The organism is Streptomyces sp. NPDC021080 (assembly GCF_044333225.1).
Lineage (GTDB): Bacteria > Actinomycetota > Actinomycetes > Streptomycetales > Streptomycetaceae > Streptomyces.
This window is the reverse complement of record NZ_JBIRQM010000001.1, coordinates 804,073-857,611: the sequence shown is the minus strand read 5'-3', so window position 1 is coordinate 857,611 and position 53,539 is coordinate 804,073. Positions and strand designations below refer to the sequence as shown.

Annotated in this window: 55 protein-coding genes and 2 pseudogenes (1 of these 57 cut by a window edge); 25 read left to right on the top strand and 32 right to left on the bottom strand. The window is 71.2% G+C overall.

The window, feature by feature from the left end:
• The 3 genes in view from ACH4S8_RS03795 to ACH4S8_RS03785 are tightly spaced (at most 25 nt apart) and all read right to left on the bottom strand, a layout consistent with a single transcriptional unit that may run on beyond the window.
• Window positions 1-265, bottom strand: the 5' portion of a protein-coding gene (locus ACH4S8_RS03795) for a hypothetical protein (protein WP_398390570.1). Its footprint begins 209 nt before the window's first position; the window shows 265 of its 474 coding nt (coding positions 1-265); it begins with the start codon at window positions 263-265; its stop codon lies beyond the left edge, outside the window.
• Between the two features lie 25 nt (window positions 266-290).
• Complete coding sequence (locus ACH4S8_RS03790) at window positions 291-1,058, bottom strand: SDR family NAD(P)-dependent oxidoreductase (protein WP_398390568.1); 768 nt, start codon at window positions 1,056-1,058, stop codon at window positions 291-293.
• A complete protein-coding gene (locus ACH4S8_RS03785; protein ID WP_398390566.1) occupies window positions 1,051-1,323 on the bottom strand; it encodes a phosphopantetheine-binding protein in 273 nt (90 codons plus the stop codon). Before ACH4S8_RS03785 ends, ACH4S8_RS03790 begins: the two co-directional genes overlap by 8 nt.
• A gap of 403 nt (window positions 1,324-1,726) precedes the next feature.
• On the opposite strand from ACH4S8_RS03785, the gene ACH4S8_RS03780 reads away from it, so the two are divergent.
• Window positions 1,727-2,380 carry a helix-turn-helix domain-containing protein gene (locus tag ACH4S8_RS03780; protein WP_398390564.1) on the top strand — a complete coding sequence of 218 codons (654 nt, stop codon included), beginning with the start codon at window positions 1,727-1,729 and terminating at the stop codon, window positions 2,378-2,380.
• A 197-nt stretch (window positions 2,381-2,577) separates the two neighbouring features.
• Here the strand turns inward: ACH4S8_RS03780 and ACH4S8_RS03775 are convergent, their stop codons facing one another.
• Window positions 2,578-3,894: an alpha-amylase family glycosyl hydrolase gene (locus ACH4S8_RS03775; protein WP_398390562.1), complete on the bottom strand. Its 1,317-nt coding sequence runs from the start codon at window positions 3,892-3,894 to the stop codon at window positions 2,578-2,580.
• Between the two features lie 11 nt (window positions 3,895-3,905).
• On the bottom strand, window positions 3,906-4,406 hold the full coding sequence (locus ACH4S8_RS03770; protein WP_398390560.1) for a MarR family winged helix-turn-helix transcriptional regulator: 501 nt from the start codon (window positions 4,404-4,406) through the stop codon (window positions 3,906-3,908).
• Between the two features lie 156 nt (window positions 4,407-4,562).
• Here ACH4S8_RS03770 and ACH4S8_RS03765 point away from each other — a divergent pair, with 156 nt between their 5' ends.
• The 5 genes from ACH4S8_RS03765 to ACH4S8_RS03745 all read left to right on the top strand — a co-directional run bounded on the left by ACH4S8_RS03765 (window position 4,563) and on the right by ACH4S8_RS03745 (window position 9,173).
• A complete protein-coding gene (locus ACH4S8_RS03765) occupies window positions 4,563-6,140 on the top strand; it encodes an FUSC family protein (protein ID WP_398390558.1) in 1,578 nt (525 codons plus the stop codon).
• An 85-nt stretch (window positions 6,141-6,225) separates the two neighbouring features.
• Entirely contained in the window at window positions 6,226-6,807 is a 582-nt protein-coding gene (locus ACH4S8_RS03760) for a hypothetical protein (RefSeq protein WP_398390556.1), read from the top strand.
• 17 nt (window positions 6,808-6,824) lie between these two features.
• Window positions 6,825-7,499, top strand: coding sequence for an alpha/beta fold hydrolase (locus tag ACH4S8_RS03755; protein WP_398390554.1), 675 nt, complete (start codon window positions 6,825-6,827; stop codon window positions 7,497-7,499).
• A 67-nt stretch (window positions 7,500-7,566) separates the two neighbouring features.
• Window positions 7,567-8,166, top strand: coding sequence for a 1,4-alpha-glucan branching protein (locus ACH4S8_RS03750; protein WP_398390553.1), 600 nt, complete (start codon window positions 7,567-7,569; stop codon window positions 8,164-8,166).
• 260 nt (window positions 8,167-8,426) lie between these two features.
• On the top strand, window positions 8,427-9,173 hold the full coding sequence (locus ACH4S8_RS03745) for a hypothetical protein (RefSeq protein WP_398390552.1): 747 nt from the start codon (window positions 8,427-8,429) through the stop codon (window positions 9,171-9,173).
• A gap of 211 nt (window positions 9,174-9,384) precedes the next feature.
• Here ACH4S8_RS03745 and ACH4S8_RS03740 read toward each other — a convergent pair whose 3' ends face one another.
• Complete coding sequence (locus tag ACH4S8_RS03740) at window positions 9,385-9,879, bottom strand: DUF4188 domain-containing protein (RefSeq protein WP_398390550.1); 495 nt, start codon at window positions 9,877-9,879, stop codon at window positions 9,385-9,387.
• A 79-nt stretch (window positions 9,880-9,958) separates the two neighbouring features.
• Here ACH4S8_RS03740 and ACH4S8_RS03735 point away from each other — a divergent pair, with 79 nt between their 5' ends.
• On the top strand, window positions 9,959-10,594 hold the full coding sequence (locus ACH4S8_RS03735) for a MerR family transcriptional regulator (protein ID WP_398390548.1): 636 nt from the start codon (window positions 9,959-9,961) through the stop codon (window positions 10,592-10,594).
• Between the two features lie 228 nt (window positions 10,595-10,822).
• Here the strand turns inward: ACH4S8_RS03735 and ACH4S8_RS03730 are convergent, their stop codons facing one another.
• The 4 genes from ACH4S8_RS03730 to ACH4S8_RS03715 form a co-directional block, all read right to left on the bottom strand.
• Window positions 10,823-12,742, bottom strand: a complete 1,920-nt coding sequence (locus ACH4S8_RS03730) for a glycoside hydrolase family 5 protein (protein ID WP_398390546.1) — start codon at window positions 12,740-12,742, stop codon at window positions 10,823-10,825.
• A 416-nt stretch (window positions 12,743-13,158) separates the two neighbouring features.
• On the bottom strand, window positions 13,159-14,745 hold the full coding sequence (locus ACH4S8_RS03725) for a peptidoglycan-binding protein (RefSeq protein WP_398390544.1): 1,587 nt from the start codon (window positions 14,743-14,745) through the stop codon (window positions 13,159-13,161).
• 833 nt (window positions 14,746-15,578) lie between these two features.
• A complete protein-coding gene (locus ACH4S8_RS03720; protein WP_398390543.1) occupies window positions 15,579-16,184 on the bottom strand; it encodes a GNAT family N-acetyltransferase in 606 nt (201 codons plus the stop codon).
• Window positions 16,185-16,347: 163 nt separating this feature from the next.
• The gene (locus ACH4S8_RS03715; protein ID WP_398390541.1) at window positions 16,348-16,659 is read right to left on the bottom strand and encodes a WhiB family transcriptional regulator; all 312 of its coding nucleotides are present in this window, start codon (window positions 16,657-16,659) and stop codon (window positions 16,348-16,350) included.
• A 253-nt stretch (window positions 16,660-16,912) separates the two neighbouring features.
• Here ACH4S8_RS03715 and ACH4S8_RS03710 point away from each other — a divergent pair, with 253 nt between their 5' ends.
• Entirely contained in the window at window positions 16,913-17,278 is a 366-nt protein-coding gene (locus tag ACH4S8_RS03710) for a nuclear transport factor 2 family protein (protein WP_398390539.1), read from the top strand.
• Window positions 17,279-17,440: 162 nt separating this feature from the next.
• On the opposite strand, the gene ACH4S8_RS03705 is transcribed toward ACH4S8_RS03710, so the two are convergent.
• Window positions 17,441-18,451, bottom strand: a complete 1,011-nt coding sequence (locus ACH4S8_RS03705) for an Lrp/AsnC family transcriptional regulator (RefSeq protein ID WP_398390537.1) — start codon at window positions 18,449-18,451, stop codon at window positions 17,441-17,443.
• 262 nt (window positions 18,452-18,713) lie between these two features.
• On the opposite strand from ACH4S8_RS03705, the gene ACH4S8_RS03700 reads away from it, so the two are divergent.
• Window positions 18,714-20,159: an MFS transporter gene (locus ACH4S8_RS03700; protein ID WP_398390535.1), complete on the top strand. Its 1,446-nt coding sequence runs from the start codon at window positions 18,714-18,716 to the stop codon at window positions 20,157-20,159.
• A gap of 242 nt (window positions 20,160-20,401) precedes the next feature.
• Here the strand turns inward: ACH4S8_RS03700 and msrA are convergent, their stop codons facing one another.
• On the bottom strand, window positions 20,402-20,914 hold the full coding sequence (gene msrA / locus ACH4S8_RS03695; protein WP_398390533.1) for a peptide-methionine (S)-S-oxide reductase MsrA: 513 nt from the start codon (window positions 20,912-20,914) through the stop codon (window positions 20,402-20,404).
• A 319-nt stretch (window positions 20,915-21,233) separates the two neighbouring features.
• On the opposite strand from msrA, the gene ACH4S8_RS03690 reads away from it, so the two are divergent.
• Together ACH4S8_RS03690 and ACH4S8_RS03685 are read left to right on the top strand one after the other, a co-directional pair.
• Window positions 21,234-22,217: an MHYT domain-containing protein gene (locus ACH4S8_RS03690; protein ID WP_398390531.1), complete on the top strand. Its 984-nt coding sequence runs from the start codon at window positions 21,234-21,236 to the stop codon at window positions 22,215-22,217.
• Window positions 22,218-22,418: 201 nt separating this feature from the next.
• Window positions 22,419-23,234, top strand: coding sequence for an alpha/beta fold hydrolase (locus ACH4S8_RS03685; RefSeq protein ID WP_398390530.1), 816 nt, complete (start codon window positions 22,419-22,421; stop codon window positions 23,232-23,234).
• Window positions 23,235-23,282: 48 nt separating this feature from the next.
• On the opposite strand, the gene ACH4S8_RS03680 is transcribed toward ACH4S8_RS03685, so the two are convergent.
• Entirely contained in the window at window positions 23,283-23,891 is a 609-nt protein-coding gene (locus tag ACH4S8_RS03680; RefSeq protein ID WP_398390528.1) for an ATP-binding protein, read from the bottom strand.
• Window positions 23,892-24,119: 228 nt separating this feature from the next.
• Between ACH4S8_RS03680 and ACH4S8_RS03675 the strand changes: the two genes are divergently transcribed.
• On the top strand, window positions 24,120-24,716 hold the full coding sequence (locus ACH4S8_RS03675; RefSeq protein ID WP_398390526.1) for a TetR/AcrR family transcriptional regulator: 597 nt from the start codon (window positions 24,120-24,122) through the stop codon (window positions 24,714-24,716).
• Between the two features lie 74 nt (window positions 24,717-24,790).
• Here ACH4S8_RS03675 and ACH4S8_RS03670 read toward each other — a convergent pair whose 3' ends face one another.
• Window positions 24,791-26,449, bottom strand: a complete 1,659-nt coding sequence (locus tag ACH4S8_RS03670; protein ID WP_398390524.1) for a sigma-70 family RNA polymerase sigma factor — start codon at window positions 26,447-26,449, stop codon at window positions 24,791-24,793.
• Between the two features lie 337 nt (window positions 26,450-26,786).
• Here ACH4S8_RS03670 and ACH4S8_RS03665 point away from each other — a divergent pair, with 337 nt between their 5' ends.
• Entirely contained in the window at window positions 26,787-28,202 is a 1,416-nt protein-coding gene (locus tag ACH4S8_RS03665; protein ID WP_398390522.1) for a DEAD/DEAH box helicase, read from the top strand.
• A 183-nt stretch (window positions 28,203-28,385) separates the two neighbouring features.
• Here ACH4S8_RS03665 and ACH4S8_RS03660 read toward each other — a convergent pair whose 3' ends face one another.
• From ACH4S8_RS03660 to ACH4S8_RS03650, 3 genes are all read right to left on the bottom strand, one after another.
• Complete coding sequence (locus tag ACH4S8_RS03660) at window positions 28,386-29,438, bottom strand: CU044_5270 family protein (RefSeq protein ID WP_398390520.1); 1,053 nt, start codon at window positions 29,436-29,438, stop codon at window positions 28,386-28,388.
• On the bottom strand, window positions 29,435-30,097 hold the full coding sequence (locus ACH4S8_RS03655) for an RNA polymerase sigma factor (RefSeq protein ID WP_398390518.1): 663 nt from the start codon (window positions 30,095-30,097) through the stop codon (window positions 29,435-29,437). The genes ACH4S8_RS03660 and ACH4S8_RS03655 overlap by 4 nt, the downstream gene beginning before the upstream one ends.
• A 205-nt stretch (window positions 30,098-30,302) precedes the next feature.
• Window positions 30,303-30,755 (bottom strand): iron chaperone, encoded by a 453-nt coding sequence (locus tag ACH4S8_RS03650; RefSeq protein WP_398390516.1) that lies wholly within the window; start codon window positions 30,753-30,755, stop codon window positions 30,303-30,305.
• A 159-nt stretch (window positions 30,756-30,914) separates the two neighbouring features.
• Between ACH4S8_RS03650 and ACH4S8_RS03645 the strand changes: the two genes are divergently transcribed.
• The gene (locus ACH4S8_RS03645) at window positions 30,915-31,550 is read left to right on the top strand and encodes a TetR/AcrR family transcriptional regulator (RefSeq protein WP_398390515.1); all 636 of its coding nucleotides are present in this window, start codon (window positions 30,915-30,917) and stop codon (window positions 31,548-31,550) included.
• 30 nt (window positions 31,551-31,580) lie between these two features.
• Here ACH4S8_RS03645 and ACH4S8_RS03640 read toward each other — a convergent pair whose 3' ends face one another.
• The 3 genes from ACH4S8_RS03640 to ACH4S8_RS03630 are packed head-to-tail and all read right to left on the bottom strand — an operon-like array spanning window position 31,581 to window position 34,134.
• The gene (locus tag ACH4S8_RS03640; RefSeq protein WP_398390513.1) at window positions 31,581-32,684 is read right to left on the bottom strand and encodes a sensor histidine kinase; all 1,104 of its coding nucleotides are present in this window, start codon (window positions 32,682-32,684) and stop codon (window positions 31,581-31,583) included.
• Window positions 32,677-33,366, bottom strand: coding sequence for a response regulator transcription factor (locus ACH4S8_RS03635; protein ID WP_398390512.1), 690 nt, complete (start codon window positions 33,364-33,366; stop codon window positions 32,677-32,679). The genes ACH4S8_RS03640 and ACH4S8_RS03635 overlap by 8 nt, the downstream gene beginning before the upstream one ends.
• Window positions 33,367-33,426: 60 nt before the next feature.
• Window positions 33,427-34,134 carry a VanZ family protein gene (locus ACH4S8_RS03630; RefSeq protein ID WP_398390510.1) on the bottom strand — a complete coding sequence of 236 codons (708 nt, stop codon included), beginning with the start codon at window positions 34,132-34,134 and terminating at the stop codon, window positions 33,427-33,429.
• Between the two features lie 208 nt (window positions 34,135-34,342).
• On the opposite strand from ACH4S8_RS03630, the gene ACH4S8_RS03625 reads away from it, so the two are divergent.
• A complete protein-coding gene (locus tag ACH4S8_RS03625; RefSeq protein WP_398390508.1) occupies window positions 34,343-34,750 on the top strand; it encodes a S26 family signal peptidase in 408 nt (135 codons plus the stop codon).
• Window positions 34,751-34,858: 108 nt separating this feature from the next.
• Here ACH4S8_RS03625 and ACH4S8_RS03620 read toward each other — a convergent pair whose 3' ends face one another.
• Complete coding sequence (locus tag ACH4S8_RS03620; protein ID WP_398390507.1) at window positions 34,859-35,878, bottom strand: aldo/keto reductase; 1,020 nt, start codon at window positions 35,876-35,878, stop codon at window positions 34,859-34,861.
• Window positions 35,879-36,062: 184 nt separating this feature from the next.
• Here ACH4S8_RS03620 and ACH4S8_RS03615 point away from each other — a divergent pair, with 184 nt between their 5' ends.
• Window positions 36,063-36,665 carry a TetR/AcrR family transcriptional regulator gene (locus ACH4S8_RS03615; protein WP_398390505.1) on the top strand — a complete coding sequence of 201 codons (603 nt, stop codon included), beginning with the start codon at window positions 36,063-36,065 and terminating at the stop codon, window positions 36,663-36,665.
• A 68-nt stretch (window positions 36,666-36,733) separates the two neighbouring features.
• Here the strand turns inward: ACH4S8_RS03615 and ACH4S8_RS03610 are convergent, their stop codons facing one another.
• Window positions 36,734-37,492, bottom strand: coding sequence for an ABC transporter permease (locus ACH4S8_RS03610; RefSeq protein WP_398390503.1), 759 nt, complete (start codon window positions 37,490-37,492; stop codon window positions 36,734-36,736).
• Window positions 37,482-38,369 carry an ABC transporter ATP-binding protein gene (locus tag ACH4S8_RS03605; protein ID WP_398390501.1) on the bottom strand — a complete coding sequence of 296 codons (888 nt, stop codon included), beginning with the start codon at window positions 38,367-38,369 and terminating at the stop codon, window positions 37,482-37,484. The genes ACH4S8_RS03610 and ACH4S8_RS03605 overlap by 11 nt, the downstream gene beginning before the upstream one ends.
• A gap of 117 nt (window positions 38,370-38,486) precedes the next feature.
• Between ACH4S8_RS03605 and ACH4S8_RS03600 the strand changes: the two genes are divergently transcribed.
• Entirely contained in the window at window positions 38,487-39,119 is a 633-nt protein-coding gene (locus ACH4S8_RS03600) for a TetR/AcrR family transcriptional regulator (RefSeq protein WP_398390499.1), read from the top strand.
• Window positions 39,120-39,153: 34 nt separating this feature from the next.
• Here ACH4S8_RS03600 and ACH4S8_RS03595 read toward each other — a convergent pair whose 3' ends face one another.
• Window positions 39,154-40,611 carry a PucR family transcriptional regulator gene (locus ACH4S8_RS03595; protein WP_398390720.1) on the bottom strand — a complete coding sequence of 486 codons (1,458 nt, stop codon included), beginning with the start codon at window positions 40,609-40,611 and terminating at the stop codon, window positions 39,154-39,156.
• Window positions 40,612-40,711: 100 nt separating this feature from the next.
• On the opposite strand from ACH4S8_RS03595, the gene ACH4S8_RS03590 reads away from it, so the two are divergent.
• The 3 genes from ACH4S8_RS03590 (at window position 40,712) to ACH4S8_RS03580 (ending at window position 44,176) form a co-directional block, all read left to right on the top strand.
• Entirely contained in the window at window positions 40,712-42,247 is a 1,536-nt protein-coding gene (locus ACH4S8_RS03590) for a purine-cytosine permease family protein (protein WP_398390497.1), read from the top strand.
• Window positions 42,248-42,318: 71 nt separating this feature from the next.
• Window positions 42,319-42,720 carry a YybH family protein gene (locus ACH4S8_RS03585; RefSeq protein WP_398390495.1) on the top strand — a complete coding sequence of 134 codons (402 nt, stop codon included), beginning with the start codon at window positions 42,319-42,321 and terminating at the stop codon, window positions 42,718-42,720.
• A gap of 16 nt (window positions 42,721-42,736) precedes the next feature.
• Window positions 42,737-44,176: a gamma-aminobutyraldehyde dehydrogenase gene (locus tag ACH4S8_RS03580; protein ID WP_398390493.1), complete on the top strand. Its 1,440-nt coding sequence runs from the start codon at window positions 42,737-42,739 to the stop codon at window positions 44,174-44,176.
• A 77-nt stretch (window positions 44,177-44,253) separates the two neighbouring features.
• Here ACH4S8_RS03580 and ACH4S8_RS03575 read toward each other — a convergent pair whose 3' ends face one another.
• From ACH4S8_RS03575 to ACH4S8_RS03560, 4 genes and pseudogenes are all read right to left on the bottom strand, one after another.
• On the bottom strand, window positions 44,254-45,078 hold the full coding sequence (locus tag ACH4S8_RS03575; RefSeq protein WP_398390719.1) for a polysaccharide lyase family 7 protein: 825 nt from the start codon (window positions 45,076-45,078) through the stop codon (window positions 44,254-44,256).
• Window positions 45,079-45,188: 110 nt separating this feature from the next.
• On the bottom strand, window positions 45,189-45,524 hold the full coding sequence (locus ACH4S8_RS03570) for a hypothetical protein (RefSeq protein WP_398390491.1): 336 nt from the start codon (window positions 45,522-45,524) through the stop codon (window positions 45,189-45,191).
• A 140-nt stretch (window positions 45,525-45,664) separates the two neighbouring features.
• A complete protein-coding gene (locus tag ACH4S8_RS03565) occupies window positions 45,665-45,982 on the bottom strand; it encodes a hypothetical protein (protein WP_398390718.1) in 318 nt (105 codons plus the stop codon).
• A 226-nt stretch (window positions 45,983-46,208) separates the two neighbouring features.
• Window positions 46,209-46,442, bottom strand: a pseudogene (locus ACH4S8_RS03560) (cation acetate symporter); the annotation flags it as partial.
• A gap of 269 nt (window positions 46,443-46,711) precedes the next feature.
• Here ACH4S8_RS03560 and ACH4S8_RS03555 point away from each other — a divergent pair.
• Window positions 46,712-47,341, top strand: a complete 630-nt coding sequence (locus ACH4S8_RS03555; protein ID WP_398390489.1) for an AAA family ATPase — start codon at window positions 46,712-46,714, stop codon at window positions 47,339-47,341.
• A 21-nt stretch (window positions 47,342-47,362) separates the two neighbouring features.
• On the opposite strand, the pseudogene ACH4S8_RS03550 reads toward ACH4S8_RS03555, so the two are convergent.
• Window positions 47,363-48,580, bottom strand: a pseudogene (locus ACH4S8_RS03550) (RNA-guided endonuclease InsQ/TnpB family protein); the annotation flags it as partial.
• Between the two features lie 211 nt (window positions 48,581-48,791).
• On the opposite strand from ACH4S8_RS03550, the gene ACH4S8_RS03545 reads away from it, so the two are divergent.
• Window positions 48,792-49,016: a hypothetical protein gene (locus ACH4S8_RS03545; RefSeq protein WP_382780749.1), complete on the top strand. Its 225-nt coding sequence runs from the start codon at window positions 48,792-48,794 to the stop codon at window positions 49,014-49,016.
• Between the two features lie 33 nt (window positions 49,017-49,049).
• On the opposite strand, the gene ACH4S8_RS03540 is transcribed toward ACH4S8_RS03545, so the two are convergent.
• Complete coding sequence (locus tag ACH4S8_RS03540; RefSeq protein WP_382780746.1) at window positions 49,050-49,310, bottom strand: hypothetical protein; 261 nt, start codon at window positions 49,308-49,310, stop codon at window positions 49,050-49,052.
• A gap of 91 nt (window positions 49,311-49,401) precedes the next feature.
• Between ACH4S8_RS03540 and ACH4S8_RS03535 the strand changes: the two genes are divergently transcribed.
• Window positions 49,402-49,935 carry a GNAT family N-acetyltransferase gene (locus ACH4S8_RS03535; RefSeq protein WP_398390486.1) on the top strand — a complete coding sequence of 178 codons (534 nt, stop codon included), beginning with the start codon at window positions 49,402-49,404 and terminating at the stop codon, window positions 49,933-49,935.
• A 35-nt stretch (window positions 49,936-49,970) separates the two neighbouring features.
• On the opposite strand, the gene ACH4S8_RS03530 is transcribed toward ACH4S8_RS03535, so the two are convergent.
• Window positions 49,971-50,459 carry a YrdB family protein gene (locus ACH4S8_RS03530; RefSeq protein WP_398390484.1) on the bottom strand — a complete coding sequence of 163 codons (489 nt, stop codon included), beginning with the start codon at window positions 50,457-50,459 and terminating at the stop codon, window positions 49,971-49,973.
• Window positions 50,460-50,692: 233 nt separating this feature from the next.
• On the opposite strand from ACH4S8_RS03530, the gene ACH4S8_RS03525 reads away from it, so the two are divergent.
• Complete coding sequence (locus ACH4S8_RS03525) at window positions 50,693-51,610, top strand: NADP-dependent oxidoreductase (RefSeq protein ID WP_398390716.1); 918 nt, start codon at window positions 50,693-50,695, stop codon at window positions 51,608-51,610.
• A 93-nt stretch (window positions 51,611-51,703) separates the two neighbouring features.
• Here the strand turns inward: ACH4S8_RS03525 and ACH4S8_RS03520 are convergent, their stop codons facing one another.
• Window positions 51,704-52,270 (bottom strand): TetR family transcriptional regulator, encoded by a 567-nt coding sequence (locus tag ACH4S8_RS03520; RefSeq protein ID WP_398390482.1) that lies wholly within the window; start codon window positions 52,268-52,270, stop codon window positions 51,704-51,706.
• 200 nt (window positions 52,271-52,470) lie between these two features.
• Between ACH4S8_RS03520 and ACH4S8_RS03515 the strand changes: the two genes are divergently transcribed.
• Window positions 52,471-53,403, top strand: coding sequence for an SDR family oxidoreductase (locus ACH4S8_RS03515; RefSeq protein ID WP_398390481.1), 933 nt, complete (start codon window positions 52,471-52,473; stop codon window positions 53,401-53,403).
• Window positions 53,404-53,539: the final 136 nt, after the last annotated feature.

The following is a 53,539-nucleotide window of genomic DNA, read 5'->3' as shown; positions in this document are numbered from 1 at the left end:
CCCAGCTCAGGCGGCGCATACCGACGATGGCGGCCGGGGAGCCGTGCTGGACCACCCACCCCGAGGTGATGGAGTGGATGAAGCCCCCCGGCACGATGCGCCGCCGGCGGTCCGTGCCCCGGGCGAAGTCGTCGCTGTCGTGCACCGGGTGCTTCTCCCCCATCAGATCGAGGAGTTGGTCGAGCAGCGCGCCGCTGAACACCACGGGTCCGAACCGGCGCACCGGTGCGTAGGCCAGGTCCTCCCAGTACTTCACGGCCCCCACGGCTGTTCCTCCGTTCGTCGCCGGCTCACCGGGATCGCCGGCCCGGGCTGCGCATGATCATGCGGCCGCCGTCCACCGTGAACGTCTGGCCCTGGATGTAGTCCGCCTCGTCGCGGGCGAGGAAGGCGATGAGTCCGCTGATGTCCTCGGGCAGCCCCCAGCGGGTGCCGTCACCGTCCGAGCCGAGCTGGTCGGCGACGGCCGCGGTCATCTCGGTGCGGACCTTGCCGGGCGCCACGCAGTTGACCCGGATGCCCTTGCGTCCGACCTCCACGGCCAGGGCGCGGGTGAGGGCTTCCAGACCGCCCTTGGACGCCGCGTAGGCGCTCTGTCCCGGTCCCGGGGTACGCGCCGAGTTGGAGGAGATGTTGATGATGCGGCCCCAGCCCTGGTCCAGCATCGCCGGCAGGACCGCCCTGCTGGTGAGGAAGGGGCCGGTGAGATTGGTCCGCAGCACGTTCTCCCAGCGGTCGGTCCGGGTCACCGCGAGGAGCTGGTCGTCGATCACCGCCGCGTTGTTGACCAGGACGTGCAGGGCGCCCTCCTGTGCGGTCACCCGCTCGACCAGGCTCTCGACCTCGGCCTCGTCGCCGATGTCCGCCTGGTGCAGGACCGCGCGGCCTCCGGCGGCCTCGATCTCCTTCACCACACCGCGTCCGGCGTCCACCGCGCTGCGACAGACCAGGTGCACGGTGAGTCCGTCGGCGGCGAGCCGGTACGAGACGGCGGCGCCGATCCCCCGTGAACCACCCGTGACGAGAGCGACGCGGCCGGTCGCGGCCGGCTCAGGCACGACTGCCTGCGGCGGCCACGACGGCCACGATCGAGGCGATGCTGCGGTGGTGCTCGTCGGCTTCGGCGTTCCACTGGTCGAGGTCGAACTCGACGCCGAAGTGCCGGTTGATGCGACGGGCGAGCTGCAGCAGGTCCAGCGAGTCGAGGCCCAGGTCCTCGACGACGGAGTGTGCGGGCTCGATGGCCTGGTCGGCTATGCCCGGCTTGACCTCCTTGAGCAGCTCGATGATTTCAACCAGCGCTGTGTTGGACACGGTGGTCATTTGCGTTCCTCCGCAGATTCGACAGGAGCAGGACCGGTCGGCATGTCCGGCCGGGCAAATCCATGTCAGCAGAGCGGCGAATGAGCCAGCAAGGCCGTTATGCAACGCGATTCGGGACACTCACTGGGCCGCTTGGGAGACGGACGGCCAAAACCCCATGTGGAAGCACGGATCTCATCACTCCACTTCTCGGACAAAATGAACCAAACACCCACCGAAAGAAAAGGGATTCCCATGCAGAGTAAAGTAGGGTAAAGCCGTCTTGACTCTCCGTCCGAGCCATCCATAGCGTCGATCTATGTGAGCCCAAGTAAAGACCAAAACGGGCCCTCCTAGCGGTACGCAATGCTCGGGTCCCGGCATCGACCGAATCAGCGCGCGTCGTCGATCGACATACCATCGGATGTGCCAGACATCCGGCAGTCTCGACATCCAGGGGGAAATGGTGGGGCGGAGCCGAACATCGATCCCGCAATCCGCGCAGTGCTACGAACTGGCTCAATGGCTACGCTCGCTGCGCCAGCGATCCGGACTCACCTACCGGCAGATGGCGGAGCGGACCGAGGAACTGCGCATCGCGGATCCCGCCTGTTCCGCCGTCACGCTGTCCCGGGCCGACCGCGGCACGTTCCTGCCCCGGCGCCATGTCGTGGAGGCGTATGCGCAGGTCTGTGGCGCCACGCGGCGCGAGGCCCGGCTGCGCTGGGAGCAGGCGGCGCGGCAGTCCGGCCACACCCCCGACGGCCGCGAGGTCGCGTCCGCGCCACGCGCCGGACGCAAGCTGGAACTCGTGTACCACCCGGCACACCTCCTCGAAGCGATGCACCAGGCCCGGCTCGCCGCCGGCCAGCCTTCCTTGCGCGCAATGGAGAAGAAGGCCCGTGATCTCGGGGCCGGCCCCTTGCCGCGCAGTACGGTCGCCGACATTCTGGCCGGTTTTCGCATGCCGTCGGAGGAACTGCTCGTCGCCTATGTCCAGGCATGCGGACAACATGGGCGCCGGATTACCCTCTGGCGTAATGCCTGGGCTCGCGCATTCAGCGCCGATGCCGCCTGATTGACGATCCTCGAATCGAGTTCCGAGAAGATTTCAACCATGTGAAACCGAAGCGCCGCTAACACAGTGGAGGGGTTTTCCGACAGGACAGTTCTGGTACATAGGCAGTTTGCGTTCACCCCGACATCGTGGCCGGCGTCGACCGTGGCGTCCTCGCCGCGGTCGACGCCGGAAAATCAACGCATGCCGGTCCGGAATCAGTTATGGATTCCCGATGTCGTGGCAATGAACCAGCTCGCCGGAGGAAGCGCGACGGACCCCGTGACGGAATCGACGGAGGCGTCACCCGCGACAGGGGTCCACGCAGCGGCCGGAATGTCCGCGGTGGCGGGAGAGGGGCCGAAGTTGAGAGCGACCGCGAGGGTGGAACCGGCGTCGGGCGCGACCAGGGAGTAGCTGAGGACGGAATGGCCGAGCGTGTGGATCCGGGTCTGGGCACGGACGAGCCAGGGGTGGCGGCGACGCACGCCCACCAGGGTCTGGTGCAGCCGCTGAACAGCCAGTCCTTCGGCACCGAGATCCGAAGGAGAGAGGGGGAACGCGGGACGGATGGCATCGTCCCCGCCCACCCGGTCCTCCTTGACGCCCTTCCGGGCCCGCTCGTCGCCGGCGTAGACGGACGGTGTCCCCCCGACCGTGAACAGCACGGCGAGAGCGTGCGCCAGGTGCCGGGGATCCTCCAGTCGGCTGGCGACACGGGTGACGTCGTGGTTGCCGACGAACGTCTGCGGCGCGAAGGTGTCGAGCATGGCGTTGTGGCGCTTGAGCGCCCAGGCCAGTTCGTGCGGATTGCGGTCGTTGAGCGAGCTCCAGACCGCCTTCCACAACTCGTACTGCGTCACGGTGTCCAGTCCGCCCTCGACGACGTAGGCCGCGTAGTCGCCGTGGATCACCTCACCGCTGAACCACACGCCGGGGTGACGCGCCCTGGCCCGGTCCGTGACGGTCCGCCAGAAGGGCCGGGGAACCGCGTAGGCCGCGTCGAGCCGCCAGCCGGCGACGCCCCGGTCGAGCCAGTGGCCGAGGACGTCGGCGACATGGTCGGCGACCGCCGGGGACGCGTGGTTGAGCGCGACGAGATGACGATGCCCCTCGAAGGTCCGGAAGTCGTCGCCCTCGGGGACGAACCAGTCCGCGTACGGGGAGGCGGCGCCGCGCCGTGCCACGTCGGCGAAGGGCGCGAAGGACCTGCCAACGTGGTTGAACACGCCGTCGAGCAGGACGCGGACCCCGCGCGACGCGGCCCGGTCGACCAGTTCGACCAGGTCGGCCTCGGTGCCCAGGCGGGGATCGACACGGAAGTGGTCGGTCGTGTCGTAGCCGTGGGTCTCGGCGGCGAAAACTGGCCCGAGGGCGAGGCCGTTGCAGCCGAGCCCGACCAGATGGTCCAGCCAGTCCACGAGGACGGGCAGCCGGTGCCGCACGGGTGCGCCGGCGGGCAGGGCGTCCGGTTCCGCGCCGAGGAAACTCAAGGGATGGACGTGCCACCAGATGGCGTGGTCGGGCCAGGACACGGGAGCCTCCGTCAGTGGGGTCGGGTCGTGGTGCCGGGCACGCCGGTCGGGGAGTCGGCGAGGCGGTTCATCAGGCGGGCGGCGAGCACGAGGACCTGACGCTCCGTCTCGGTGAGATCGACGAGGGCGATGTCGAGCCATGCGTCGCGCTGCGCCATGTCACGGGCGAGGGCCGCCCGGCCGGCCTCGGTCAGCTGCACCACGCGCTGCCGCCCGTCCTGCGTGTCCCGTGTCCTGCTGATCAGGCCCTCCTGTTCGAGGTCGGCGAAGACCCGCGTGAGGGACTGGGGCTGCTGATGATCGGCGGCGGCCAGCGCACCGGCCGACATCGGGCCGTTGCGGCGCAGATGGCCGAGGACGCTGCTCTTGTTGAGGCTGAGCCCGTCGGCGGGGCGCTCCGCGCTCAGCCTGCGGGCGAGCCGGATGACGCCCTGGCGGATCTCGGCGGAGTCCCGCCGCTCGGCCCCGGATCGTTCCACGTCCTCGCCCTCGTGTTCTGTTCGCTCTCCCATCACATTGCTAAGGTATCACTTACGATACTCGCCGGAGGGTGGGTCTTGACATGGCTTATGGATGGCTTGTTCCAGGGGTTGCCTTGGCGGTGATTCTACGTGTTGCGTAGTTTTCTGAGGTCGACACGTCGTGCGCTGCACTTCGATCCGCGAGGGATGTTCCTGCGGACGACGGCCGTGGGCATGGCCACGGTGCTCGGCACGTACGGTCTGGCGCTGCTCGTCGAGCACGAGGCGGGGCTGCACGTCGACAGCGTGGTGCAGGCGGTGGTGATCGCCTCGGCGCTCGGCCGCGTGCAACGCCTCTTCGACCGGACCGACCGGCTGCTGGCCTGCGTCGTACTGCCCTGCGCGGCCGCGGCGGGCACGGAGCTGAGCACCTTGATCCAGCAGCATCCCGACGCGGGTGACGCGGCGTTCGTCGTCGGGGTCGCGGGGGCGATCTGGGTGCGCCGGTTCGGTGCCCGCGCCACGCGAGCGGGCACGCTCGTCGTCCTGCCCCTGATAGCGGTCCTGGTGGTGCCGGCCGGGGCGGTGCCGGTCAGCGGGCACGAACACACCGCCTGGGCGGCGGTGACGGCGCTGGCGGCGGTCGTCTGGGGAACCGTGGTGACGTGGACGGCCCAGCACACCGGTCTCGTACCACGGCCGCCCTCCGCGAAGGTGACCACCGCGCCCCCCGCCCCGCGGCGCCGGCCGACCGCGAGCACCCGGATGGCCCTGCAGATGGCGGCGGCCCTGACCGCGGCGTTCGTGATCGGCCGGAATCTGTGGCCGGACCACTGGGCGTGGGTGGTCCTCACGGCGTTCCTGGTGTGCAGCGGTGCGCGCAGCCGCGGCGACGTACTGGTCAAGGGAGCTTGGCGCACGCTCGGCGCCGCGGCCGGCACGGTGGTGGCGACCGCCGTCTCCGGACAGTTCGGGCCACGGTCGGACGCCGCGGTCGTCGTCATCTTCGTCGTGCTCGCCGTGGCCACATGGCTGCGTGAACTCAGTTACGCGTACTGGGCGGGCTGCGTCACCGCCGTGCTCTCGCTGCTCTACGACTGGTTCGGGCAGAGCCCGGGAGACCTGCTGCACACCCGGCTGGCCGGGATCGCGGTGGGCGCGGTCCTCGGCGTGGCGGCTTCCTGGCTCGTCCTTCCCGTCCGGACCGAGGCGGTGGTACGAGCCCGTACGGCGGCGGCGCTGTCGGGTCTGGGCGAGTTGATGGAGGCCGACTGGCTCGACGGCCCGGCCGTCCGTGTGGCCCAGGACCGGTTCGCCTACCGGGTCGAGCAGTTGGCGATCGTGACGGCTCCGATGCGGGTCCTGGCCGCGGTGCCCGTCCCCCGGTCCCTTTCCGCCCTGTGGCAGCCGGACGACCTCACGCTCCGTACCGTGGCGGCCCTGCGCCGCTGTGCCGAGCCCGTGGACGACCTGGCGGACGCCGCCGGGTCCGCGCCGGACGCGCTGACCGCCGACCCTGCGGTGGCGCGGGGGCGCGCCCGGGTCGCGGCGCACGCGCTCGGCGTACGCCGGGCGATCGGCCGGCGCCCGGCCCCGCCCGCCCCCGCGGAAGCGGCCTCGCAGGAGCGGTTCCGGGCACCCGGGGCCGTCGTCCCGGCCGGCCGGTTCGCCCCGGCCGCCCTCGCCGCCCTCGACGCGATCGACAGCCAACTCGACGTGCTCAGCACGTTGTTCGGTCCACCGCCGGTATACGCACCCGACGCGGCGGCAGCCGCGGCCGGCTGACGGACCGGCGCAAGGGCCGGAACCGGGCGGCAACCGGCTCCGTACCGGACGGCCGGCACCGTGAAAGCGGTCTACGGTGACCCGCATGAGCATGCCGCGACCGGGTTACCGCTATGTCGGGCCCAGTGACCTCAAGGGACTCGTCCGGCCGGACGGAGAGGGCGCGCGCATCCGTTCGGCGGCGGACCTCACCCGGTGGGTGTCGGCCCGCGGTGCCGAGGAGCGGGCCGAGCCCTTCACCTTCGTGGTGGACACCGAGGGTGTCCTGCGCCTGGCGCCGCGCCGCAGCGAGCACGTGGTGTGCGCGGGCGGAGACACGGTGCTGAGTGCCGGGGAAGTGAGCTTCCGCGAAGAGGGCGGGCGGTGGACGGTCGACGAGGTCAGCAATCAGTCGACCGGCTACTGCCCGGACACCGACTCGTGGCCGGCCGTCGCGCACGCGCTGGACCGCGTCGGGCTCGACCACCCCGACGGGTTCACCCACCAGGTGGTGTTCCGGCGCTGTGTGTCGTGCCGACAGGTCAATGTCGTACGCGAGGACTACTTCGTCTGCGTGTTCTGCGACGAGACCCTGCCGTCCGGCTGGAACATCGACGGGGCGGACTGCCGGGTGGTCACCGCCGCCGATGACTTTCGTCGCTCCCGGCGGTCTGCGTCGTCAGGGTGAAACGGACGGAGGCGAGGGTGAGCGTGTTTGTCTTGGTTCCCGGGGCCGGGGGTGCGGCCTGGTACTGGCATCGTGTGGTGTCCGAGCTGCGGGCGAGGGGGCACGAGGCGGTCGCGGTCGATCTGCCCGGCGCCGACGAGTCCTCGGGGCTGCCCGAGTACACCGACGCCGTCGTCGCGGCGATCGGCGACCGCGCCGACACGGTGCTGGTCGCTCAGTCGATGGGCGGTTTCACGGCGCCGATGGTCTGTGCCCGCGTTCCGGTCGGGCTGCTGGTGCTCGTCAACGCGATGGTGCCGCTGCCGGGCGAGACGCCCGGACAGTGGTGGGGCGACACCGGGTCGGAGCCGGCCCGGCTCGCCGCCGCCGAAGCGGGCGGCTACGGCACCGCGTTCGACCTGGACACCTACTTCCTGCACGACGTCCCGGCCGAGGTCGCCGCCGCCGGGGCCGCCCATCAGCGGCCGGAGGCCGACATCGCCTTCAACCAGCCCTGTGACATCGAGCGTTGGCCCGACACCCCCACGCGGGTGCTGGCCGCGACCGGGGACCGGTTCTTCCCCGTGGACTTCCAGCGCCGGGTCGCCCGCGACCGCCTCGGGATCGACGCCGAGACCGTTCCCGGTGGGCACCTGGCCGCGCTGTCGCACCCGTCCTCGCTCGTGGACCGGCTGGTCGAACGGTTGCCGTGAGGCCTGTAGGTTCGATCACCTCCCGCCAGGAGGCGGGTGCCGGACTCACGCGCAAGGAGCTGCTCGCATGGCCTCGGTCCACCGCACCACGATGACGCCCACCAAGCTCGAACTGCTCACCCGCTGGCTGCCGAAGCAGAGTTGGTACGCGGGCGGCGCGCAGGGACCGGAGCTGGTCAAGGCGGGCGGCTTCCGGCTGGACGATCCGGAGGGCGAGGTCGGGATCGAGTTCATGGTCGTGGTGGACACCGGCGCGGCCGAGCCGGTGGCGTACCTGGTACCGATGGGCTACCGGGGGACGCCGCTGGAAGGCGTCGGCGACGAGGCGCTGATCGGGACCTCCGAACACGGGGTGCTGGGTACCCGGTGGATCTACGACGGCGTCCACGACCCGGTGGTGACGGCGCAGCTGCACGCGCTCCTGCGCGGTGAGGCGACGCCCCAGCACCAGTCCGAGAGCGACACCCCCGACCCGACCGTCACCGTGCACGGAACCGGCCCCGGCGCCGGACTCGACGTCGGACTCGCCCGTGTCCTGCGGCCGCAGGACGCCGCGCAGCGATCGTCCGGGTGCCTCGTCGCCGGGTGGACCTGGCCCGACGGAACGCCGGCACGCGGAGTGTTCGCGACCGTCGCGCCGCGGCACGAGGTCGTACGGTCGCGGTAGTCGTACGGTCCTCTGGGGGTGCGGCTTCCCGGCCGAACGGCGAAACGTATCCCTCCGGCGCGAAGCTCGTTGAAGTGGTCAGCGCGCAAACGCCCCCGACGGATGCGCGACGTGAGGGCCCGAATCCCTGCCCGGTCTCGGGCCCTCACCCCCCTCCCTCCTGAGCGACCGCCTTGCGGGCGTCGTCCGCCGGAGGAGTCAGGTGTCTCCCGGCGGGACAACTCGGGTGTCCCCGGCCGGACATGCCATGATCCGCACTCATGAAGACGTCGAACCCGTCCATGGTCCGGGCCGCCGCCCGCAACAACGCCGAGTGGTGCGCGGCGATGAGCCGATCACACGGCGTGGAGGGCGAGTTCGGGGAGCAGGCGTGGGCCGCCCCGTCCCGTACCCCGCTGTACTACCCGGACGCGGTGACACTGGTGCCCGGCGCCGACCCGGCCGCGCTGCCGACGCGGATCGACACCGCCGCACCCGGCGCCTCCGTCAAGGACAGCTTCGCCGACCTCGACCTGACGGAGGCAGGCTTCCGGGTTCTCTTCGACGCGCGGTGGATCCACCGCCCGCCGAAGGGGCCCGCAGGTCCCCCGACGCTCGCCTGGACCGTGGCAGGTGACCCGGACACGTTGCGCGACTGGGCGCTGGCCTGGGACGACGGGGACGGGCACGCGGACCTGTTCCGCCCCGAACTGCTCGGCGACCCGGCCACCTTCGTGCTCGCCGGGCGCTCCGCCGACGGCCGGGTGACCGCCGGAGCGGTGGCGAGCCGCGGCGACCACGTGGTCGGAATCTCCAACGTGTTCGCGCGTGACGGCGGCCCGGACACGGCCTGGCCGGACGTGCTGAACGCGGTCCACTCGCTGTTTCCCTCCCTGCCCGTGGTCGGCTACGAACACGGCGACGACCTCGCCGCCGCCATGCGTCACGGCTTCGAGCCGATCGGCCCGTTGCGGATCTGGACCCATGCGGGTCGGGACGGACGCGGGCACATCGGTTCAACGCCCTGACCGGAACCCGGCCGGGGCGCGTCGGTTCGGCGCGCTGGTCGGGATTCCGGCCGGAAGGCGGGCCGGGGCGCACGGTTCGACGCACCGGCCGGATCCCGTTCCGCGGCCCGCCATGTGACGCCCGGTCGCATTGGCCCTTGCCGTCCCTCGGTGCCCTTCTACTCCCCCCGCCGTCCTCGGCCGCCCGAGCAGCCCCCGGCGTCCCGGGACACTACGAGTCCTTGCTCGCCAGCCGCTGCGCCGCTCGCTCCCCGCGTCGCTCCACCGGCTCGACTCCCCACGCCGCGCCCAGACCGCTCGGCGGCATGTCGACGTAGATCGACTCGTACGAACCGGCCGGAACGATGTACGTCTCGTGCCAGATCCCCACGGCGCCCTTGCTGTTCCGCAGCCGTCGGTTGAACGCCGCCCACGCGGGGCGGTGCTCCTGGGTCTGGTCGGAGGCGTAGGCGAGCAGCTTCTCGCGCGACTCCCAGTACTGCGCGACGGTGAACACGCGCGGACCGCCGCTCAGCAGCCGGTGGTCCAGCAGCCCGCTGTCACTGTCCCGCGCGAGTTCCTTCAGCATGCGCGGCATCGCGGTCAGGGTCGGCAGCCAGTGGCGGACGGCCCGCCAGCGGTTGATCCGCATGCCGATGAGGAAGACGACCACGTCGCCCTCGGCCGCGGCCGTGACCCGCTGCCCGGATGTCGGTGCATTACCCATGAGACTCCCCGCTCCCGTGTTGGATAGTGGCACAATCCATGTTTGGATAGTGTCACTGTCCGATGAAAGGTGCAACAGGATGCGGTTGGCGGAGTTGAGCGAGCGCAGCGGTGTGTCGACCGCGACGATCAAGTACTACCTGCGCGAAGGACTGCTCCAGCCGGGCCGCCGGATCTCCGCCACCCAGGCCGAGTACGGGGAGGACCACCTGCGGCGGCTGCGCCTGGTGCGGGCGCTGATCCAGATCGGCGGAGTCTCGGTGGCCGACGCGCGCGAGGTGATCGCCGCGGCCGAGGACGAGTCGCTCGACCACCATCTGCGGCTGGGCGCGGCGACCCGGATGCTGCCCACTGCCGAGAAGCCCGACGAGGACGATCCGGCGGTGGCGACCGCCTGCCGTTCGGTGGAGGCGCTGCTGGAGCGACTGGGCTGGTCCTGCGACCCCGGCGTGAACCTGCTCAATCCCGCCCACCGGCGGCTCATCGACTCGGTCGCCGCGCTGGTCCGGCTCGGCTATCCCTGCGACACCGAGCAGTTGCTGCCGTACGGGCGGCTGGCGGCGCAACTGGCGGTCACCGACCTGGACCTGGTCGAGGAGCAGCCGACTCCGACCGAGCAGATCGAGGCGGCCGTCGCGCTGACGGTGCTGTACGAACCGGTACTGCTGAGCCTGCGGCGCATGGCCCACGCGGAGGAGTCGGCCCGGCGGTTCTGAGGCACCACGGCCCCGGACACACGCCCGCTCACTTGCCCACTTGCCCACTTGCCCACTTGCGATGACCGCCCGGCCGCCCGTCTCGGGAACCGTCGGAGGAAACGGCCCGCTCGGCGAGCCGGCTCATCCGGGGTGCCTCGTGAACGCGACCGGAAACACCGACGGGACCCAGCCGCCCCCGATGCGGGGCTCGGTCCGCTGGGTCCCGAGGGGTCCGGCACGTCGTGATCAGTTCAGTTTGCGGCAGAGCAGCGCGGCCGGGCCCTGACTGGCACCGATGCGGGTCGTGAAGGCGATGCCGGCGGCGTACTCGTCATCGGCGCACTGCCCCTTGTAGTCACCGTTCGCGAAGTCGCCTCCCGCCGCACCGGCGGGCCGGTTGTCGGACCGGTCGAACCAGACGGTTCTCCCGGCGCCCGCCAGCGAGGCGGCGGCCGGAACGCACAGGGCCGCCGACGTCCGGCCACCCCGCCGGCTGTAACCGATGAGGAAGTTCCCCGCGGGGCACTGCAACTTGGTGTACCCGGAGGCCCAGTCTCCGCCCGCGGGAACATAGCGCTCGTCGGTGACGACCGTCTGGGTGGTGGCCGAGGAGCGAAGGTCTCCGGTGGAGACGTCGGTGCACAGCGCTCGAACGCCGCTGTGGCCGAGTCCGACCAGCCGCTCGCCGTCGGGACAAACGGCCTTGGACGCACCGGAGTTCCAGTCGCCACCCGCGCGCACCCGCAGCGACTGCACGTAGTCGCCGTGGTCGGTGGCGAGCATGCGCCAGCTGGGGACCTCGGCGACGGGCCCGGTGCGACTGTCGGCGGTCATGAGCCGGTTCCACGCGGTGCCGCGCCAGTCGGACTGGCCGAGGATTCCGTACCGGTTGCCCGACGTGTCGTAGCGCAGCAGGGACCAGTCGTCGTGGCCTTCCCAGCCGACGAGCGGCCAGTAGGCGAAGTCGACGTCGTGGTCGGCGAAGTAGTCGGTGATGTTGCCGAACCAGGTCCGGGCGGCCGCTCCCGTCTCACCGGCTCCGATGCCGAACTCACTGATCCACACGGGGGCGGTGAAGTGCTGGTTCGCTTCCGAGGAGACGAAGAACGCCTCGTCGTTCAGGACTTGGTAGAGCTGGTCACGGGTGAGGTCCTGGTACCGGGCGTCGTGGGTCTCTCCGATTCCGGTCGCCCCGCTGTGGTTGGGGCCGGTGTATCCGTAGAAGTGGGCCGAGTACACGAGCTTGTGAGCGGCGACGAGGGTGTGCGAGAGGTTCCTCGCCGGGGTCAGGGTGGGACGGCCGTGCGGCAGACCGTCGACCGGCAGTCCGGTCCAGTTGATCCCCTCGATGACGATGAGGAGGTTGGGGTTGGCCTCGGAGAGGATGCGGTCCGCCGCCAGCTGGGCAGCTGCGTACCAGTCGTGGGCGTCACCCAGGCCCCAGTTGGGGTCGTCCAGTATGTCGCGACGTACCTCGTTGTAGAGGTCGGCGCCCACCACCCGCGGATCACCGGCGTAGCGGCGGGCCATGAAGACCCAGTCGTCCGCCCACTGCTGGGTGGACTGACTGCTGTTCCAGCGCTCGTTGCCGTCGACGCCGCAGCACCAACGCGAGGTGTTGGTGTGGTTGTTGAGGATGACGGCGAACCCGCTCCCGGTGAGGGCCGAGACCACGGCGTCGTAGACCTGGAGGGGGGTCTTGCCGCGCAGCCCCGGGTTGGCCGTGACGGCGACGTCCGGCACCGGTGTCGTCGAATGGATCATCGCGTTGGAGAAGGGCAGCCGGATGCTGTTGATGCCCAGCCGGTGGAAGTCGTCGAGCAGTTGGGGCAGCGTCGCGCGGTCCAGGCCGAGGGGGATGCCGTAGGAGTCCTGTCCGGCGTGGTGGTTGGCCGGGTCGTCGATGCTGCCGCTGCCCGTCCAGGAGCCTTGCGCACCGTCCCAGTTGGCCGACTTCAGCCGGAAGCGGTCGCCGTCGGCGTCCACGATGTACCGCCCGCGGGTGGACAGCGGCGGTTGCCATGTCCCGGTCGCTGCGGCGGCGGGGACTTCCTGAGCGTTGTCCGCGGCCCTCGGGGTGGCGGCGACCGCCCCGGGGGCCGTGGCCAGCAACAGGAGGGCTGCTGCCGCTAGTGTCAGGTACTTGCCAAATCTGAGGGTAGGCATCGGACCTCTGTGAGGGGTGTCGGTACGCGGACGTGAGTGTCTGTGCCCGGCGGCACCCGAGGAGCGGTGCCGACCGCCGTGTTCGGCGTGACGGAACGAGTCGGGCTCGCGTCCGGGGCGGCGGCCTCCGATCCACGAAGGCCCGGATGCCACCGCCCCGGACGGGTCACGCTGTCGTGCTCCGAACCGGGTGGGCCTGGCGCTCCGACCGGAACGGCGGCTTCGCCACGGGCGCTTCAGCCTTCCCGCCGGCCACAGGTACGGACCTGAGAGTAGCGGGAAGGCCGACCCCGAGCGATGGTTCCGGTCAGGCGTGGTGCTCGGCACAAGGGGCACTCCCCCGGGCTCCGACACGGCCGGCCACCCTGTCGCCTGGTCACCCTGTCACCTGGTCGCCTGGTCGCCTGGTCGCCTGGTCAGCGGACTCGGATGAAGAGCACGTCGTATCCGCTGCTGGTGCTGCGGGTCTTGACGTAGACGCCGTCGGATCCGCCGTTGGGATTGCCGGTGTTGCCTTCGACGGTGGTGAAGCTGGAGCCGCCGCTCACCGTCCGCACGATGCCTATGTGTTCATGCCCGCCGGTGAAGTCGTTGCCGCCGTTCCAGTCGAAGGCCACGATGTCGCCCGGCTGCGGGTTGGTCGTCACCGACAGGTGGTAGTTGCCGGCTCGCGCCTGCTTGACCCAGCCCGAGACATAGGTGTTGCGGTAGGAGCTGGCCCCGGTCTGCTTGGCCACCCAGCTCACGAAGGTCGCGCACCAGGCGTAGCTGCTGGTGGACAGCGACAGGCCCACGGCCGATCCGTAGCTGTTCGCCCGGGCACTGCCCTCGACCGTGCCGACCTCGGCCGCGGCCACTGTGAGGATGTTGCCGTACCCGCCGCCGGGCGGGGTCGAGGTCGGCGGGGTGACCGCGCCGTACAGGGCGGCCTTGGTGTTCGGACCGACCTGACCGTCGACCGACAGGCCCTTCTCGGCCTGGAAGTCCCGCACCGCGCTGTCCGTCATCGGCCCGAAGTCGCCGTCGACGGCGAGATCGGCACCGTGGTGGTTCAGCAGGCTCTGCAACTCGGTGACACAGCCGCTCTTCTGGCCCTTGACGATATTGCCCGGGCACGCGGTGGAGTTGAGGTTGATCGGCGCCGGTGCGCCGCTGCCGCCCCCCGTGCTGATGTTCGCGTACAGGGCGGACTTGGTGTTCGGACCCACTTCCCCGTCGACGGACAGGCCCGCCGAGGACTGGAACGACCTCACCGCGGCCAGGGTCAGGGGCCCGAACTCACCGTCCACGCCGAGGTGTTGCCCCTTGCCGTTGAGCAGGGCCTGCAGCGTCGCGACACACCCGCCGCTCTGCCCCTCCACGATGTTCGACGGGCAGGACGCGGACCGCAGGTCCAGCGCGGTGGACGGCGACTCGTCGGTGTCGTAGAGCTCACGCTTGGTGTTCGGGCCCACCTGCCCGTCGACCGAAAGGCCGTTCGCCGACTGGAAGCTGCGGACGGCGCTGTTCGTCGCCGGACCGAAATCGCCGTCCACGTCGATCGCGTAGCCGAAATGGCGCAGCAGTCGCTGCAGTTCGGTGACGCAGCCCCCCTTGTCGCCCTGGACGATGCTCGCCGGACACGACGAGGACGTGAGATTGATCGGCGCCGGGGCCGAGCCGCCGGTCGCGTACAGCTTGGCCTTGGTCTGGGGGCCCACCTGTCCGTCCACGGCGATCGCGACGGAGGACTGGTACTCGCGGACCGCGTAGAGCGTGTTCGCCCCGAAGATGCCGTCCACCGCCAGACCGGCGCCATGGGCGTTGAGCAGGTTCTGCAACTCCGTGACGCAGCCGCTCACCTGGCCCTGCTGGATCACACCGGGACAGGACGAGGAGGTCAGCTTGACGGCCGTGGGCGCCGCCGACGCCGGAGCGGCACCGATCAGGGTGCCCGCCGCAAGGAGCGCCGTCGTGGCGGCGAACACCCCGGTTCTGACTCTCCAGCCCGGTCTCGCGCTCATGACGCCTCGGCGCCGGGCGGGCGAATTGTCTGTGCGCACACGAAATGAAATCGTTCTCATGACTGCGAAACGTCTCCTTCGCTGGATGTGCGGATGGCCGTCGGAGATCGTCCGACCCGAGACCGCACACTGCCGTGATGTGTCGTTTATGGAAGGTGTCGCCCGCCCGACAGACGCTCACATCAGGCCTTCAGCCGGTAAAGGGAGGAGAAATTGGCATTTTGGCCCCGTCGGCCCGATTGAGGACCAACGGCCTTACAGAGCAACGGAGTTGAGGTCGTCGAAAGTCATGATCGGGGGGCTGTCATTCCGCGCACGACGGTGACAGTTCAAGCCGCTGTGCACAATATCCGGCCACACAACTGGCCTGATCCGATCGAGATCGGTGGCTGGAAAAAACGCACGAGCGACAGCCTTTCAAATATGTGGTTCTTTTCGGCGGTCTGTCTCGTTGAACCGTTTCCGGCATCATTTTTCGCGAGCCAGGCGAAAGGCGAAAATCGCCCGGTCGAGGGCGTGGTCGACGGTCGGCGCAGATGGGTCCGGGCCGCTGGAAGGCTTCGTCGTTGCGCACGCCTGCTCGGTGACGGTGAACGTCTCGTCGCCGACGGGGGCGTACGACCCCGCCCCGGTGGCCGACCTCGGTCAGGGGAGGGCTGCCACCACGGCGATGTCCGCAGGGCCGGTCGGCGCGTAGTGGCCGGGACCCACCGGGTCGGGGACACCGTTCCCCTCACGGACGCCGGGGCTGTCACCTGACACTCCCCCGCCCCGTCCGGCCGGGCGAACTCAAGGGCCGGCATCCACGTCCGGAAAGGAGCGGTCCGGCTCGGTCAGGCGTCCCAGGCGCGAGGGCGGTTCAACGCTTCCCATTCGGGGCGCAGCAGCGAGAACACGGCGAGGTCGTGGCGTCGGCCCCGATGGAAGCAGGCGGCTCGGCTCACGCCTTCCTGGACGAAGCCGGACTTGGTGAGGACCGCGCGGGCGGGAGCGTTGCCCGTGTGCGTCTCCGCCGTGAGCCGGTACAGCGGGAGTTCACCGAACGCCAGGTCCACCAAGGCGTCGAGCGCGTCCGTGCCGTGGCCGCGGCCTCGGTACTGCGGGGCCAGCATCAACTCGACCTCGGCGGTGCCGTCGATCATGTCCTGGCGGCCGAGTGCGATCTGGCCGACGGGGGTGCCGTCCGGGAGCAGGACGAGGAAGTCGTCGCGATCATCGTCGTCGTTGTCGCGTTCGATGCGCTCGCGCAGCGCGGTGAGGGAGCGCGGCCACGTACCGAGTTCGTAGGCGCCCACCGGATCGGATCGCCAGCCGTGCAGCAACTCGGCGTCGTCCACCTCGACCACCGCGAGGCCGACCGACGCGGCACGCCAGGCGAATTGCCTCTCCGGCTCCACGTCGCGCTCGTCGTCGTCCAGGGTCCGTACGGCTTCGATCATGATCGGATGCTACGGCTGCCTCCGGTCCGGAACCAATGGGTTTCCGGGCTCGTCGGATGACTGCGCCATGGCTCGTGAAAGCCCGCGTGTCCACGCCGTCGGCACCGGCACGGCCGCCGGTCACGCCCTCGCAACCGCTGTACGTGGGCGGCGAGCCGAAAGGTCAGCTCGCCCTGCGGGCGACGGCCGCGGTGTCCTGTGAGCGTTCGTGTTCCACTCGCGCCGTTTCCAGGAGGTTCAGCCAGGAGGTCACCGTCGGCCGACGGCGCAGCAGGGCTCGGCGCTCGCGCTCGGTCATGCCTCCCCACACGCCGTGCTCGATGCGATGGTCAAGCGCATAAGCGAGGCATTCGGTGAGCACGGGGCACCCGATACACAGCATTTTGGCCCGGTTCTGCGCCGCGCCCTCGACGAACAGGTCGTCAGGATCGGCCGTACGGCACAATCCTCGATCACTCCAGTCGGTGCTCGTCATCTCGTGATGCCGTCCTCTCCCCTGGCCCCCGCCTGCGAGTTGCCCTCCTGCCCTGGCAACAGGCATATGACACTACGCCTTTCGAGGGCCACAACTCTATCTGCCGTACGGCACCACACCTTCGAGTGAGCCTCGCTTGCCTCTCGGGCGCGGCAGCGCTATGGAGGTGCCGCGACGGTCCACGGTCCGGATCAGCGCCTCCGCAGCACGGTGCGGGCGTCCACCCCCTTCCTCGCCATGGAAAGCAGGAGTCATGTCCCGGAACAAGCAGACCGTCGAGACGTATCTCGACGGCTTCCGAAAGAACGATCACGCACAGATCCTGAGTTGCCTCACCGATGACATCGAGTGGACGGTTTTCGGCGGCTTCCATCTGGCCGGCAAGGAGGCGTACGACGCCGCCGTCGAGGGCCCCGGCTTCGTCCCGCCTCCCCAGTTGGACGTCGTACGCATGGTCGAGGAGGACGACGTGGTCATGGCCGAACTCACCGGAACGGTGATGCGTGACACCGGAGAACCGATGCGCATGTCGATGGCCGAGGTGTTCCGCATGCGCGACGGGAAGATCTGCGAACGCCGCGCATGGGTGATCGAGCTCAAACGGAACGACTATCTCTGATCCACGGAGGTCGGTTCACGGTCGGTCGGCAGTCGATTCGCGGTCGGTTCACGGTTGGTTGGTGGTCGATTCACGATTGGTTGGCGGTCCGTTCACGGTCGATCGACGGTCGTTCGCGGTCGGTTCGCACGGGGCGTCGCAACCGCAGCCGCCCGTTCGGAATCAGTGGGCGCGGAGCGTCGCAGCCGCCTTGTACGTACGCAGTACCGGCGCCGTCTCGATCCGCGTGACCGAGTCCCAGGCCACCCGCCGCGTCAGGTAGTGGTGCAGGGCCTCCGCGTCACGGCACAGCGCGTGGGCGACGAGGTTCGTCGGGCCGGTCGTCGCCGCGACCAGCGCGAGTTCACCGTGACCGGCCAGCGCTGTCGCCACCGTGTCCAGGTGTGCGGGCGCCACCTGCATCCAGAGCAGCGCCGACACCGTCACGCCGAGCAGCACCGGATCGATGTCGATGTCGAAGAACAGCGCGCCGCGCGCCCGCAGTTCGGACAGCCGACGGGCCACGGTGGACGGAGTGGTGCCGGTGGCCGCGGCCAGTTCCGCGTAGCTCAGGCGCGCGTCCTCGCGCAGCGCGGAGATCAGCAGCCGGTCCGCCTCCGTGAGGAGATGGGCGGAGAGCGGGGTGACCCGGGCACCGGAGGAGTCCCCGGTCTCCGGAGCGTCCGACGCGGGGGTCCCGGCGCGCAGCCGCGCCACCTGGTCCGCGTCCAGGGCGTCGATCCGGCCGCGCCACGCCGTCGGACCACCCAGGTAGGTGTGCAGCAGGTAGTGGGCCGACACGGCGGTGATCCCCGCGGTGCGGGGGATGTCCCGCAGCAGGAGCGCGTGCGCGTCCGGACCGGCGGGGGCGGTGTGGATGATCGCGACGATCTCCGTTCCGCCGGAGGTCAGCCGTACCCAGGAGGTGTCGGGGCGCCGGGCGAGCGCCACCGCGATGTCGTGCGCGCTGCGCGTCGCGGCGGTGAGCCGTACGAACCACTGGTGCGTGCCGGACGTCCGGGGTGTGGGCAGGGCGACGACACGCAGCCCGGCTTGCGCGTACAGCCGGCGGTAGCGGCGGACCACGGTCTGGGTCGAGGAGCCGAGGACATCGGCGACGAGGGTGAACGGCGCCCGTGCGTCCACGTGCAGGGCGTGGATCAGACCCCGGTCCAGTTCGTCCAGTACGAGCATGCTCGCCAAATTAGCCGACCTTGTTGGAAGAAATCCCTGAAGTCGGCTGAAGAAGTGGAAGCGGAGAAGGACCCGGCGACACGGTGGTCACCGGCCGCACACCGTGCGGCGGCCGCGCCGTCCACGGCCCGGCCGGCACCACCGCGACCGCAACCGGCACCGACGTCGGCACTGGCACCACCACAGACACCACCAACACCAGCACCAGCACCAGCACTGGCACTGGCACTGGCACACCCATGCAGTCCCCGGGGGGAGACCCATGTCCCGCATCACGAAGCCCACGGCCGGCCGCGGCCGGCCCACCACCGTCGCCCCGCCGGACCCCGGCCGCCGTGGGCTCGCCCTCGCGGCGGTACTCACGGCCGAGGCGATGAACCTCCTCGACGCCACGATCGTCCAGGTCGCCGGCCCCGTCATCCACACCGACCTCGGCGGCGCACGGGCGACGATCCCGTGGTTCAGCGCCGCCTACACCCTCGCGTTCGCCCTCGGCCTGCTGACCGGCGCCCGGCTCGGCGACATGGCGGGCCGCAGGCGGGTCTTCCGCCTGGGCGTCGTCCTGTTCGCCGCCACCTCCCTGGCCTGCGCGCTCGCGCCGGACGCCGGGTCCCTGATCGCCCTGCGTGCCGTGCAGGGCGCGGCGGCGGCCGCGATCATCCCGCAGACCTTCGGGCTGATCCGCGCGATGTACGAGGGCGGCGAACTCACCCGGGCACTCGGCATGATCGGTCCGGTCATGGGCCTGTCCGCCGTCCTGGGCCCGGTTCTCGGCGGTGTCCTGACCCATGCGGACGTGTTCGGCTCCTCGTGGCGCGCGGTCTTCCTCGTCAACCTCCCGCCGGCCGCCGCGGTCCTGGCCGCGTCCGTGTTCCTGACCGAGGACCGCGCGCCGACACGGCCCCGTCTCGACCCGGTCGGCACCGTCCTCGCCATGCTCGGCACCGCGCTGGTCGTGTGCCCCCTGGCCTCCGGGAACCCCGGTCCGGCCCGGTGGGCCGTCGCCGCCGCGGGAACCGTGGTCCTGGGCCTGTTCGTCGTCCATCAGCGCCGCGCCGGCCGCCGCGGCCAGGCCCCGCTGATCGAACCGGCGCTGCTGCGGGGCCGGGCGTTCCCCGCCGCCCTGGCCACGTCGACCCTGTTCTTCGCCGTCATGAACGGCGTCATGATCACCGTCGTCCTGCACCTCGAACTCGGCCTCCACGACGGGCCGTTGACCGCGGGTCTCACGCTGCTGCCCTGGTCCGTGGGCCTCGCGACCGGCTCCTGGGCCGCCGGCACGCATCTGGTCACGCGGTACGGAACGCGCGTCCTGCACACCGGCGTCGCCGTCCTCGCGATCGGTCTGGTCGCGGCCGTCCTCGCGTACCGCGGTGCGGACCCCGGCACGTATCCGACGCTGCTTCCCGCCGCCCTCGCCGTCGCCGGGCTGGGCACGGGCCTGTTCACCCCGCCGTTCTTCAGCACGGCACTCGGCGGCGTCGGCCCGCAGGAGACCGGTTCGGCCGCCGGTCTGCTCAACGCCGTACAGCAGCTCGGCGGCACTCTCGGTGTGGCGGTCGTCGGCGGCGTCTATCTGCGGACGGCCGACGACGCGGGCACCGCGGCCCAGCACGCGCTGGGGGCCGCCTCGGTCATCCTGGCCGCCGCGGCGGTGGCCGCCACGGTCATGACCACACACCGGGCCACGCGCCGCGCCACCCGCTGACGACCGGCCGCGACCGGCCTACCGCCGACCGCGGCCACCCGACGACGGCCGGCCGCCCCGCGGCAGGCGGGGCGGCAAGGCCGGTCGCACCCACAACCGACCGGGGAACGGGCACCGGGCCGCGGTCCGGGCCGGTTCATGACACCGGCCCTCGGGCGACGCGGGCGCCGGACCTCCGGCGCCCGCGGCCCGTTCCGGCCCGGGGCACCCACCCGCGCGACCCGCGGGTGGTCAGCCCCTGATCAGGATTCCGCGCGCCTCGGCAGCCGCCAGTTCGGACGGACGAAGTGGCAGGTGTAACCGTCGGGGTAGCGCTGCAGGTAGTCCTGGTGCTCCGGCTCCGCCTCCCAGAACGGACCGGCCGGCGCGACCTCGGTCACGACCTTCCCGGGCCACAGCCCGGAGGCGTCGACGTCCGCGATGGTCTCCTCGGCGACCCGCTTCTGCTCGTCGTCGACGTAGAAGATGGCGGACCGGTAGCTGAGACCGATGTCGTTGCCCTGACGGTTCTTCGTCGACGGGTCGTGGATCTGGAAGAAGTACTCCAGGATCGTCCGGTAGTCGGTCCTCGTGGGATCGAACGTGATCTCGATCGCCTCGGCATGCGTCCCGTGGTTGCGATACGTCGCGTTGGCCACGTCTCCGCCGCTGTACCCCACCCGCGTGTCCAGAACACCCGGGAACGTCCTGATCAGATCCTGCATGCCCCAGAAGCAGCCGCCGGCCAGCAGCGCCTTCTCCTCGTTCCGGCTCATCACACGCACCCTTCTTCCTCGTCCTCGTCAGACTCGCACAGGCACCGCTTCACGCGCCGCCGCCGGTCCGTCCGCCCCGCCCTCGCAGCGACGTGGCACCGCTCAGCACAAGGCCGGAAGGACCGCTCGAAATTCCCGGTCCGGCACCTGGGACACGACGGAGGTCCGGAGCACGGCGGAGCCGCCCGGCGAGGGCTCCGGCAGGAAATCGATAACGATCGCGCAAGTTTCAATCAACATCGCCTCAAGAATTTGCTATCGCTACCGAGGAAAGGGCTCAATGGCCTTCGTATGTCAGCGGTAAAGCGTTAGGGAGCGGATGAACGGCACGATCGACGGCTTCAGCTACGGGCTGGTCACACCGGTGGCCGCCTACGTCATGGCCTGTGTGGGCTCGGCGTTGGGGCTGCGCTGTGTGGTGCGCACGGTGCACCACGAGCCCGGGTGGAGGCTGGGCTGGCTGGCCCTGGGGGCGAGCGCCCTGGGCTGCGGCATCTGGACGATGCACTTCATCGCCATGACGGGCTTCTCCGTGGCGGAGACGCCCATCACCTACGACATCCCGCTGACCGTGCTCAGCCTCGCCGTGGCGATCGTGGTGGTCTCCGCCGGCGTCTTCATCGTCGGACACCGCGGTGCCACGCGAGCGTCCCTCACCGTGGGCGGCTCCATCACCGGCCTCGGCGTCGCGACGATGCACTACCTCGGCATGTTCGCAATGCAGCTCAACGGAGACCTCGGCTACAACGCGTTCACCGTGACCCTGTCCGTGATCATCGCCCTCGTCGCGGCGACCGCCGCGCTGTGGGCCGCCGTCTCCGTGCAGGGCTTCCTCCGCACGCTCGGCGCCAGCCTCGTCATGGGCCTCGCCGTCACCGGCATGCACTACACGGGCATGGCCGCCGTGAGCGTCCATCTCCACAACAGCATCGACTCGGCCCCGACCATCACCGGCCAGGAGGGCACTTCCCTCCTGCTGCCGATGCTCCTGGGCCCGATCCTCTTCCTCATCATCGCCGCGGCCATCGTCATGTTCGACCCGGTCCTGATCCTCGGCGACAGCAGCGGGAGCAAGCAGGCGAAGGGACGTTCCAAGGTCGTCGCACGCGGAAACGTCATGCCGGTGCACGTGTCCGGCAACCAGGACTCCTCGGCGCTGGCGCACGACGCCCCGCAGGCCGGCAACTGGACCTCGGCGGCACCCCAGTGGCCCGCCGCCGACGAGGGCGCGCCCCAGTACGCCTCCCAGTACGGGGACCCGAACGCCGGCACCTCCTACGGAGCCCGGTACGAGGCGGAGTAACACCTCACCGTCGACGGCCCGGCCGACGCGATCGACCTCGCGCTCGTGCCGGGCCGTCGTCGTACCCAGGCGGACGACACGGGCGAGGAACCCGTTTCGAGCCGATGAACGGGAGCGGCAGCCGTACCCGGCCGGCGCCGCGGCACAAGCCCTGACGCGCTTCGGACCCCTCGGGATGATCTTGAGACTAGGGTGCCTGGCATGACTTCCATAGCCCTGCGCGGTACGACGCTCCACTACGACGACGCCGGCTCCTCGGCCGGACTGCCCGTCCTGCTGATCCACGGGCACCCCTTCAACCGCACCCTGTGGGCACCTCAGGCCGCGGCGCTCGTCGCGGCCGGCCACCGGGTCATCACCCCGGACCTGCGCGGCTACGGCGACAGCTCGGTGGAAGCCGGCCCCGTGTATCTCTCCGACTTCGCCGACGACCTCGTCGCGCTCCTGGACCACCTGGACATCGAACGGGCCGTGGTGGGCGGCGTCTCGATGGGCGGGCAGATCGCCATGGAAGTGCAGCGCGCCCACCCGCACCGCGTCCGCGCGCTCGTCCTGTCGGACACCTCCGCGCCCGCCGAGACGGACGAGGGCAAGGTCTTCCGCAACCGACTGGCCGACCGTCTCCTGACAGAGGGGATGGACGGCTACGCGGACGAGGTCATCGGCAAGATGCTCGCCGACTACAACGTCGTCGCGATGCCGGATGTCGCCGAGCGGGTCCTGCGCATGATGCGCGCCACGGATCCCCGCGGTGCCGCGGCGGCCCTGCGCGGCCGGGCCGAACGCCCCGACTACCGGGACACGCTCGCCGCCGTGCGGTCCCCCGTGCTGATCGTGGTCGGCGCCGACGACGTCTACACGCCGGTCGCCGATGCCGAGGCCATCCACGCGCTCGTCCCGCACGCGACCCTGACCGTCGTCGACGGCGCCGGCCACCTCCCCGGTGCCGAACAGCCCGGACGGTTCAACGCCGCGGTCCTCGACTTCCTCGCCACACAGGTGGCCACCCGTCCCTGAGGGCTCCGGCCGGTCGCCTGCCGAGCCTCGCCGGAGGTTCGGCAGGTGCTACGACGGGGTCTCCGTCGGCACCTCGAACCACATGGTCTTGCCGGTGGGCGTGCAGGTGCTGCCCCAGCTCTCGGCGAGCAGGTCGAGCAGTTCGGTGCCGCGACCGCCCTCCGCGTCGGCATCGGCCTCACGACGCACGGGGCAGACGGGCTCGGTGTCCTCCACCTCGCACAGCAGGCGGTCGCCGCGCAGGCACAGGTTGAGCCGCAGGGGGCCGCGGGTATGGCGCAGCGCGTTGGTGACCAGTTCGCTGACCAGGAGCTCCGCGGTCTCGGCGAGCTCTTCCAGATCCCACTCGTCCAGTTGCGCCGTCACCAGGCGGCGGGCCCGACGGGCCGAGGTCAGCTCCCGCGACAGGGGCCAGGAGGCCTCCCAGGGGGTGACACAAGCGCGGGGCGCGTCGAAGGGACGGATGGGTTCGAGCATGCGTGACCACAGTGCCCGGTGCCGGGCGAGCCACGAAGTGGGTGCAGCCTCCACGGATATCTCGTTCTCCTGATCGCATCGCGTGGCGTCCTCGCCCCCCGATCCCTCCGGCCGACGAGAGAGCCAGGCGAAGCGCCCCCGGCGAGGTGCCGCCAAGAGGTCGATGGCCCCAGGGGCCATGGGAATCAGTCCCTTCTGCGCTGCCGGCGACCACACCGCTCGAGCGGCACGGACCCGTCGTCGAGACCGGTCCGGACATTGTCAGGTCACGCGTTCACGTAACGCCCGTCACGATAACAAATATGCATGTAGCGCTCGCTACGGTAAAAATTCTTTCTAAGGGTACCTATCGGGACATATGGAATGTGTTCGGTGTCACACGACCGTGGCGCAGCCGCCGGGAGACCCATGCCACGACCGCCTGACCAGGACAAACGACGGGATCTGACCGACCGGGTCCGCGCGTACCTGGTGCGCAACGGCCTCGCCGGGCTGTCCCTGCGTCCGCTCGCCCGGACCCTGGGCACCAGCGATCGCATGCTCCTGTACTACTTCGGGACCAAGGAAGCCATGGTCGCCGAGGCCCTCGCCCTGGACGAGCGGCGACCGCTCCTGCAGGCCCGGGACCTGCTCAACGCCGCCGGGACCCCGCGGAGCCCGGCGGGGATCCGCCGCTTCATGGAGGAGATCTGGCGGCGGTTCGGCGCCCCCGACCTGCGCCCCGCGCTCCCCCTCTACCTCGAGATCATGGCCGCCGGCCTGATCGAGCCCGACCGGTACGGGCCCGTCCTGCGGGACGTGCTGACCGAGTGGACGGACCTGCTCACCTCCGCCTTCCGGGATCTCGGCATGACGGACGTCCGAGCCCGGGCGGAGGCCGTCCTCCTGGTCGACGCGACCTTCGGCCTGCTCGTCGCCTCCCTGGCCGAGGGCGGCCGGGAGCCGGCGGACACGGCCTTCCCCGCGCTCCTCGACCGCCTCGAACCCGGCTGGCACGTCACCTGAGGCACGTTCGCACCGACGTGTGCCCGGCGCGGCCATGACCGGCGCGTCCGCCGCTCGTCAGGAGAGGCCGGGCATCACAGCTTCGTCCCGAAGTCCTGTGTCCACCACGGGCCGCCCGACCCCTTGTGCACACCCACCCCTATGTTCTTGAACGAACAGTTGAGAATGTTCGCGCGGTGCCCCGGGCTGTTCATCCAGGAATCCATCACCGCCCCGGGGGTCTGCTGGCCCATGGCTATGTTCTCGCCGTACGTGGACCAGTGGTAACCGGCGGCGGTGATGCGCTCCCCGGGGTCGGCGCCGTCCGGGTTGACGTGGTCGAAGAAGTCGCGGGCGGCCATGTCGTCGGAGTGGCCCTGAGCCGCGTCCTCCAGTTGCGGGTCCTCGGTGACCGGACCACAACCGGCCGACGCCCGCTCCTTGTTCACCAGCGCGACCACCTGCGCCACCGTCGTCGTCGGGGCCGACTGCGCCTGGGCCGCGCCGGACACCCGCCGGGTCGGCGCGGCCGAGGACGCGGTGGGCGACTTGCTCGGCTCGGCGGGACGGGGCGTCCTGGACGCCTTCGCCTTCTTCGACGAGGACGCCGACGGTGACGCGGACGGCGACGCGGTGGCGGTGGCCGTCACCGGGGCGGAGGTGCCGGAGGCACCCGTCGCCGAGAGGTCCATGACGGGGTCGCCCGCGGTCCGCGACGGAGCGGCCTCGTCGGTTCGCGATCCGGGTCCGATGTCGAAGTACCAGAGGCCGCCACCCGCCACGCAGACCGCCACGAGGGCGCCGCCCAGGGCCCGGCGCCGTGTGCGCCGGCGCCGACGGGCCTCGCCGCGCGAGGCCGCCCTCCCCCGGGACGCCCGGTGTCCGGCCCCGGCCGGACCCTCCTCCCCGTGACCGGCGGCGGGCGAGATCCGGGACACCGAACCCGTGGCGGCCATCCCGCCGGAAGCGCTCCGCAGCGCCGCGGTCAGCCCCGGTGACACGGCGATCAGCGCCAGGCCGGCCAGCAGCCCCTCCGCGGGCATCAGTCCGCTCCACAGTCCGGAGCAGCGGACACAGTCACGGGCGTGCCGGGCGATCCGCTTGCGCCACAGCGCCGAGGGCCGGCCGTCCCAGGAGGCGAGGACACCGCGCAGCTCCTCGCAGGCCGGGCGGGCGGCGAGCGCCCGTACCACCACCCGGGCCGTCTCCAACTGCGCCTTCATCCGCTGCACTTGGACCGCCGTGTGCTGCGGTGACAGCTCCAGCGCCGCGGCCACCTCGGTCCGGGTCAGTTCACCGGCGCACTCCAGCCACCACAGGGAGAGCACACCCCGGTCGTCGGGTTCGAGCCAGCGGGTCGCCAGCGCGGTCTCCCGCCGCTGTCCGGAGAGCTGGAGCCGCACCATGGTCAGGTCCACGAAGTCGGCGCCCGGGTCGGCGAGATCCTCCGCCTCCTCCACACCGTCCGGGGCGAGCTGCCGGTCCCGCCAGTGCGCCCGGACCTGGTTCATCGCGATCGCCACGAGCCAGGAGCGGAAGCTCTCCGGCGTACGCAGACCGTTCAGGCCGTCCAAGGCGCGGAGCATGGTGTTCTGCACGACGTCGTCGACATCGACGGAGCCGTTCAGCGCGCGCCCGACGATGTTGTAGACCAAGGGGAGATAGGCGCTCACCAAGGCGTCCTGGGCCGCCGGGTCGCCCGCCCGGGCGGCAGTCACCAGTGCCGCCGGCTCCACCGCGTGCTGTCTCCTCATGAAACGTTCCTGTCCTCGACTCCGAACGAAGCTGCCGTTGCCTGGGAGACCGCCCGCGGAACCTCGAATAACAGTTCTTCGGAGACTCGTTCCGCAGATGCTTCCCGCACCGGGGCGCCGATGGCAAGGAAAGAGGTCACATCGGGGCCCGGTCCGGCGGACGGGCGGGCCCGCCGCGCGGGCGGCGGCGACCGTACGGCCGGGGCGCGTCGACCGGCCCGGCCGGCGTCCACGGGGCCGCTGGTAAAATGGGCGGAACGCTTCGAAGTCGCCGGGGCCCGTGCCGAGTGGCACGGGCCCCGGGGCGTTCCGGGCGTCAGACTGAGGAAGGTTCCCCATGAACGCGAAGCGGCCGGCCCCTGGACTCTCCGACGCCGGCGGGCACGAGCCGGCGCCACAGGGCGACGTCCCGGCGGCACCGTCCCACTCCGGCACCGGCCTGCCGCCCGTCGCGTCGTTCGACGCCCTCGGCCTGCCGCCGGAACTGGTGGCCGAGATGACCGGGCTCGGGGTGACGGAGCCCTTCCCGATCCAGGCCGCGACGCTGCCGAACGCCCTGGCCGGACACGACGTCCTCGGCCGGGCACGGACCGGCTCCGGCAAGACGCTGGCCTTCGGGCTGGCCCTGCTCGCCCGGACCGCGGGCCGCCGGGCGGAGGCCAAGCGGCCCCTGGCACTGGTCCTGGTACCGACCCGGGAGCTCGCGCAGCAGGTGGGCGACGCGCTGGAGCCGTACGCGCGGACCCTGAACGTACGGCTGGCGACGGTGGTGGGCGGTCTGTCCATCAACCGGCAGCAGGCACAGCTGCGTACGGGCGTCGAGGTGCTCATCGCGACGCCGGGGCGCCTGACCGATCTGGTGTCACGCCGTGACTGCTTCCTGAACCAGGTGGGCATCACGGTGCTGGACGAGGCGGACCAGATGTGCGACCTGGGCTTCCTGCCGCAGGTCTCGGACCTCATGGACCAGGTGCGCCCCGACGGGCAGCGGCTGCTGTTCTCCGCCACGCTCGACCACAACGTCGACCAGCTCGTCCGGAACTATCTTCACGACCCGGTCCTCGCCTCGGTCGACCGGGTGGCGGGCTCCGTCGCCACGATGGAACATCACGTGCTGAACATCCACGGCGCGGACAAGTACGCGACGGCGACAGAGATCGCCGCCCGGGACGGCCGGGTGCTGATGTTCCTGGACACCAAGACGGGCGTGGACCAGTTCACCCGTCACCTGCGGGCCAGCGGCATCCGCGCCTCCGGCCTGCACAGCGGGAAGTCGCAGCCGCAGCGCACGCACACGCTCGCCCAGTTCAAGAACGGTGAGATCAACGTGCTGGTGGCCACCAACGTCGCGGCCCGGGGCATTCACATCGACGCGCTCGACCTCGTCGTCAACGTCGACCCGCCCGCCGACGCCAAGGACTATCTGCACCGCGGCGGACGCACCGCGCGCGCCGGGGAATCCGGGAAGGTCGTCACCCTGGTCACCTCCGGCCAGCGGCGCGATGTGAACCGCCTGATGTCCGACGCCGGCATCCGGCCGACCGTCACGCAGGTGCGCTCGGGCGAGGCGGCGCTGACCGCCATCACCGGCGCCAAGCGCCCGCCGACCGGGCCGAAGACGAGCACCGGCAACGAGCCCTTCCGCGGCATCGGCACGCGCCCCGGACGCCCCGCCAAGGAGTCGCGCAAGACCGCGGACGCCCGCAAGGCGGCGGAGGCCCGCGCGGCGGCCCGGGTGCGCAAGGGCCGCTGACGCCGGCCTCGACCGCCCTGTGGCGGAAGCCGGGCCGCCGCTCGCCCGGGGCCGTCGAGGCACGGGCCCGGGCGGCCCGCCGCGCCGGACCGGACGAGCGGGCGCGGGGGTATGACGCCCCGGCCCGCTCGTCCGGTCACGCCGGGCAGGGCGGCGACACGCACGCTCCCCGGCCCGATGCCGTCAGGGGCGCTCCCCCGGTTTGTCGACGACACCCCAGGCGTTGCGGACGCTGACGATCGCGTGGCTCCAGTCGTGGGGGCCCGGGGACGACGCGGGCGTGCCCTTGGGAGCCTTCATCGACGGGAGGTCCGCCGCCTCGCCCAGATACGCGTACGTGACCGGGTCGAAGAAGATCTCCTGCTTGCCCTGGGCTCCCGAGGCCGCGGGCTCGGCGTAGGTCACGGTCACGCCGATCGCCGGACGCCCGACGGGGTCCTTGATCCCCTTCTCCACGCGGGCCCCCGGAATCTTCGCCAGCGCCCTGAACATGCCCGCCCGGACCTTCGGCGGGATCAGCACCGAGCGGTAGAGGACGTCGATCTCCCGCCAGTCGCGCTGGGCCGGGGTCTCGCCCTTGATGTCGCCGATGGCGTGCTCCTCACGGATGCGCCGCATCATCCGGTCGGGGTCGCCCGGCAGGGTGGCGAGGAAGCGGTAGAACTGCCGCTGCGAACGGTCGTCGTACCCCTCCTTCTTCCATTTCGCCTCCATGTTGGGCCCATAGGTGATCTGAAGCTTGTTCCGGTCGAAGTCGGGGGGGCTGCCCGGCAGTCGCATACCGGGAATCCGCGCCCAGCCCGTGCCGTCCCAGCGGGTCCACCTCTCCGATGTCTGGGGTGCCTGCTGGCCGAGGGACGTCGACTTCTCGTAGACCCACTGCTTCGGTCCGGGCTCCGTCGCTCCGAGCTTCTCCACCGTGGCCGCCGCCAGTTCGAGGGTGTCGGCCGAGGCCTCCGCGGACAGCAGTTGCCGGCCGGAGGATGCGGTGCCCGTGCGCGCGCCCGGAGCGTCGTCGGACAGGAGGACCACGGCCCCGCCCGTCACCGCCAGGGCCGTGACGGCGCCCGCGACCGCCAGGAACGTCCTTCGCCCCACCGGCCTCGGTCGCGTGAAGACAGGTCGACGTCCGTCGGGCCGTGACCTGAACTCATCGGTGAGCAGGGCGCGTTGGGGTGCGAGCCGACCGGCGTCGGGCAGCGGGGCGTCGGCACGCAGCTCGTTCAGCTCGTTCATGCGGAATCACCTTCGAGTACGGACAGTTCGCGGGGGCCGGTCAGCGGGTCGTGGTCGCCTGTCGCCGCCCGGAGCTTCCTGCGGGCGCGGTTGAGCCGGGACCGGACGGTGCCCACGGGGATGTCCAGTGCCTCGGCGATCTCCTGATAGGTGAAGTCGGCCCAGGCGAGCAGCAGCAGGGTGTGCCGGTCCCCCTGGGAGAGCTTGGACAGGGCGCCGGCCAGGGACCGGGACGCGGCCTGCGCGGTGACGCGGTCGTCGGCGGAGTCCGTCCAGGTCTCGGCGATCCGGTCCTGGCCGGTGCGGGCGAGGAGTCTGAACGCCTTGACCTCCTCGCGGCGGTGACGGCTGATCAGCTTGGCCGCGATGCCGTGCAGCCAGGGCCGCGCGCCGGCCCGGTCACGGTCGTAACGGGCCCTGATCCGAAAGGCGGTGAGAAAGGTCTCCGCGGTGATGTCGTCGGCGGCGTCGCTGCCGAGCCGCCGGGCGACGTACCGGTGGATGGTGGGTGCGTGCCGGTCGAAGAGCGCCGCGAACTGCTCCGGCTCGTCGAGCGATGCCGCTATCAGCGCGGCATCGGTCTGCGCGCCGTCGGCCTGCTCGGCGTCGACGCCGGGCGTGCCGTCCCCCGGTAGGGGGCGGCACAGCGAATCAGTCATGAGTGGTCCGTGTCGTCGGAGGAAAGGACAGCCTTCACCCGGTACTTGCCGTCCGGCCACGAAACGGTTCACGCCTCGGAGGGCGTCCGCTCTCAGGCGGCCGGAAAAGGTGCCCGTGCCGTGCCGACCTCGTGTGCCCCGCCCGGGAACCGCACGGGCGGGGCACACTGTCCCGGATTCCGGCCGGGGGCCGCTGTGAGGTGTCTCAGCTCACCGCCTGCTTCACGAGCGCGCCGATCCTCGCCTCGACCTCGACGGTCAACTCGGTCAGGGCGAACGCGGTGGCCCACATCGTGCCGTCGTCCAGCTTCGCCTGGTCGCTGAAACCGAGCGTCGCGTAGCGCGCCTTGAACTTCTCCGCGCTCTGGAAGAAGCAGACGACCTTGCCGTCCAGCGCGTAGGCCGGCATGCCGTACCAGAGCTTCGGCGCGAGGACCGGGGCGCCGGCGGTGATGACGGCATGGACGCGCTCGGCCATGATCCGGTCGGAGTCCCCCATCTCGGCGATCTTCGCGAGTACGTCCCGCTCCGCCTCGGCCGCCTTGTCCGCGCGGGAACCGCGGCGGGCCTCCTTCTTCAGTTCTCTGGCGTGGTCCTTCATCGCGGCCCGCTCCTCGGCCGTGAACCCCTCGTGCCGACCGCTTTCCGTGCTGCTCATGACAGAACTCCCCCTCGATGATCCGTTGTCCGCAATCCTGCGCACGCCGGTGGCGAACCACCACCGCACTCATCGGCACGCACCGTGCCGATGAGGTCCGAATATTCCGCGCGGCCCCCGCGTTGTCAACGGCACGGCACGTGCCGATAGAGTGATCTCATGACGGAACCGCCCGCCGCACCGAGACGTCGAGGCGCCGCGCGCACCGAGGAACTGCTCCAGGCGACGCTCGATCTGGCCGCGGAGGTCGGGTACGCGGGTCTGAGCATCGAGGCGGTCGGCCGCCGGGCCGGAGTCGGAAAGCACACGATCTACCGGCGCTGGCCCTCCAAGGCGGCGCTGCTGCTCGACGCGCTCAGCCGCGTGTGGACCAGCGACCTGGACTACCGGGACACGGGGAGCGTCCGCGAGGATCTGCGCGAGCAGTTCCTCCGTTCCGGCGCGGCCCTCTCCAACCCGCCGATCGGCCCGGTCTACCGCGCGGTCATCGCCGAGGCACAAGGCGACCCCGCGCTCCGGGCGACCCTGCACGAACGCTTCCTGGCCACCGTCGAGCGGAGCACCCTCGACCGGATCACCCGAGCCCAGCGGGCCGGCGAACTGAACGCCGAAGCGAACCTGGAGTTCGCGGCCGAGGTGTTGTGCGGTGCGCTGTACTACCGCAGCCTGCTGTCGACCCGCCCGATCGACATCGCCGCGGTCGACGGACTCGTGGACATGTTCATGGCCGCGTACGGAACCGGTACGGAACCACCGGCCGAGCTGCGTGCGGAACCACCGGCTGCAGGGCCGTGACCCTGCGGTGAGCCCGCCCGAAGACGCCGCTCATGCCGCGGCGGGCAGCCGGACCGTGACGATGAGGCCACCGTCGGGGCGGGGAACGAGTTCGAGGGAACCGTCGTGGGCGCGGACGATGCCGGCCACGATGGCCAGGCCGAGACCGACGCCGGCGTGTTCGTCGGTGCGTACGCGTTCCGTCCCCCGCCGGAACGGTTCGGTGAGGGTCGGCAGCAGTTCCGGCGGGAGCCGTGGGCCCGTGTTCTCGACCCGCAGCACGCCGGTGTCGCCGTCCGCCTCGGTGTGGACCGTCACGGTGCCGCCCTCGGGGAGATTGTGGACGACGGCGTTCTGGACGAGGTTCGTCACCATCCGCAGCAAAAGCTCTCCGGAGCCGCTGGTACGAGCCGCCCCGCCGGTGACGTCGAGCGTGATCCCGCGCTGTTCGGCGAAGGGGAGCAGCGTCTCGGCGGCTTCCTCGGCGACGAGGGAGAGGTCGACGCTCTCGCGGGGGAAGTTTCCGCGGTCGCTGCGGCTGAGCAGCAGGAGGGCCTCGGTGAGGTCGATCGCCCGCGTGTTGACCGCGTCCAGGCGTTCGATGAGTTCGTCCCGGTCCCCCGTGGGGTCCTTGCGGGCGACGTCCAGGAGTGTCCGTGAGATCGCCAGCGGGGTGCGCAGTTCGTGGGAGGCGTTCGCGGCGAACCGCTGCTCCTCCGCCACCTTGGACTCGAGGCGGTCGAGCATCGAGTCCAAGGCGTCGGAGAGTTCGCGGAATTCGTCCTGGCGGCCTTTCATGCGGATCCGGTGGGACAGCGATCCGCTCCCGGCCGTCCGTACCGCGTCCGTGATCCGTGTGAGCGGCGAGAGCATCCGGCCGGCGAGGATCCATCCCCCGAGGAGGCCGAACACCAGGAGGAAGGCCAGCGCGACGGCCGCGGCGGGGGCGAATCCGCACAGGAGGTCGGAACGGCTGGGTCCGACGATGATCACGGCGCCGTACGTCTTCTGGATGAGCCGGGGGTCGTCGGTCGGTAGCCAGCGCAGTACGAACACCCACATCACGGCCAGCAGGAGGGTGCCGGCGACGAAGAGGAATCCGGCGTAGCTGAGGGTGAGTTTCAGCCGGGCGCTGCGCCCCGGATGTCTATTCATGAGTGCCGCCGGGGTGGGAGGTGCCGGTGTCGATCCGGTAGCCGACGCCGGGCACCGTGGCGATGACCCATGGCTCGCCGAGCCGTTTGCGCAGCGCGGAGACGGTGATGCGGACGGCGTTGGTGAAGGGGTTGGCGTTCTCGTCCCAGGCCCGTTCCAACAGCTCTTCGGAGCTGATGACACCGCCCTCGGCGGCGACGAGGACCTCCAGCACGGCGAACTGCTTCCGGGTGAGGGCGACATGGCGTTCGTCGCGGAAGACCTCCCGGCGGAACGGGTCCAGCCGCAGGCCCGCGATCTCGCGGACCGGCGGCCGGGCGTAGGCGCGCCTGCGGTCGAGCGCCCGCAGCCGCATGACGAGCTCCCGCAGTTCGAACGGCTTGGTGAGGTAGTCGTCGGCGCCGAGCGCGAACCCGGAGGCCTTGTCGTCGATCCGGTCGGCGGCGGTGAGCATGAGGATCGGGACGCCGCTGCCGGAGGCGACGATGCGCCGGGCGACCTCGTCGCCGGAAGGGCCGGGGATGTCCCGGTCGAGGATCGCGAGGTCGTAGGAGTTGACGCCGAGCAGCTCCAGGGCGGAGTCGCCGTCGGCGGCGATGTCGGCGGCGATCGCCTCCAGCCGCAGACCGTCACGGACGGCCTCGGCCAGGTAGGGCTCGTCCTCCACGATCAGTACACGCATGTCCGAAGCCTAAGCAGCACGCCGTATCGCCGACGTATCGCGCGTCCGGCACGCGCCCGCTCACCCCATGGATGCGGGCACGGGTCGAGGCCGGTCCGACGGGACGTCCGCCGCGGTGCGCCACCAGCGGCGGGACGCCAGGGACGCGAGCACGGCTCCCGTCGCGTTGACCAGTACGTCGTCCACGGAGGACACCCGGTCCAGCCACAGGACGTACTGCGCGACCTCGACCAGGACCGAGCAGCCCGCCCCCAGCGCCAGGATCTTCGGGACGGACGCCAGGGACGCGAACCGCATCGGGGCGAAGAACCCCAGCGCCGCGAAGACCAGCAGGTTGCCGATGATCCCGCCCGCCCCCATCGTGACCAGGTCCCGCAGCGGTACGAGGCTGACCCGGCGGGGAGCGACGCCGGGCGCGAGGCCCGGCATCATGGTCAGCCACAGGAACGGCACCGTCCCGTGGACCATGCCCACCTCGGCCAGCGAAGCGCGCCACGCCCACGTCGAGGTGGCGCCGGCGGCATGCCGCCGGGACGCGAGGGCCCATGCGACCAGCACGGCCAAGGGCAGCGCGACGAGCGTCATGAGCACCACACCGTTGAAGGTGTCGTAGCAGCCGTGCCACCGCCCGGCCATGCACATCGGGGCGGACATCATGAGCGGGCGCCGGATGACGAACAGGGCGCCCGCCACGCCGAGGACAGCCAGGCTCAGGAGCACGGTCCTGAGGATGCGGCGGGATACTGACGAGGGTGCGTCGTGGCTCATGCTCCCCAGTGAAGGGAAGGGCGGGTTGCGGTGGCGTATGCGCTTTTCGATATGCCCGCGATATGCGACACCCGGCGTCCGGACGCCCCGGCGTCCGCCGTCCACGGAGTCCGGGCATCGGGGAACCGGCACGAGCCGGCCCGGGCGGTACGAAGACGGTCCCTGAAAATCGGTGGCCCGGCCCGGCCGGTCCTGTCACGCTCGTCGCATGGGCGCGTTGGACGGAGTGGCAGGCAGAGTCGCCGGCGGAAAGACAGTGGAGTTCCGGCCGAGCGGCGCTTCGATGGTCCCGTTGATCCGCAGCCGGCAGCTCGTGGCCGTCGCTCCGGTCGATCCGTCGAAGCTGGCGGTGGGTGACATCGTCCTCGCCCGCGTCGCCGGCACCGTGTACCTGCACCTGGTGTCGTCCGTCGATGCCGCGAGGAAACGGGTACAGATCAGCAACAACCGGGGCCACGTCAACGGCTGGACCGGTCACGACCGCGTCTTCGGCATCTGCGTGGCGGTCGACGGGACACCCAGGCCGGGTGCCGCGGGCAAGGTTCCGGCGGCCGGGCCGACGGCCGGGCCCGAGGACGACGGCCATCCCGAAGAGGGAGAACGGCGGCGGTCTTGACGGCCTCCGCACCGGCCGCGCCCCGGTGGACCGGCGAAGGCCACCGGCGCCCACGGCCCCGGCGGCCCCCGCTCCGAAACTCCGGCCCGGTCCGGGTCGTCCGGCCCGTCAGCGGCGGCGCAGTGCCGGGTCGAGCAGGGCGGGCGGGGTGTCGAACTTCTCGTGCGCGGCGAGGTCGGTCCCCGGGGACACGACCGCGTCGATCGCGTCGAGCACGTCCGCGGGGAGCACCGTGTCCGCGGCGGCGAGCTGGGCACGCAGGTGGTCCGGTGTCCGGGGGCCGATCAGCGCGCTCGTCACGGCGGGATGCGCGGTGACGAAGCCGAGTGCGAGCTGGATCAGCGTCAGTCCGGCCTCCTCGGCGATGACCGCCAGGCGCTCCACGGCGTCGAGCCGGGCCTGGTTGGAGGGGACGGCGAGGTCGAAGCGCTGCGGCAGGAGCGCCGAGCGGCTGGTGGTGATCTCCCGTCCCTTCCTGACCGCGCCGGACAGCCAGCCCGAGGCCAGCGGGCTCCAGGCCAGGACCCCGAGCCCGTACTCCTCGGTCACGGGCAGGACATGGGCCTCGATCCCCCGTTGCAGGATGGAGTAGCTGGGCTGTTCGGTGACGTAGGGCCTCACGTGATGCTCGCGGGCGGCCCATTGGGCCTGCACGATGCGGTGGGCGGGGAAGGTCGAGGATCCGAAGTAGCGGATCTTTCCCGCGCGTTGCAGGTCGGTCAGGGCCGACAGGGTCTCCCCGTCACCGGTGGCCGGGTCCCACCGGTGGATCTGGTAGAGATCGACGTGGTCGACACCGAGCCTGCGCAGACTGTTGTCCAGCTCGGTGGTCAGCCAACGGCGCGAGGCGCCCCGGTGGTTGCGCTCCTCCCCCATGGGCATGCCCGCCTTCGTGGCCAGCACGATGTCGTCGCGGCGGCCGGCGATGGCCTTGCCGACCATCTCCTCCGACTCGCCGTCGCCGTACATGTCGGCGGTGTCGATGAGGTTGATCCCGCCCTCCAGGGCGGCGTCGACGATGGCGGTGGCCTCGTCCTGGGTGGTGCGCCCGATCCTTCCGAAGTTCATCGCGCCGAGCGCGAGCGAGCCGACCTGCACACCGGTACGGCCCAAGGTGCGGTACTGCATGTCCCTGCCTCCTTCGATACGGGTGAAGCGTGGTGACAGCGTGGATTGGTGGCCGGGTTCCCGGTCTGCCATCATGGGCAAACGGAACACCGTCCCGTTTGACGATACGGAACGGCGTCCCGTTTAGCAAGGCGATGCGGAACACCGTTCCGTTTGGCTGTCCGGCCATGGAGGGAAGGGCCCGATGAACGACGGTGACGAGACCACGGAACACGTGGCGGCGGCCCGGCCCAGACGGGCCGACGCCCGGCGCAACCAGGAGACGCTGCTGGACGCCGCCGCCGCGGTCTTCGCCACGTCGGGCGTGGAGGCACCCGTACGCGACATCGCGGCCAGGGCCGGCGTCGGCACGGCCACGATCTACCGCCACTTCCCGACGCGGGCCGATCTCATCGTCGCCGTCTACCGGCACCAGGTCGAGGCCTGCGCCGAGGCGGGACCGGCCCTGCTGAGCGACTGCGCGTCCCCCTACGTCGCACTGTCACGGTGGATCGACCTGTTCGTCGACTTCCTCGTCACCAAGCACGGGCTCGCCGCCGTTCTGCAGCCCGACAACACGGCGTTCGACGCACTGCACAGGTACTTCGTCGACCGACTGCTCCCCGTGTGCACCCGTCTCCTCGACGCCGCCGCCGAATCCGGCGAGATCCGCCCGGATCTGACGGCCTATCAATTGATGCGCGGCATCGGCAACCTCTGCATCGGCGCCCACAACGACCCCCACTACGACGCGCGGCGACTGGTCGAGACACTCGTCGCGGGCCTGCGCCGCCCCGAAGGACCGTGACGCCCGGCAGGCCGACCGGGCACCATCCAACTCGCCTTTCCCGCAGGCGGGTTCAGGGAGCCGACCGCCTAGAGCGCCACCAACCGGCCGCCGCGTCCCCGCAGTCGGACCGAGGCCACGGTGCCGCAGACCAGTGCCACGCCGAGGAGCGTGCCGCAGGACTCCGCCACGGCGTACGCGTCCCCGGCGAGAGCGGCACGCATGCCGTGGGCGGCCCAGTAGCCGGGCGAGACCGGGGCCACGGCCGCGACCCAGGCCGGCAGGGCGGCGAGCGGGACGAGCGCGCCGCCGACGCTGCTCAGCAGCATGCCGCCGATGTCGTAGGCGGCCGAGAGCGCGCCCAGGCTGCGGACCAGCACGCCGAGCAGGGTGCCGAGCCCGAGCAGTGTGCAGCTCCAGCTGAGCAGAACGGCCGACAGCAGGAGCAGGTGCGGGACACGCAGACCGAAGGCGCACACGGCGAAGCCCACGATGAGCACCTGCTGGGCGAGCAGGACCGCGAAGGCCGGTACGGCCTTGCCCAGGAGCAGTTCGGCGGGGTGCAGAGCGGTTCCGCGCAGGCGGTCCCACGTACGGCCGAGCCGTTCGGTCAGGATCGCGCCGCCGCAGATGCCGAGGGCCAGCAGCGAGAAGGTGACCAGCGTGCCGACGACGGCTTGCTCCGTACCGGTGCTCTCGCCCTGCCCGGCCGTGTAGAGCGGGCGCAGGAGCGTGACGAAGGCCAGCGGAAGGATCATCCGGCTCAGTACCGGCCCGGGTTCGCGCGCCATCAGCAGCACGTTGTGGCGTATCAGCACCCACAGGCGGGCGGCGGACTCACGCGGCATCACGAACCCCCGTCCGCGTCGCGGCGGGCGCGGTCCCCGCGGCCTCCATGGACCGGTAGAGGTCGTCCAGTCCGGGGCGGCGCACGTCGACGGACACGGGTGTACGGCCGGAGGCGAGCAGGGCCGCCAGATCGCCGCCGGGGTCCGTGGTCGGCCGGCGCAGCTCGGGCTCGGCCGGATCGGCGAAGGTGACCCGGAGTTCGCCGGGCAGGTGGCGGGTGAGTTCTTCCTGGGTGCCGCGCGCGATGATCCGTCCGGCCCGCGCGAGTGCCAGTGTGGCGTCGAGATCGACGAGTTCGGGCAGGTAGTGGGTCGTGTAGACGACGGCCGCGCCCGCTTCGGCCCGGGCCCTGACGGCGCTCAGCAGGGCCGAGCGGGTTTCCGGATCGGCTCCGGCGGTGGGCTCGTCCAGCAGCAGGAGCGGCGGTGAGCCGACCATGGCGGTGGCAGCCTGGACCCGGCGGCGCTGGCCTCCGGACAGGGCCGCCACGGGCCGGTCCGCGACGGCGGTCAGGAGCAGCTCGTCCAGGACCCGGGCGATCTCCGTGTCCCCGCGCCGGCCGCGGAATCCCGCCAGTCCGGCGAACAGCCGCAGGTTCTCCCGCACGGTGGCGCTTCCGTAGAGGGCGAGTTCCTGCGGGGCCACGCCGAGGAGGCGCCGCGCGGCCCGGCCCTCCCGCAGCGCGTCGAGCCCCGCGACGGTGACCCGGCCCGCGTCGGGACGCACGAGACCGGTGACGATCTCGACGAACGTCGTCTTGCCCGCGCCGTTGTGACCGATCAGGCCCACGATCTCCCCGGGCGGGACCGTCAGGTCGAACCCGTCGAGCGCGCTGCGCGGTCCGTAGTGCTTCACCAGTGCCTCTGCGATGAGCATGCATCCTCCACGACGCCTCCTCGATGTCCACGCCGTGCACGTCTACGGCGTATACGTCTACACCGTATACATCTCCCGCTCGTGCGTCTACGCCGTACACGTCTACGCTGTACACCCATGAGTGGCAGGCGGGAAGAAATCCTGGACGCGGCACTGGCCATCGCCGACGAGCACGGCGTCGACGCCGTCTCGATGCGCGGGGTGGCGGACCGCGTCGGTGTGACACCGATGGCGCTGTACCGGCACGTCAAGGACAAGGCGGCGCTGCTGGACGGCATGGTCGGACGGCTGCTCGCCGCGCTGCTGCCACCGGACCCGGCGCGGGATCACACCTGGGAGGAACGGCTCGACGGTCTGGCGCACGCCTGCCGGAAGGTGACCCAGCAGCACCCCTGGGCCGCGCATCTGCTCTTCTCACGGCCCGCCGTCACCCCGGACGGCCTGCGGGCGGTGGACATCATCTACACGGCGCTCATCGAGGCCGGGGTTCCCGAACCCCAGGTGCCCCGGCTGGAGCGCCTGATCAGCACCTTCGTCATCGGCTTCGCCGCCTCCGAGGCCGCGGGCCGTTTCGCCCCGGGCGACCTCGATCCGCGCGGCCGCCGCGGTCTCCTCCCGGACAGCGAACTCCCCGGCCACCGGGCGCTCGGACCGTGGCTGGACCTGCCCCTCGACCTCACCGCCGAGTTCGAGGCCGATCTCGCCGACATCCGCCGCATGGTCCAGGCCGCCGCCCGGCCGCCGGAGTGACCCGCGTGCGGGGCCCGGCCGCCCCGGAACCCGCTCAGTCGGTGAGACCCAGCGCTCCCGCCGCCTGGATCGCCAGCCAGACCTCGGCCAGCGCCCCCGTCGACGTCAGATCACGGTCGGCGAGCGCCCCGAAGCGGCGCAGCCGGTAGGCGAGGGTGTTGGGGTGGATGTGCAGCGCGGCGGCCGCCGTCTCGGTGCGGCGGTCGCGCTCCATCCAGGTACGGGCGGAGACCAGCAGCCGCGAGTCATGGCTCTCGTCGTACCGCAGCACGTCGCCGAGCACGTGCTCGACCAGCGCCGTCAGGACGGCGGGGTCGTCGGGCAGCCAGCGGCCCGCCCCGTCGTCTCCGTAGTGGACGACGGCACGGCCCGACTCGACGGCCTTGGACACCGCCCACAGGGCCTCGCGCTGGGCGACCTTCAGCGCGGCGCCGGGCACGAAGGGGCGGCTGGCCCCGGCCGCCACGGCGGGCAGCTCACCGACGGCCCCCGCCAGCTCCGGCGCCCCGAGGACGTAGCGGTCCTCGCCCCGGGTGAGCAGCAGATGCGGCCGGTCCTCCAGGCAGCGCAGCAGCGCCTCGTCGGTGGCGCGGCGCACGATGAGCAGGACGGTGTCGCCCTCGATCGCGTGCCGAGCCAGCCGGCGCCGCGCCGCCTCGGGGTCGAGCACCTCCTGGAGCAGTTCGGCGAACGTCTCCGCTCCCTCGCGGCGCAGCGTCTCGCGTTCGTTGCGCACCATCGCCAGCCGCAGCGCCGCGACGGTGGCGATGTGCTGGACGACGGCGAGCCCGGAGGGCCGGGCACCCTCGCGCTCGTACGCGACGAGGAAGCCCGCGGGGCCGCCGGGGGCGGGGACCGGGAGGACGAATCCGCCGGGGATCGTCGGCGGGGCGTCCACGGACGCGGGCAGGACGGCCGGGTCCGGCACGGGGACGCCGGGCAGGAGCGGCCGTCCCTGGGGCGTGCAGAGGAAGACGTCGTAGCCCGACAGGCCTTCGAGACGGCGCAGGAGTGTCGGCGTGTCGAGGTCCTCCGTGACCAGCCAGCGCAGCGCGCCGAAGACCTGGAGCTGCGCGCCCAGCCGGTGCCGGGCCTCCTCCTGGGCCGAGGCCGCGACCTCCTGGGCGACGGCGATGAAGGGAACGGCGAGCGGCACTTCGAGGACCGGGAAATCCCGCTCCTCGGCGGCCCGGAAGAACGCTTCGTGCAGCGGCGGCATGTGCAGCTGCGCCGAGAGCGCGAGACCGGACGCCCCGGCGTCGTCCAGCCGTTCCAGATAGGCGCGCTGTTCCGCCGCGGTACGGGGGATCGCCAGGCCCGCCGTCATGATCAGCTCCGCTCCCAGGAGCCAGGGCGTCGGGTCGACGAGTTCGCTGGCGTGCGCCCAGGAGACGGACCGGTCCAGGCCACCGCCGGCCTTCAGCGAGAGCTGGAGCGCCGGAGAGGAGAGCAGGTCCTGGATGGTGAGTTTGTTGCTGGCCACAAAAGACATCGTACTCATCTGTGATGGCCACCATTGTCGCAGGTCACCGGGGGCCTCACACTATGGGTGCCGATATTTGAGTGGTGTACAAACATAGATGGGAGGGGCCGTGACGACATCGGTCACCGAAATCGAGACATACGGCGTCGAGCGCATCCCGGACGAGGACCGCACGGCCCGGCCGATCGACTTGTTCCGGCTCGCCTTCGGCGGCGCCAACACCTTCGCGACCTGTGTGCTGGGCGCCTTCCCGATCCTCTTCGGGCTCTCCTTCTGGCAGGGGCTCGCGGCGACCGTCCTCGGCCTGGTCGCGGGTGCGCTGCTGCTGGCCCCGATGGCACTGTTCGGCCCCGCCAACGGCACGAACAACGCCGTCTCCTCCTCCGCGCACCTGGGCGTGCACGGCCGGGTCGTCGGCTCGTTCCTCTCCCTGCTCACCGCGATCGCGTTCTTCTCGATCTCGGTGTGGTCCTCGGGAGACGCGCTCGTCGGCGGCGCGCACCGGCTGGTGAACGTCCCCGAGTCGGACGTCACCTACGGCATCGCGTACGCGATCTTCGGCGGACTCGTGCTCGTCGTCTGCATCTACGGCTTCCGCTTCATGCTGCTGGTCAACAAGATCGCGGTGCTGGCGGCCTCGGCCCTCTTCGTGCTCGGCGCCTTCGCCTTCGCCGGCGACTTCGACCCCGGATACGCGGGTGCCTTCGCCTCGAGTGCCGACCCGCTGTTCTGGCCGTCGTTCATCGGCGCCGCGCTGATCGTGCTCTCCAACCCGGTCTCCTTCGGCGCGTTCCTCGGTGACTGGTCCCGCTACATCCCCGCGAACACCCCGCGCCGCCGGGTGATGGGCGCCGCGTTCCTCGCCCAGATCGCCACCCTGCTGCCCTTCGTCTTCGGCCTGGCCACGGCGTCGATCATCGCGACGAAGGCCGCGAAGTACGTCGACCCGGCCGCCCCGAACTACGTCGGCGGACTGCTGGCCGTCTCCCCGGGCTGGTACTTCCTGCCGCTCTGCCTGATCGCCCTGATCGGCGGCCTGTCGACCGGCACGACGTCCCTCTACGGAACCGGCCTGGACTTCGCCAGCGTCTTCCCGCGCTTCAACCGCGTCCAGGCGACCTTCTTCATCGGTGTCCTGTCCATCGGCTTCATCTTCCTCGGCCGCTTCGCGCTCAACCTCACGCAGTCCATCTCCACCTTCGCCACGCTGATCATCACCTGCACCGCGCCGTGGATGGTCGTCATGGCGCTCGGCTACGTCACCCGGCGCGGCTGGTACGACGCCGAGGCACTGCAGGTCTTCAACCGGCGTCAGCGCGGTGGCCGCTACTGGTTCGCGCACGGCTGGAACTGGCGCGGCATGGGCACCTGGCTCGTCAGCGCCGTCGTGGCCCTCCTCTTCACCAACCTGCCGGGCCAGTTCGTCGGCCCGCTGGGCAACCTGGCGAACGGCGCGGACATCTCGCTGCCGGTCGGCCTGGCCCTCGCGGTCGTGCTCTACTTCGCCGCGCTCACGCTCTTCCCCGAGCCGCGCGCCGTGTTCGGCCCGGACGGACCCCGCTTCGTCCCGTCGACCGACGCCGAGATCACGCCGATCACCGGTGGCACGGAGGAGGAGGCAGCCGAGCCCGTCGCGGCCGGCTGACCCACCACCGCCACCCCCACAGACCGGGCGCCCGGTCCTGACCACCGGGCGCCCTTGATCAGGAGTCGTGCATGAGCACCACCACCGTCCAGGAGATCCGGGCCGCCGCGGACGCGCTCGTCGCCGCCTTCGCCGAGGGCCGCCTCGACGACTACTTCGGCGCCTTCGCACCGGAGGCGACGTTCGTCTTCCACACCACGCCGCAGCGTCTCGGCTCCACGGCCGAGTACCGCGCCCTGTGGCAGCAGTGGGTGGAGCAGGACGGTTTCCGCATCCTCGGCTGCACCTCGTCGGCGCAGCTCGTCCAGCCCTTCGGCGACACGGCCGTCTTCAGCCACGACGTGGAGACCCGGGTCGCCACGAACGCCGGCGAGGAGACGGTGCACGAGCGGGAGACCATCGTCTTCGCCCGCGCCGAGGACGGCACCTGGCTCGCCGTCCACGAGCACCTGTCCCCCCGTACCGCCGCCTGACCAGGAGAGACGTTCCATGAGCAGCACGTTCCGCAACTACATCGACGGCGCCTTCGCGGATGCCGTCGACGGCCGGACGCTCGATGTGGTGGACCCCACCACAGGTGACGTCTACGCGACCTCCCCGCTCTCGGGGGCGGCCGATGTCGACGCGGCGATGGCGGCCGCGGCCGCGGCGTTCCCCGTGTGGCGCGACACGACTCCGTCCGTGCGGCAGCGTGCGCTGCTGAAGATCGCCGACGCGATGGAGGCACGGGCCGGGGAACTGGTCGCCGCCGAGAGCCGCGACACCGGCAAGCCGCTGCACCTCACCCTCAGCGAGGAACTCGGCCCCGCGATCGACCAGGTCCGCTTCTTCGCGGGCGCGGCCCGGATGCTGGAGGGCCGCTCGGCCGGCGAGTACATGGAGGGCATGACCTCGATCGTCCGCCGCGAGCCGGTCGGAGTGTGCGCCCAGGTCGCTCCGTGGAACTACCCCCTGCTGATGGCGGTCTGGAAGTTCGCCCCGGCCCTCGCCGCGGGCAACGCGGTGGTCCTCAAGCCCTCGGACACCACCCCGGCTTCCACGGTGCTGATCGCGGAGATCATCGGCGGTGTCCTGGAGGAGCTCGGCCTGCCCCAGGGGATCTTCAACGTGGTCTGCGGCGACCGCGAGACCGGCCGGCTGATGGTGGAGCACCCGACCCCGGCGATGGCCTCCATCACCGGCTCGGTGCGCGCCGGCATCCAGGTCGCGCAGAGCGCGGCCAAGGACGTCAAGCGGGTCCACCTGGAGCTGGGCGGCAAGGCCCCGGCCGTGGTCTTCGAGGACGCCGACCTGACGAAGGCGGTCGAGGACCTGGTGGTCGGCGGCTTCTTCAACGCCGGTCAGGACTGCACGGCCGCGACCCGCGTCCTGGTCCACGCGTCGGTCCACGACGAGTTCGTGGCCGCCCTCGCGAAGGCCGCCGCCGCGACGAGGACGGGGCAGCCGGACGACGAGGACGTGCTGTACGGGCCGCTCAACAACGCGAACCAGCTCGCCCAGGTCAGCGGCTTCGTCGAGCGGCTCCCCGAGCACGCGCGGATCGAGGCCGGCGGTCACCGGGTGGGCGACAAGGGCTACTTCTACGCCCCGACCGTCGTCTCGGGTCTGAAGCAGGACGACGAGATCATCCAGAACGAGGTCTTCGGCCCGGTCATGACCGTCCAGTCGTTCACGGACGAGGACCAGGCCGTCGCGTACGCCAACGGCGTCGACTACGCGCTGGCCTCCTCGGTGTGGACCAAGGACCACGCGCGGGCGATGCGCATGTCGAAGAGGCTCGACTTCGGCTGTGTGTGGATCAACTCCCACATGGCGCTCGTCGCCGAGATGCCGCACGGCGGGTTCAAGCAGTCCGGCTACGGCAAGGACCTCTCCGCGTACGGCTTCGAGGACTACACCCGCATCAAGCACGTCATGACGTCGCTCTGATCGGTGGCTCCACGGCGGAGGGGTGGGCCCGGCATCACGCCGGGTCCACCCCTCCGCCGTTTCCGGCGAGTGCCCTGTCAGCCGTGCGAGACGTTCAGGCCGTAGAAGGCGACCCGCGCCCCCTTCGTGGTGCTCTGGGAGGACGACTGGTTGTACGAGCCGGCCTTGAAGTACTGCTTGTACGGGAAGAACGACGACGGGATCGCGTAGTGCGTGGTGCTGCCGTTGACGGTGAGGTCGATGGTGTTCCCGCCGGAGACGGCGATCGTGTAGGTCCAGGTCTTGCCGACCGCCACGTGCCCCACCGTGTGGGTCGTCTGCCCGCCGGACGGCGAGTTCTCGGTGCCGACGACGATGTCGCCGCTCGCGCGGTAGTACAGCTCCACGAGCGGCTTGGTGGACGATCCGCCGGAGCCTAGGTGGATCTGCCCGACGCACACGTTGGAGGTGACCGACACCACGCGCAGCGTCGCGCTCAGCCGGTGGCTGCCGCTCAGTGACCAGTCCGCCGCGCCGCCGCCGCGGTTCATCTCCCGCAGTTCGGAGCGGGCGTAGGAGGAGTTGGGCGTCGTGACGCCCTTCTCGGGCGCCCAGAACGTCATGGCGCCGTCACGGGTGTCGGTGTAGAAGTACGCGTCCTGAAAGCCGTTCGCCCCCTGTAGCCGGGCGGAGGAGATGGTGGTGGGCGAGCCCGGTGAGCCCACGGGCTCCTGGAGCTGCCAGACCGACAGGTCGAAGTTGCCGCCGGGCGCGACGTTCGGGTCGGCGGCACCGGCGCTGGAGGTGCCCAGAACGGTGGCCGCGGCGACGAGGCCCGCGACGGTGGCCGCCGTCAGGAGCCGAGGAGGGGCGGCAAGTCCGGTACGGACAGAAAGAGTTCGGGTACGTGGTCGCCTGTTCATCATGACGGTCACGGCCTTTCGTCTGGTCGGGTGGAGCAGACGGTGAGGGAAGCCGATGTTCACATGGATGAACATTGAGTTCACCTGTGAACTTCGCGTGTGCCGTGACGCTAAAGGTCTGCACCAACTCCGTCAAGAGGTCGCACGCCCACGGCAGTTGAGCGCGGCCAGGACGTACGGGCGGTGCCGCCGCGGATGGGCCTGCGGCCCGTGAGCCCGAGCAGGAAACCGGCCGGAATGGTGATCAGCCCCGGCGTCTGGAGCGGGAACCAGCGGACGTCATGACCGGGGAAGACCGCGAACGGGGTGCCCGACACCGCCGGTGACCCCGCGAGCGGCAGCACCACGAGCGGGAGGGTCCCGTAGACGGTCCGGCGCACCCCGGTCGCGGAGTGGCCCGGCAGGAAGAGCGCGTACAGCACCGAGGCCGCGACGGTGAACGACAAGGAGATCAGCGTCAGTCCGCCGCGTCCCCGAGGAACGCCGACACGACGACGGCGACCGCGCCGACCAGCACGATCCCCAGCCGCGCCCGGCGGATCTCCCCGACGGCCGAACGGCCCCGTGCGCGGGCCGGTCTCCGAAGTCACGGGCCGGACTGGAGGCGGCCGCCAGCGTGATGCCCGCGACAGCCGCGAGCGTGGTGGCGAAGACGGCGCAGGCGACCGTCGCGAACAGCATGCTGTGCCGGGCACCGCAGGCGACCGGGTCCAGCACGCCGGTCACCATCAGCAGGGCGGTCGCTCCCCCCGGGGTCGGCGGCCCGCACCGGACCCCGGCCCAGCAGGGCGCACGCGCCCAGCCCGGCTACCACCACCCCGGCGCACACCACCGCGACCGGGCCGACCGCCCGGCCGACGGCACACCGCGCCGTGCGGGCGTCCCCGACCGGGTGGAGCCGCATGGTGATGTGCGGCAGACAGGCGGCGCCGATCAGGAGCGTGGCCTCGAACCCGACCAGATCGAGGCGCCCGGCGAGGGAGTGGCCGAAGTGGAGTCCGGGGCGCGCGTACTCGGCGCCCGCTCCGGAGTGATCCCGGGCGGCGCCGAAGAGGGCCGGTGGCGACCACCCCGTACCGGGCGAGGACGATCCCGGCCAGAAGCGGCAGGGCGGTGAGCACGACACCGACCTTCAGGATCTGCACGTACCCGACACCGCGCATCCCGCCGAACGCGGCGTAGCAGACCATCAGGATGCCTCCCGCGACGGTGCACCCGGTGAGCGCGCCGTCCGGGAGCCCGAACATCGCCGCCATGATGCGTCCGGCGGTGGAGAGCTGCACCAGGAGCAGCGGGGTCAGGACGACGAGAGAGGCAATGCCGAGGGCACGGCGTACGGAGGGGTCTCCGAGGCGCACGGGCATGCCCGTGCGCCCGGGACCGGGGATGACAGAGAGACGGAGGAAACGGGATGTGGGCAAGCTGCGGGAGCCATGCGCGGCATGGCATCAGCCGCGCCGGAGCGCGTACAGGGGGCGGCCGCACAGCGATCACGGGGGCGGGACTGTGCCGAGGCACACCGCGTTGATCCATTGGGATGATTCACGGGCACGGCGGGGTGAACCACGGGACGGTATCCGCCGCTCGGCCGACTCCCCGCCCCTCGCGGTCACTAGCGTGGCTCCCTGTGTCGATGAGCTATGCCTTTGTGAACCTGAAACCCGGAGTGGGCAAGACGACGAGCGCGGTGTGGCTGGCTCACGCGCTGCACGAGTCGGGCTGCTCACCCCTCCTGGTGGACTCCGACCCCGCGTCCTCGGCGCTGCGGTGGAGCGAACTGGCGGGAGGCTTCCCCTTTCCCGTGGTCTCCCTCCCGGTGGGCGACGTGCACCGGCGCGTCAACGACTTCATCGGCAACCGGGAGGCCGTGGTGTTCGACGCCCCGCAGATGGAGGATCACGCCCACATCGCCCGGAGTGTCATGCGCTACGCGAGCGAGTGGATCGTGCCGGTGACCCCGTCCCCCATCGAGCTGGACCGCATGGCGCCGATCGGCCGCGAGATGGGCGACGTCCAGTCCCTGCGGCCCCGGCCGGCCCATTCCGCCGTCCTGCTGAACCGCACGAACCGTCCGGACGCCACCCGCACCGGTCCGGACGCCGATGCCCGCGAAGCCCTCACGGAGCGCGGCTTCGACGTGCTGTCCACCCACATTCCCCGACTCGACCTGTACTCCCAGTCGTTCGGCAGCCCCGTCACGGTCAAGGGATCGGCGTACATGGATCTCGCGGACGAGCTGATCAAGCGTCAGGACACGCTTTGACTCCTCCCCCTCCTGTCGAGAGGGGATTCCTGGCTCACGTCGGCTGTGGACCGGCGGCCCGACAGCTCTTGCACGATCGGCACCAGCCGGGTTGAGACCAGCCCGGACAAGCATCACGCGGGCGGAGTTCTTGTCCCTGGGGGACGCATCTCCGCACGTGGTGCAGACGTAGGTTCGTTCCGAGAGAGGTAGCGCGTGCTTGGTTCTCGCTCCGCACTGTGCGCAGTCCATGGTGGTGTGCGCGGGATCGACGAGGTACAGCTCACGACCGTGTTTGCGGGCCATGTGGATCAGCGCCTGCTTGGTCGCACCGATCGCCGCATCGGCTGCCTTGCGGGCCATCGTGGACTTGGCAAGGAACTTCGGCCGAAAGTCCTCGACAGCCAGACGGTCGTGGTCACGGACAACCTTCTTCGCCCATTTACGGGCAGCGTCCTCGCGCTGCCGGGCAACCTTTTTGTGGAGCTTCGCCGTTTGCCGCTTCGCCTGACTGTGGCCCTTCGACTGGGGCTGGCCGGCCGTGGGTTTCCGGCGGGCCATCTGACGCTGGTAGCGAGCCAGGCGCTGCGCGGCGTTCCTGCCGTGCCGGGCGTGAGGCAAGTCATGTTCGTCCGAGGTGGTAGTCGCAGTCTCGGTCACGCCCCAGTCGATGCCGATGTCCAGTCCGGTAGACGGCAACATCTCAGTGCCGACCGTCACGACGAACGTGGCGTACCAATGTCCGAGGCTGTCGCGATGGACGCGCACGGAGGACGGGGTACTCGGCAGAGCGCGCGACCGGACCAAAACCAGGATGATCCCGCCCGCGAGGTGCAGCCGTCCGTCTTTCAGGCGGAAGCCGCGCTGCGTGCAGTTCAGCGACGGGTTGGCGGCGTGCTTCTCCTTGTACCTCGGCAGCCCGGCACGCCTGTGCTGCGGCAGCCCGTCCTCGATGTCCTTCAAAGCCTTGGCGCGGGACTTGCCGCAGTCACGTATTGCCTGCTGCTGAGGCACCGAACTGCCCTCGCGCAGCCACGCGTTCTCGGAGCGGGCCTCGGTCAGCATCTTGTCCAGACGCGCCGGGCCACACTTCTCGTTTTCGACGTAAGCCTTCTTGGAACGGGCGCAGCACTCGTTCCAGATCCACCGGCACCTCGCCCACTCCGCCTCAAGTGCGCCGCGGGCAGTCGACGACACACGCAGACGATAGGTGTACCGGGCGCACCCAACGCCCTTCGCCGGTCGTGCCGTCGTCTCCATGACGCCGAATCCAGGATAACGCTGCGTCATCAGGCAAGCACAGGAGCAGGATAGGCAACGAGACTCATCACCGGTCAGCCGACAGAGGACGCATCGTTCTGACGGCGCTCTGGCGCATCCTGCTCTGCTCCACAGGATCCAATCCTTCTCCCCTCAGGCGGGAGAAATACCCCACCCCGGCGCGGTTGCCGGGCATCCTCCGAGGAATCAGATGAACCAGCGCAAGGACACCTACCGGGCCGCTCTGCAACGGGAGCCGGACGCCGCCGCGCCCCGTCACGCCAAGGTCGCACGGCTGGACACGCGATACGTACGGGTGACGATCGAGCTGGACCCGGCGCTGCCCGACGAGCTGGCACGCTGGGTGGGGCCGCCCGTGTCCGCGCTCCTGCGCGTCGGCGCCGCCGCCCTGCGTCCACTGACGGGCACGCCCTAGGCCCGGCGGCCGGGCACGCTGCCGTGACGGGGGTCAGCTCTCCATCGGGTGGCCGCCGTCGCCTTCGACGACGACCCGGTCCACTCCCGGCTCTTCGCCCCTCTCGACCATCGTCAGGTCGATCCGGCCGTCACCCGTGGTGTCGAACTGGTAGAGATCGGCCTTGCCGTCTCCCGTGGTGTCGGTCATCCAGACGTCGGTCTTTCCGTCACCGTTGGTGTCGGCGCTGAGCACGACGTGATGCTCGTCGCCCTGGGTCTCGATCGTTTCTTCCGTGCCGTCATTCGTCTCCATGGCGGCCGGTTGCCCCGGTCGACCCGTGCAAAACAATGACCCGCTCGGCCTGCGGCAGGAGTGGCCTCACCTGTAAGGCAGGATGGACGTCATGACCGAGATCCGCACCCCCCGCCTCCTCCTCCGCCGCTGGTACGACGACGACCTCGCCCCCATGGCGGACATCAACGCGGACCCCGAGGTCATGCGCTGGATCGACGACGGTTCGGTCCGCGACCTCGACGCCACGGCCGAGGAGATCGAGCGGTGGGAGGAGGAGTGGGACGAGGAGGGCTTCGGCATCTTCGCCGTCGAGCTGCTGGGCTCGGGCGAGCTGGCCGGCTTCGCCGGACTGTCGGTCCCCGAGTACCTGCCCGAGGTCATGCCCGCCGTGGCGATCGACTGGCGGTTCGGCTCACCGTTCTGGGGCCAGGGCTACGCCTCCGAAGCCGCCCACGCCACACTGGAGTTCGCCCTGCAGGACCGCGGTCTCGACCGCGTCATCAGCATCAACCGTACAAGCAACGAGGCCTCGTTGAACGTCGTCCGCAAGCTCGGCATGGAGCCGGAGAAGACGATCGAACACCCCGAGTACGGCTTCCCTCTGCACGTTCACGCGATCGATCTCACGGAATTCCAGGCGTGATCCGCTTCGCCGTGCCTGAGCCCGCTTCGGTGGGCTCAGCCGGACTCCGGTGAGCCGGCCGCACCCTGCGGCCCCGTGAAAGGGCCGGTCTCACCCTGCGGACCCGTGGACGGGCCGGTCTCCCCCTGCGGCCCCGCGGGTCGGACCGGAACTCCGCGGCGAAAAGTCTCGGCCACCGCCGTGTTCGCCACCACGACGATCGCCATGACCACGGCGGCGACGGGATGCCCCACCCCGTACACGGCCGCCGCGCCACCGCCGAGCACCAGCGCCTTCACGAGAAGGACGAGGGGCAGCCCGGGCCGCAGCCGCGCCTTCGGCGCCGCGAACAGCGACCAGAGCACGACAGCCAGGAGAGGTGTCCCCACACCGAGCAGGACGTGGGGCAACCAGCCGTGACCGGTGCTGAACCCCCACCAGGCCAGACATGCCAGCGCGACCAACTCCACCACGAACGCCAGGAGTTCGTTGGCCGCGAACCAAGGCCGCTCGGCGAACAGGGCCGCGCCGGGGTCCGTTGACATGAAGTCCTCTCCTGCTGGGATGCCAGCATGACAGGACCGCGCACCCCGATGTGCCCGTTCACCGAACCCCGGCCCCGGCCGGCCCCGAGGTCACGGAACGTGCTCCCGGATCCTCGGTCCCGGGAACACGGCCCCGCTCCTTGGCTGTTGAGTGCGACGGCACTGTCGGCCTCCGGCCGGTGCGGTGTCGCTGTCCAACGTCTGTCCGAGTGGGGAAGAACGGTGATCACGCGATGAAGGCGGTGCGGTTCCACGAGTACGGCGGGATCGATGTGCTGCGGGTCGAGGAGGTCGAGAGACCGGCGCCCGGCCCCGGGGAGGTACTGGTCGAAGTACGCGCCGCCGGGATCCAGCCCGGCGAGGCGATGATCCGCGAGGGCGCGCGGCACAAACGCTGGCCGGCGACGTTCCCCTCGGGACAGGGCAGCGACCTGGCCGGAGTCGTGGTGGAGGCCGGCCCGGACGTGCGGGGCTTCGCGGTGGGCGACGAGGTCCTGGGCTTCACCCACAACAGGGCGAGCCACGCGGAGTTCGTCGTGGCGGAGGACGTGAAGCTGGTCTCCCGTCCGAAGGGTCTTTCCTGGGACGTGGCCGGGTCGTTGTACGTGGCGGGCACGACCGCGTACGCCACCGTGTTCGCGGTGGACCCCGGACCGTCCGACACGGTCGTGGTGTCCGGCGCGGCGGGCGGTGTCGGGTCGCTCGCCGTGCAGCTCGCGCGGCGGCGCGGTGCCACGGTGATCGGGCTGGCGAGCGGGCGGAACCACGCCTGGCTGAAGGAGCGGGGTGTCGTCCCGCTGGACTACGGCGAGGGCGTGGCCGAGCGGATCCGGGAGGCGTCGGGCGGGAGCGTCGACGCGTTCATCGACACGTTCGGCGACGGCTATGTGGACCTGGCCGTCGAGCTGGGCGTGCGGCCCGATCGGATCAACACGATCCGCGACTGGCAGGCGGCGGCCAGGGTCGGCGCCCACACCTACGGCGAAGGCTCGGCGGCGTCGGCGGTGGTGGTCGGCGAGCTGGCCCGGCTCGCCGCGCGCGAGGAGTTGGAGGTGCCGATCGCCGGCACCTACCCGCTGGAGCGGGTACGCGACGCGTTCCGCGAGCTGGAACTGCGGCGGACCCACGGCAAGATCGTGCTCAGGCCCTGACCCCGGCCGCCGTCGGGGGCCGATGATCCGCGGCTTCGGCCGGTGGGACGGCTTCGGCCGGTGGGACGGCTCCGAGTCGTCCGGGGCACACTGTCACACGTCCGCGGTCACTGCCCTCAGACCGGCCAACGACTCCCGGATGAGCTGGGAGAGGCCCTTCTCCTCGGTCCGATCGACCCAGCGCCGGAACGCGAACTTGAAGACGGCGATCCCCACCTCCGCGGCAAGGCCCGCGGAGGCCTCGTCGACGCCCCGCTCGCGCAGCGCGCCCGCGAGCGTCCCGGACAGCGACGCGAGTTTGATCAGCTCGCGCTCCTGCAGCTCGGTGTTGGCGTCGATGACGGACTGCCGCTGCCGGGCGTGCTCCTGGCGTTCCTCCAGCACGGCCGCGGCGCCTTCGAGGGCCGCCGCCACGGCGTCCAGGGGGGTGGCGGACTCGGGAGCCTGCGCGACGGCACGCTCGAGCACCTCCTGGAGCGCGCTCGAACCCGCGAACAGCACCTCTCGCTTGTCCGCGTAGTGCCGGAAGAACGTCCGCTCCGTCAGCCCCGCCCGTTCGGCGATCTCCGCCACCGAGGTGCGGTCGAAACCGCGCTCGACGTAGAGCTCCAGTGCCGCCCGCGCGAGGCGGCCGCGCGCGTCCGGCTGCCATCGACCCATGACCGGCATGGTACTCGACGGCAGTCACTGACATCGGCGCTTCGGGGCTCGCCGGCAGTCACCGGCATCAGCCCCCCGAGGTTCGACGACAGTCACTGACATCAGGTGCTACGTTTGATGACAGTCACTGACATCGCTTGGCCGCCCCACGCACGCGCCCTCCCGGCGCGAGGGCGACCACCCCGACTGGAGGCTTTCTCATGCGCGTTTTCGTCACCGGGGCATCCGGATGGATCGGCTCCGCACTCGTCCCCGAACTCATCGGCGCCGGGCACCAGGTCGTCGGGCTCGCCCGCTCGGACGCCTCGGCCGCGGCCCTGACGAAGGCCGGGGCCGACGTGGTGACCGGCACCCTCGACGACCTCGACGTCCTGCGCGAGGCGGCCGAGGCGTCGGACGGCGTGATCCACCTCGCGTTCAAGCACGACCTCGCCTTCACCGGCGGTTTCCAGGACGCCGCCGACGCGGACCGCCGCACCGTCGAACTGTTCGGCGACTCATTGGCGGGTTCCGGGCGACCGCTGCTCATCGCGTCGGGGCTGATCGGGCTGGCCACGGGCCGCCCGAGCACGGAGGACGACGGAAGGACGCAGGACGAACTGTCCGCACTGCCGGGCGGCCCGCGGACGCGGATGGGCACCGCCCAGGTGGCCCTCGCCCTCGCCGACCGGAACGTCCGCTCGTCCGTCGTACGGCTCCCCCCGACCGTGCACGGCGACGGTGACAACGGCTTCATGGCCGCCCTGGTCGGCATCGCCCGTGACAAGGGCGTCGCCGGGTACATCGGCGACGGCACCCAGCGCTGGACGGCCACGCACCGCGACGACGCCGCTCGCCTGTTCCGACTCGCCCTGGAGGGCGCCCCGGCGGGATCGGTCCTGCACGCGAGCGCCGAGGACGGCGTGCCGCTCCGCTCGGTCGCCGAGGTCATCGGCCGCCACCTCGACGTGCCCGCCCGCTCCGTCCCCGCCGAGGAGGCGGCCGAGCACTTCACCTGGCTGTCGGGATTCATCGGCCTCGACAGCCCGGCCTCCAGCGAGCGGACCCGCGACCTGCTGGGATGGCACCCGACCGGACCGGGCCTGATCGAGGACCTCGACAAGGGGCACTACTTCCGGGCCGGCGGGGAGTAGACCCCGCACGCGGCGGCCGAGGGGCCGGGGGGGGGGGGGCCGGGCCCCCGCCCCCCCCCCCCCCCCCCCCCCCCCCCCCACCCCCCCCCCCCCCCCCCCCCCCCCCCCCCCCCCCCCCCCCCCCCCCCCCCCCCGG

Bases quoted from the DNA above. Each gene is read 5' to 3' on its own strand.
- ACH4S8_RS03785 (WP_398390566.1), bottom strand. From the start codon at position 1,323: ATGACCACCGTGTCCAACACAGCGCTGGTTGAAATCATCGAGCTGCTC.
- ACH4S8_RS03780 (WP_398390564.1), top strand. From the start codon at position 1,727: ATGTGCCAGACATCCGGCAGTCTCGACATCCAGGGGGAAATGGTGGGG.
- ACH4S8_RS03770 (WP_398390560.1), bottom strand. From the start codon at position 4,406: ATGGGAGAGCGAACAGAACACGAGGGCGAGGACGTGGAACGATCCGGG.
- ACH4S8_RS03765 (WP_398390558.1), top strand. From the start codon at position 4,563: ATGTTCCTGCGGACGACGGCCGTGGGCATGGCCACGGTGCTCGGCACG.
- ACH4S8_RS03760 (WP_398390556.1), top strand. From the start codon at position 6,226: ATGAGCATGCCGCGACCGGGTTACCGCTATGTCGGGCCCAGTGACCTC.
- ACH4S8_RS03750 (WP_398390553.1), top strand. From the start codon at position 7,567: ATGGCCTCGGTCCACCGCACCACGATGACGCCCACCAAGCTCGAACTG.
- ACH4S8_RS03745 (WP_398390552.1), top strand. From the start codon at position 8,427: ATGAAGACGTCGAACCCGTCCATGGTCCGGGCCGCCGCCCGCAACAAC.
- ACH4S8_RS03740 (WP_398390550.1), bottom strand. From the start codon at position 9,879: ATGGGTAATGCACCGACATCCGGGCAGCGGGTCACGGCCGCGGCCGAG.
- ACH4S8_RS03735 (WP_398390548.1), top strand. From the start codon at position 9,959: ATGCGGTTGGCGGAGTTGAGCGAGCGCAGCGGTGTGTCGACCGCGACG.
- ACH4S8_RS03730 (WP_398390546.1), bottom strand. From the start codon at position 12,742: ATGCCTACCCTCAGATTTGGCAAGTACCTGACACTAGCGGCAGCAGCC.
- ACH4S8_RS03725 (WP_398390544.1), bottom strand. From the start codon at position 14,745: ATGAGCGCGAGACCGGGCTGGAGAGTCAGAACCGGGGTGTTCGCCGCC.
- ACH4S8_RS03720 (WP_398390543.1), bottom strand. From the start codon at position 16,184: ATGATCGAAGCCGTACGGACCCTGGACGACGACGAGCGCGACGTGGAG.
- ACH4S8_RS03715 (WP_398390541.1), bottom strand. From the start codon at position 16,659: ATGACGAGCACCGACTGGAGTGATCGAGGATTGTGCCGTACGGCCGAT.
- ACH4S8_RS03710 (WP_398390539.1), top strand. From the start codon at position 16,913: ATGTCCCGGAACAAGCAGACCGTCGAGACGTATCTCGACGGCTTCCGA.
- ACH4S8_RS03705 (WP_398390537.1), bottom strand. From the start codon at position 18,451: ATGCTCGTACTGGACGAACTGGACCGGGGTCTGATCCACGCCCTGCAC.
- ACH4S8_RS03700 (WP_398390535.1), top strand. From the start codon at position 18,714: ATGTCCCGCATCACGAAGCCCACGGCCGGCCGCGGCCGGCCCACCACC.
- msrA (WP_398390533.1), bottom strand. From the start codon at position 20,914: ATGAGCCGGAACGAGGAGAAGGCGCTGCTGGCCGGCGGCTGCTTCTGG.
- ACH4S8_RS03690 (WP_398390531.1), top strand. From the start codon at position 21,234: ATGAACGGCACGATCGACGGCTTCAGCTACGGGCTGGTCACACCGGTG.
- ACH4S8_RS03685 (WP_398390530.1), top strand. From the start codon at position 22,419: ATGACTTCCATAGCCCTGCGCGGTACGACGCTCCACTACGACGACGCC.
- ACH4S8_RS03680 (WP_398390528.1), bottom strand. From the start codon at position 23,891: ATGGCCCCTGGGGCCATCGACCTCTTGGCGGCACCTCGCCGGGGGCGC.
- ACH4S8_RS03675 (WP_398390526.1), top strand. From the start codon at position 24,120: ATGCCACGACCGCCTGACCAGGACAAACGACGGGATCTGACCGACCGG.
- ACH4S8_RS03670 (WP_398390524.1), bottom strand. From the start codon at position 26,449: ATGAGGAGACAGCACGCGGTGGAGCCGGCGGCACTGGTGACTGCCGCC.
- ACH4S8_RS03665 (WP_398390522.1), top strand. From the start codon at position 26,787: ATGAACGCGAAGCGGCCGGCCCCTGGACTCTCCGACGCCGGCGGGCAC.
- ACH4S8_RS03660 (WP_398390520.1), bottom strand. From the start codon at position 29,438: ATGAACGAGCTGAACGAGCTGCGTGCCGACGCCCCGCTGCCCGACGCC.
- ACH4S8_RS03655 (WP_398390518.1), bottom strand. From the start codon at position 30,097: ATGACTGATTCGCTGTGCCGCCCCCTACCGGGGGACGGCACGCCCGGC.
- ACH4S8_RS03650 (WP_398390516.1), bottom strand. From the start codon at position 30,755: ATGAGCAGCACGGAAAGCGGTCGGCACGAGGGGTTCACGGCCGAGGAG.
- ACH4S8_RS03645 (WP_398390515.1), top strand. From the start codon at position 30,915: ATGACGGAACCGCCCGCCGCACCGAGACGTCGAGGCGCCGCGCGCACC.
- ACH4S8_RS03640 (WP_398390513.1), bottom strand. From the start codon at position 32,684: ATGAATAGACATCCGGGGCGCAGCGCCCGGCTGAAACTCACCCTCAGC.
- ACH4S8_RS03635 (WP_398390512.1), bottom strand. From the start codon at position 33,366: ATGCGTGTACTGATCGTGGAGGACGAGCCCTACCTGGCCGAGGCCGTC.
- ACH4S8_RS03630 (WP_398390510.1), bottom strand. From the start codon at position 34,134: ATGAGCCACGACGCACCCTCGTCAGTATCCCGCCGCATCCTCAGGACC.
- ACH4S8_RS03625 (WP_398390508.1), top strand. From the start codon at position 34,343: ATGGGCGCGTTGGACGGAGTGGCAGGCAGAGTCGCCGGCGGAAAGACA.
- ACH4S8_RS03620 (WP_398390507.1), bottom strand. From the start codon at position 35,878: ATGCAGTACCGCACCTTGGGCCGTACCGGTGTGCAGGTCGGCTCGCTC.
- ACH4S8_RS03615 (WP_398390505.1), top strand. From the start codon at position 36,063: ATGAACGACGGTGACGAGACCACGGAACACGTGGCGGCGGCCCGGCCC.
- ACH4S8_RS03610 (WP_398390503.1), bottom strand. From the start codon at position 37,492: ATGCCGCGTGAGTCCGCCGCCCGCCTGTGGGTGCTGATACGCCACAAC.
- ACH4S8_RS03605 (WP_398390501.1), bottom strand. From the start codon at position 38,369: ATGCTCATCGCAGAGGCACTGGTGAAGCACTACGGACCGCGCAGCGCG.
- ACH4S8_RS03600 (WP_398390499.1), top strand. From the start codon at position 38,487: ATGAGTGGCAGGCGGGAAGAAATCCTGGACGCGGCACTGGCCATCGCC.
- ACH4S8_RS03595 (WP_398390720.1), bottom strand. From the start codon at position 40,611: ATGTCTTTTGTGGCCAGCAACAAACTCACCATCCAGGACCTGCTCTCC.
- ACH4S8_RS03585 (WP_398390495.1), top strand. From the start codon at position 42,319: ATGAGCACCACCACCGTCCAGGAGATCCGGGCCGCCGCGGACGCGCTC.
- ACH4S8_RS03580 (WP_398390493.1), top strand. From the start codon at position 42,737: ATGAGCAGCACGTTCCGCAACTACATCGACGGCGCCTTCGCGGATGCC.
- ACH4S8_RS03575 (WP_398390719.1), bottom strand. From the start codon at position 45,078: ATGAACAGGCGACCACGTACCCGAACTCTTTCTGTCCGTACCGGACTT.
- ACH4S8_RS03565 (WP_398390718.1), bottom strand. From the start codon at position 45,982: ATGCGGCTCCACCCGGTCGGGGACGCCCGCACGGCGCGGTGTGCCGTC.
- ACH4S8_RS03555 (WP_398390489.1), top strand. From the start codon at position 46,712: ATGAGCTATGCCTTTGTGAACCTGAAACCCGGAGTGGGCAAGACGACG.
- ACH4S8_RS03545 (WP_382780749.1), top strand. From the start codon at position 48,792: ATGAACCAGCGCAAGGACACCTACCGGGCCGCTCTGCAACGGGAGCCG.
- ACH4S8_RS03540 (WP_382780746.1), bottom strand. From the start codon at position 49,310: ATGGAGACGAATGACGGCACGGAAGAAACGATCGAGACCCAGGGCGAC.
- ACH4S8_RS03535 (WP_398390486.1), top strand. From the start codon at position 49,402: ATGACCGAGATCCGCACCCCCCGCCTCCTCCTCCGCCGCTGGTACGAC.
- ACH4S8_RS03530 (WP_398390484.1), bottom strand. From the start codon at position 50,459: ATGTCAACGGACCCCGGCGCGGCCCTGTTCGCCGAGCGGCCTTGGTTC.
- ACH4S8_RS03525 (WP_398390716.1), top strand. From the start codon at position 50,693: ATGAAGGCGGTGCGGTTCCACGAGTACGGCGGGATCGATGTGCTGCGG.
- ACH4S8_RS03520 (WP_398390482.1), bottom strand. From the start codon at position 52,270: ATGGGTCGATGGCAGCCGGACGCGCGCGGCCGCCTCGCGCGGGCGGCA.
- ACH4S8_RS03515 (WP_398390481.1), top strand. From the start codon at position 52,471: ATGCGCGTTTTCGTCACCGGGGCATCCGGATGGATCGGCTCCGCACTC.